We start from the raw sequence: 57,671 nt of genomic DNA on the forward strand, positions 1-57,671 counted from the left end.
TTCTGTTTGAAAGAAAATGCGTTTCTCTGGCAGAAAATTTAAAGATTGGTTCGGGTATCATTGCCGAGCATAAAAGAAGATCTCCTTCAAAACGGGCATTTTTTTGGATTTTAATTAAAAAATAAAATTATTTCAAAGGAGTAATTGGCGAAGGTTTAGTTATTCCTTGCTTTAAAGAATCAAGGAAATTATCAGAGTACTTATTGATCACTTCAGGAAATTTACATTTAACTAGAATAGGACGTAGTTCCTCTATAAGATGTTCAATTTTCCCATTCTCAAGATTAAATGAGAGATTGACGTCTTTTCCCTGTTTTAGGTAGAGGTCATATATTCCTGAACAATGTTTTTCAGCTATTTCAGTCATTCCAATTATGAAATCATTGTTCTTGGCCAATTCATTTAAGAATGCGTTGGGCAAGTCGACTTCAGAATATTGAGAAAAGTTTCTGTTTCCTCTCAATTGCGGATATCTTTTGCGCAATTGGCTGAGAATTGCATGAAAAGAATTAAAATCACCTGATCCAATGCAGTTATTTGTATGACAGAAACAACTGTCATAATTAAGGTCTGCATTACCCAAGACCTTTACTGAATAAACAGTTTGAAATACGCAGCCAGATATAATTCCCATTAATGAGTAGGTCAACAAATTCAAATTCTCTACAAGATTTTCATGTGGAATAGGTGGCAAAGTGTCAACATGACCATGCCATTTAAAAAGGCGGCTTCTCTCATTAGTGAATGAAATATTTAATAGAGATATATTATACTTTGGGTATTTTTCTGTTTTAAAAATATTTGTGCATAAGTGGCCCAACTCATGCCAAAAAATTTTTCTTATTTCTTCTATTTCACTTGCCATAGTAGAAAGCTTCTGGTTACAACTTCTTAATCATCTCAATGATTCCCTTCGATGTGTAAATGTCCTCTACTCTTTTTACTTTAGAATTCCATGAGGTACTTATGATTCTCAACACTTTTTTCAGCGTTTTTTCCTAATTCATTTTTGTTTCTGCTGCCATTCCTGATCTATCGTAAAATAAAATTTGTTATGCTATGATTTATTTACTTCTCGGGATTTACAGGGTTTCCCAAAGACACTATCAAAAGCAAATTCCGCCTGTTCCCGCATTACTTTACTGCTCCCTTTCATTTTATGAACAATTACCGTCCAACCCCATTTCTTATAAGGTTCTTGGTCAATATTCACCCCATTTTCTCTCGGGTTTACTTTAAGACATACCTTGTAAAGACTATTGGTTTGGTTGTACTGTTCATTTGCCAGGTGACTCATAATTCTCTTTTTTACGGAATAGCAGTGGCCTCTGTACAATGCATTTTTCCCTTGATAGGTAAATTTGGACGAATTGTCTGAAAATCTTTGACCAGTAAGTATAACATAAAAGCCAGTGCCGGAATAAACCTTCTGAATATCCTCTTCCGAATTTAGGTGGATTATTTGAATATCACTTGATGGTTCACAATATTTAATCTCATTAAAATAGGTAATAAGATCCTCCTTGATATCCTTCTTTACTGAGAGAAGTAATTCTTTATAGTAGCCAACTCTAGCTTTCATTCATTTCTTTTAAGTGGGCCAACAAACCTCTGGCTTTCTTTCTATACTTTCCAGGATATCTATGGGTATGAGCAATATCATTAAGAATTTCTTCAACCAAATCATCTTCCAAGTACCTGAACAGCAATGATCGCCAATTTGCTTCAGTGGGATTGTTTTCGTTAGTGTAATATTTCCAGAATAAGGGCCTGTTGTTCTTGAAAATGATTGCGCTGTCCTGATCACACAGATAAACTGGATAACTTCCATTAGAGTCATCTAAAATTTCAATTTCATTTATTCTTCCAATTGCAAAAATGAACCTTTCCTGCTCCTCAGCGAATGGCTTAATAGAGGTGAAAACTGCTATTTTATTCTTCTTAATATAGTTTGCTGTTTTAGGCAAGTTACTTTTCTCAGCACTATGATAATGGCCGGCATAAAAAAGTAATCCGAGTTGGGCAACACTATCAAAACACGGAAAGCCGTTCAACTCAAATTTGGCAGGGTCAGAATATTTGGAATGCTGGCAATTATATTTATTTTGAGATTGCTCTCTGCAGTAAGTTTGTCTTTTAAAATTTAGTGCAGCTAATTCTGGAGAACAGACCCCACTCCATTCGGAATCAGTATAAGTCACCTTAAAGGCTACATTTCCATCACGATTTGTCATACCTTTTTGATTTTGGTAATCTTGTGATCTTTTGCTCTCAAATAAATTCTCCCATTTTTCTTCTTACAAACCTTGACATTTTCAGTAATAAAGATAGTTCCTTCTGGATGAGCATCCCTTTCAGTGCTACTGCATTCTATGAGGAGATTAGTTGGAACACCTTGTCCTTCTATAGGTCTTACACGTAATCTATAAGTTTCTGGGTCAATAAAACTTTCACATTTCAAGTTATCTATGAAGTTCCCTACTACTATCATGTTTTCGAATTTTGGTTTTCAACTGCTATAATTACTTCTTCTTTTTGATTTTTTACTTTCTCTAACACTCTTTCTAGATAATCTGCTCCATATCTGGACTTAATATAGTTCAACTCATCAAAGAATTTTGTCCAGTTCTTCTTCGACGAATTGGGAGTCAACCTATCAAAGGCCAGACGACGAAGGGTGTATTTCGGCATTGTGTAATAATGCTTAATATCCTTAATTATGGTTTTGATGAACTGAATATTCTCTTCTTCTGAAGCGTTAATTACTTTTAAAGCAGTTTTCAAATTGTCATGTGCTTTACTTTCAATGGCTAACTCATTCTTACTAGACCTTATCTTTTCCCGGTGTGTTTTGACCACCTCATAAACTGGCCAAAAATTTTGAGAAAGCCCTAGGCGTGGGGTGCCATATTCACATTTGACATAGTCAAGTAAACCTTCAAAAGTGAGACTTTCAACTTCTGCTTTGTTTACTTCAGCTTGTTGCGCAAAAAGGCTGAGCCCTTTTTTCCGAAGGACATTTACATTAGAAGACTGGAATGACTTGGCAGACTTGACACGGGAAGGAAATTTTTTAATGCGCTCAATTACTTTAGGATATTTGTCCTCGATATTCTTGTAAGCATTCCTGACAAAGGTTACTGTATTCAACTCCTCCTCGTCTTCAGGGTTTTCATTTATTTTTTTGTACAGACCACTCGCCGTTGGTTCTTCATCCTGGTGAAAAATTTGGGAGTCTTCACCGAGAGCATTGTGGATCATGAACATTTTTTGCTGGGCAATTTCTCGCGACTTGACGTAATCAGCTCCTGTTTCTGAAGGGAAGAAATTATAGATGTACAGAAGATCAAAAACTTTCTGACCAATCCTGTTGATCCTTCCTACTCTTTGTATAACCCGAGTCGGGTTCCATGGAATGTCATAGTTAATAATAGCACCCGCTCTGTTTAAGTTAAATCCTTCGGAAAGTTTATCACTCGTAATTAAAACCTGAAAATCATTGTGCCAGGTTCCTTCGTATTGAGCATTAAAATTACGCTCAAGTTCCTTTGCCAGGGTTCTGGTTACTTTTCCATCACAGATAAGTACATTTTCCTTTAGCTTTTTTCTAAAATATGGTTCCAGGTGCAGTACTGTGTCAACATACTCAGTAAATACAATTACTTTTCTGTCTGGATCTTTTCTAATAATCTCCAGAACCTGCTTAAAGATGGTTTCTCGCTTAGGATCGTTTTCCACAAGCTTTTCTTCTTCTAATTCTGTTTTTATTCTTTCAAAAAGTTCAAGATCCTTTTGAATATCCTGTAGAAAATCCTCGCTTCTTTGGAAATCGTTGATCTTGTAAACCGTATTGTTCTTAGGAATTCTTCGCTCTAGTAGATCATTCTCAAATTTCCGGAGTAGCTCATCTATTTCATCCTCATCATAATTATAAATCTTCTCCATGAAATTCCTGTCTAGGATATATTTTCCCCCGGTCTTCTTAATGAAATCCAGAACCAATTCATGAACCTGTATAAAACGTCCAATAGTTTTTTCAAAGGCCCCAAAAGAACTTTCAAATCGCTTCACTAATAATCTACGCATGAAGTCAAAAAGGTTTCTTTGCTGTAGAGCTTTTCGGTTACCCTCCATGTCCTTTTCTTCGTCTACTACAGTTTCATAGCTCGCGGGTTGATAAACCGCACCTGTAAATAGTCCTCCTTCAGAAAAATAATTTGTTACTATTCTATCATAAAATTCAGATTGGGATTCATTTAGATAATAAAAAAGCTCTTCCGGTGGTGCCACTTTAGGTAATTCTCCGATCTCCTGACTGTACTGAAAATCCTTCTCGAGATCTAATCTATTTCTTCTAATTACCACAGGAGAAATGACCTCCTTTATTTTAGTTGCCAATTTCGCAGATTCTGCACGAACAAAATCTGGATTAACCGGTGGTTCTTCCCCAAGTAATTTTAGATACTCCCGCTCTGCTTTCTCACGTTTTTCAGGACTTCCCGAATTAAAATTTTTCAGGATATCCGATAATTTACTAAACCTATAATTGTAACCTCTAAACAATCCTTCAAGGTTATTTTCTATAGTAATTCCAGACATACCAGGAACAATGAATAACTTTAAAAGGGAGAAGATATCGGCAGGAGAATTATTGAAGGGGGTTGCAGTCAAAAGAACTACCTGCTTTCCTCGACAAATCTCCATAAGGGCTTCATAGGCTGAAGTGTCCTGGTTCCTGAAGCTATGCGCTTCATCAACAATGACCATTTCAATGTCGGAATCATCTAATTCTTCCGCAAGATTTTCTATCTGTCCCCGGCTGTAAACATGCCATCCATTCAATTCGAAATTTCTGACATAGCCCCACCATCCGGTTTTATCACTGTACTCTCCAATTAATCCAGGAGGGCAGAGGATAATTCCCTTTTTATCCAGGTTTCGGGCAATGAGTGATGCTATTACAGATTTTCCCAAACCAACCACATCGGCAATTACCACTCCATTGTACTGCTCAATGATGCCAATAGACTGATTAACAGCATCCAACTGGTACGAGAATTTTTTAAATCCATTCTCTTCCAGCAATCTTTCCACCTGAGGCTTTAATTTCTTCTGTTTCTGAAGGTCTAAGTATGTTTTCAAAACCATGGCATAAGCTTCAAAAGGTTCTACCACTGCTGCTTGAGAACGGTGCTGAATAAATTCTACCAAATGCTGCTTTCGCTGTTCGATCTCTGTTATGGGAATTGCTAGCTGCCACAGTTCCTCGAAATAATCTACTGCATCTTCGTAGCCATAATCTTTTATTTCAACATTAAATTCCTGCTGACCATGGAGACCAGAGCGGGTAAGGTTACTGCTTCCAGTTATTAGATATCCATCAAAATTATGCTTTCCCCTTTCTTCTTCATTCATTTCGAAGAGGTAGAGCTTTGCATGATTAGGCTCTCTTGTTTTTCTAATTATAAGCCTTTCCTGTTGAAGCATTTCGAGGAAAAAATGTACCTGCTCATAGAACTCTTTGGTGTCCTGCTGTTCGTTATTCACAGCAAAGCCCATTGAAGACATGAAGTTGTTAAACCGCTCATCACTACTTAAATCCACCTCCTGTACATCATGTTCGAAGATTCCGTGCAAATGCTTATCGACCTCCAGACCTACAAGTAATCTTATTTTAACATCCTCATTCTTCTTTAAATTTTCATATACTTCTTTCCAGCCGGAGAAGTAAAAAAATCCAACCAACCAACGTAGTTCTGTGCTGAATTTAATGATATTATTAAGTCTTCCACTTAATGTTTTCTGAGGGCTTTTATTAGCTATAAAATTGTTTGCCATGTTTTTTTCTTATCTGAAACCAGATCACCATACTTAGAAGATAACCTTTTATAATTTTCTTGGTAATGTGGAGATTTGCCATGTTGGCACAGATTCTTTTTCTGAGCATTAGTCAATCTCTGATATCTCCTCGAGTACCAGTTTTCTACTTCTTTGATATCATCCCAATTAAAGCCAAAATATTTATAGACTAAATAATCTATATCTAGTTGTTCCTCTGAGGCATAGTCATAGAAATAATCTTGCTTTTGTTTTTCAACAATTCGCAATGATAGGTTTTGTAAATGTTCATTCTTAAGAGGTAACCTTAATTCTTTTAATTCATCTACCTGACAGTGAACAGTATGACCTATCATGTTTTTAAGAAGGTATTTTGAAAGCTTTGAACTTGCCAAAGCAGTTAAAACTTCTATAGGTAGCCAATTTTGGAAAATCATGGAACCCTCCGTATCAAACACAGAACCAGATCCTAAACGAAAAGTGGGACTGTATACTCCGGTCCTAGAAAAACTAACTGAGGGTTTAAAAAATTTATCAGGACTTCGAATTACCGCACAATTAGTAGTTTCATAATGTTCTTTTATAGTTTTGTTTTCTTTCTTTTCTCGTATTCTTTGAGCGATAGTATAATTGTTAAGTCTGTTTACAGCCCATTCGCTCCAATCTATAAAGTAATTTGTTGGAACTAAATAATTGGGCATCCATCCCCCACTTGCATCGCTTTCACCACCTTTGTCATAAGGAATAATGTATCTTCCCTCGAAATATCTTTTACTTTTAGTGTCATTTTTTGAAATGCCTTTTGCTATGATCTCTTTCCGAAGTTTTTCATCCTTCCTTATGTGAATCAAATCCTTTTCGGTTAGAAGATATTTTTCAAATTCCAGAATATTTCTATAGTTCCCTCTTGACTCTGGCGTCTGATAAAGATAACTGTCATTATCTCCAGTTGCCAACCCCTGTTTTACTTCGGCAATATCGCCAAGACGAAAAACAAAAAACGAATTCTGATTTAGTTCCACAGGACGAGCAGGGAACTTTTGCTCATCAAATTCCACTATTTCTTTTTTAAGAGTGGTGTCATTCATAATTTGGAAAATCTTCGGAGAAGCAACGAAAAAAGGAATGTTTGAACTTCTTTCTATAAAATCTTGCGGATAAGTATATATACCATATTCTTTGGAACTTTCCGATGTCCAATTTTCTCCTTTCATATAGAGGACCTCTGGTAACTCGAAGGATTCTCCTTCATATTCCGGCTGGCTATATTCAATAGTTTTTTCAAGTAACTCAATAAACCTTTCATGCTGTACTTGAATGGAAACGTTTGTAAAATCAGCCATTAATATCTTGCCTTCGGCTTTATCGATATTCTCCATTCTTTGGCAAGTAATAATTGCAGTGTTTACGGTGGCCTTAAAGGTATCTGGATGTACCCTAAGCATCGAATGCACCTTATTTTGAAGTAATAATTCCCGTAACTCTTTATGCGTTTTTATCGTCATAAAAGTATCACTTACAATAAACGATAGAATTCCATTATGGGATAACGGTGTGGTATGTTTTTTTCTTCTTAAGTACTTTGCAATAAAGGCTCCGTACGGATCTGAACTACCCAGACCTAGGTGAGCCTTCAATTTTGCAGGAATTTTAGTCCCTCCATAAGGGGGGTTACCTATTACTATATCGAATTGTTTTATCCCGAACATCCATTCTGGGTCAAACCATTCTGTTTCTTTATTATTAAAAGGATTCCAGTTAACCAACTGCATTGCTCTTGTCTCTGGTCTGGGGTCAATTGCTAATTGATCCATTAGAATTTTTGTCTGGATCTCCTGAAATTCATTTTTAAGCTGTTCTTTTTCGGATCCGTGAGCTTGTAAATAATCTTGTCTAATTCGGTGAAGTTCTGGAATCATTTTCGTCACCAATTCACTTTCAAGGCTTCCAGAATTATCAAGTTCAATCAACGTGTTGGCAGAAACAAACTTAAACTCAAGATTTGGCAGTGGAAGTATCCCTCTGTTGTACTTGTTATCATCTATTTCTTCATCAATAATTAAGGAAAGAAAACTACGAAGCTTAGAAATTTCAGATGCAATTGGCTGTATGTCCGATCCATATATGCATTGCTGGAGAACCCCTAATTTCCTCGCATATTCGGCATTAGCCTTGGCTAAGGTTTTTCTCATTTCAGCTTTTAATGCTGCATTACTTATTTTACTTAGCTGTTTTTGCTTCCAAATTTGTGCATCCGGATCCAACTTATGTAAGGCGAAAATTATTTTTTGCAAGGCTCCCATCGGGAAAGCTCCTGAACCGCACGCCGGATCTAAAATTTTCACTTCATCAAAAGCATCTAATAATTGAGTAATTTCAGCCTCTTTAAACTCTATTTCTTCAGAATCTTTAAAAAGAAGATGAAGGCGGGTTTCAGAAATACTGGTTTTATTGTGGAGATATTTAACCAAAGATTCAACCACCATATGATCCACTATTTCCCGTGGAGTATAAAAACTTCCTGTAGCTTTTTTGATGGATTTCTTTTCTTCGGATTTAATATTGGGATCAATTTCTGCCAAAAGATTTTCAAAAATCCTTCCTAACATTTCTGGATCAATACTTACCTCTGCATCCGAAACACTGTTTTCATCTATAGTAAAGTTATATTGTTCTAAAACTTCAAAAAGCTCGTCAAACCATTCATTTGGTATTTTTAATTGATGGTTAGCACGTTGTGGCAGGCTCTTTTGCGGATAATAGAAATCACTATCCGTTCCCTCTTGGGCTTCGAAGAGTCCACCATTCAAAAAAGGAATTTGTTCATGCCCCTCTGGAAGAGCTTTATCCCTATTTTCCGGTTTTTTATTTAATACTTCATAAAAAAGTGGTTCAAGAATAGTGTGATAATAATCTTCTGTAATAGCATTTGAAGACAGCCATTCCTGGGGAATTAACGGTAATTTATTTTTAGATGTTTTATGCTTTAAAAACCAACAAAAAACTACTCTACCTATAAGTCGGACACCGAACTGTCTAACAATGGTTCTATCTTTTTCTCCTTCCGGTAAGCTGAGCAGAGGCTTCAATTCTTCCGCAGATCTCCCAGATCCTACCTTGCCACCTACTAAGTGATAAAAACTTCGGACAATTTTAGAGTAAAACTCTTTATTTAATGGCTCAACACTGAAAGCTTCACGAATACTTTCCAATGATGAAAAATCTCCATTTCCTATTCTCTCCCGGAAGGTCCTGTTTGTCTTTCCTTGCTCAACATAGTATGTGAATCGTTTCCAATTAGAATACTTAGAGGTTTCACTACCATAATTTTTTCGAATAAAGCTAAACCGGAAGTTCCCCGCTGCATCATAAAAGATAAAAATTGCACCGTCCTTAAAATCCTCCTTTAGAATCCTTTTTGCTATGTCGAACTGCTTTTTCTTTGAGCTTCGAGCAGTTAAATCATCTTCATACTTACAAGTAAAAACCAGAAGTTCCTCGTGATTATTAAGTTCTGCATGTCCCACCTTCACCGGATCTGCAAAAGGTTTGTCTTCAGAAACTATGTTTTCAAAGATTTCCTGTTCCGGTTTAAATGAGGTGATTTTGGTTTCAAAGAATAAACGTATAGTACCATCATGTAGATTGGTAATTAGCTGATTGGTCATTCCTAATGTAGTTAGATTAACTCTTTATGGTATCGCTGTTAGGGCAAGCGTACTGAATAGGTAAATCTAAATATTTTCTTAAACAATTAAAACTAATTACATTTTTAAATGTATAGAATGCCTATAGTTTTTTTTAAAAAAAAATTCAAGGATTCCCATTTGAATGCGAACCAGCCTATGTCAACACCCCCACCCAATTTCGGGAAAGGGGATACCCCCCCCCACCTATTTATACACAATTCAAACATTGGCCGGAGAAAAAATCAAGGTGATAGCTGCATTTTTATCTCCCTGGTTTCAATGGAATTGTGTGAAAAATTATTGTTCAACTCAAATATAAAACTATGGTAAGAATCATTAACTACAAAGAAAGAGAGACTGAAGATGGCGAGGTCTTTTTAGTCTTAGAACTACAAGGTGGATTAGAAATGATAAAATCGCAAGTCACTAAGAATTTCTATGCGACGGCAAGAAAAACTACAGTTCCTGCGACCTTCGATGAAGAGACTTGTAAAGCATTAATTGGTCAGGAAATGCCAGGTAAAATAGAGAAGGTGGAATGCGACCCTTATGAATTCACTATTAAAGATACTGGTGAGGTCATAGAGCTGGATTATAGATATCAATATAATCCTGAAGAAGATACTCCAGTACCTCAGCAGAGAGTGGAGAGGAGCGAATCCACCATTGATGATGTAGTAAAGTTCCAGAATCTGGAAAAATCATTCTCACCTAATGGAGTTCACTAATAACCATATAAATCCGGGAGTATTATAAAGGGTATTTCCGGATTTTTTAAATTTTTAAATATGGAAGAATTAAAAATAGCAGAAATAAAAGTTTCTTACTCTACTGGTGGGAATTTAAAAGCATCTATAACTGGAAGTGAATCTGCATACAGATTGCTTCTTTCTTGTTGGGACAAGTCCATAATTGAATTTCAGGAAGAGTTTAAGGTTTTACTACTAAATCGCGCTAATAAAGTGTTGGGCATATATCCACTATCAAAAGGTGGTGTTTCCGGAACTTTTGTAGACCCTAAAGTGGTATTTAGCGTGGCTTTAAAATGTAATGCTTCAGGCTTAATTCTTTCTCATAATCATCCAAGTGGCAATCTATCACCAAGTGAAAGTGATAAAAGTTTGACCAAAAAGTTAATAGCAGCTGGTAAATTTCTGGACATAAAAATCCTTGACCATATAATTATAACAAGTGGAAGCTACTATAGTTTTGCTGATGAAGGAATTATGTAAACGCACACGTGCAGGAAAAAGGCTAATTTCACCTATTTTAAACAAGGAATTTGTCAGGGATATTACTATAATAGCCTTTTTATAAATATCAATTCTCCAATCAAAGTTGATATTGGCTGGTGTGGAGAAAATATATTCCTCCAAATTTCTTGTTAAAATTTGAATAGTTCAATTATATTTACATCAAGTCCTTTTGCGATTTTATTTAAAGTCGATACAGTGGAGTTAACCCTACCTGCTTCCACTCTGGACATATTTGATTTTTCAAAATTACATTTTGCAGCTAAGTCCTGCTGAGAGAGATTCTTCTGGAGACGTATTTCCTGAATTTTAAGGCCTATTTTTTTATATAAGGTTTCATCTCTCATTAGTTGTCGTAAATGACAACCAAAGATTATGGTGTATGTGTGAAAATTGGTTATCATATATGATAACAACAATGAAATAGTATAAAAATATAGTAAGGTGGTTCCAAATATTCTGGTTAACAAATTCATTTCCGAAATCTATCCTTATTCTGAGAAGGAGATTAATACCTATAGAGAAAAAATTGATTTTGAATACCTCTCTAAGAATATAAATTTAAAATGGTCATATGAACTTGTAAAAAGGTTTGAAGATTTATGGGATTGGAAATCGTTGGACCAGAATCAGGCAGTGTTCAGCAAATTGTCCTTGGGCTTGCTTTTCCCGGGAAGAATTAGTTTAAGTAATTGTACCTGTTTCCGCCAGATGGACTTTTGTGAAGGTGAGAAGTGTAGTCATAATATTAAAAAATTTTTGGATGCTACCTCCCTCAATGATGATTTCCCTCGGCTTTTTTTTAGTATGAGAATGTTCCTGGAATCAGGAGCAGTAGATGCTAAAATGATTAGTAGATATTATAGTAGTGAGAGTCCTGAGGAGGTTATAAAGTTAGATTTTGAATTATTTTAAAAACTTAACAACTCATATTTATGAAGTACTACAATCTACTGATTGGGTTAATTTTTTCTGCCGTAGCAGCAATTTATTTTGGATACTTGTACAAGGTCCCAAACCTAAACTTTGAAGCAGATATCGTTCTAAATAATGCATCAGGCAGAAGAGAGACAATTATTGAGCAGACAAAGAACCTTTACGGTTTCTTTTCTTTGGAGAGATTTGATTTTAACTACCACCCAGCTATATTAGCTTTTTTAATAACAATGTTAAGCTTCATTTTGCTGAAACCTTATTCAATGATAACTAAGAGACAGTTTCTTACATTTCTGAAAGATTAAAATAAGTAAACTGCAATAATAATTTCCACTTGTCTCAGTATGCAGATTAGGCAAATTAAGAGAACTTAGTCAAGAATAGGGGGAATGTGATTGTTTCTTTCAAATGGATTTTTGTGAACGTTTCAATTGTGTTAACAACCTGAAAATATTTGTGAAGCCAACTTTTTAAAGGATGATTTCAGGGAATTTTTATAAGAATCAGTATGATGTTAGATCTGGTGCAATAGATGCCGCAATTATAAAAAAGCTATTATAATAGGGAGGTGGAGATAACGTGATTTGTATTAATATGGATATTAACTTTCAAGGTGATAAAAGATGCTTTGAAGATTCCTCTAATTCAGCTTTAGAAAATTTTAGAGGTGTAGATTCATAAATAGAGGCAATATGAAGGACTGAGAAATGCAAACTGCGGAAACTGCAACTACTGCGTTTCTTTGGTGCCATGAAAATCGGGACTAACATATGCCCAACAAAACATTAAAAGAAGGCAAAAAAAAGAAACCCTTAGTAAAATTGCTAATTTCTAACTGACTGAATATTAAAAGAATGAAAGAAAAAGTGCCCATAGGACAATAGAATATAATCGTCTCATAATCAGGTGGTCCCTGGTTCGAGCCCAGGTGGGACCACAGATAAAAGCCCTAATTGCCTACAAAACAAGGCGTTAGGGTTTTTTATTTTTGGCAGTTGTACGATTAATGTACAGCTGATCTTCTTTTCTCTCCTGTATTAAGTACATCTTCTGGCTAATATTCTTATCAATAGTTTAAATTTTTAGAGGGATTACAATATTTATTGTATATTCCAGTTATAATTCTACTTTTGCAACTCAAAAGGAAAGTCTTAAAAAGAAGCTTATGGGGAAATTTACTTTATCTAATATTTTAAAGAAAGATACTGATTTCAAGCCTCAGTCCATAAATGCTGACGACAAGAAAACTTCTGAATTCATTCAAGAAACTAAACGGAAGCAGGATCAGGTTCTTAAATTAAAAGAGGTCAACAGAGATAATCTTCAAATGGTCGTGCAACTTTAATGTTGATGTACATTGGAGATTTTAAAGTTTTCTTCCACCAACCTTTCGCTTGCCTTATCGAATAGTTATACCTCGCCAGAGGTAATTTCTTCAAAGAATCATTTCATTTTTTTGCAAAATTATTTAGGTTCTTCAGGCCTTCAAACCAAAACTATTCTTGTTGAAGAGGATTATGTGAGTAAGGATTATCTTCATGATTATGCTACTTACTATGCCCTTTGTTTTGAGAACTACCCTAAGTTTTGTAAACGAATTCACCTGTTTAAAAGTGAACTGCAAGAGGAGGATCTTCGGAACATTGTTTTGGAGCAGCAGCAGAATGATGATTTTTGGGAAGACTATTTGGGCTTTATTGTCGTTAAACCCATACCATTTACTGTTATTGGTTATACGGTACTCAAAACTTATAACAATGGGGCAGGATTTAATTCTCGAAATTTCTGGGGGACAAGAGAATATAGGGTGCACTTGTTTGGTAACGAAATAAGATTTCATTCACTTGCTTTTCAGGAACAGGACTCTGTTCTCTCCGCTTGTGCAACAACGGCTATTTGGTCTATGCTAAACAAGGCTTCCTTGGATTATCATACCAAGCTAAAATCTCCTAATGAAATAACAAAAGATGCAGATCGTACTTCTCTTGATGGGAGCAGGCTCTTTCCTAATAAGGGCTTAAACGTTCTTCAGATTTGTAAGGCTATTGAAAATTCTGGCTTAGTTTCAGAAGTAAAGCCTCCTGATAAGGCAATTACCCATCCAGAGATAGGAATTAAGTATTTAGAAGTTCTCACGAATAATTATGCAAGAAAGCTTATTAATGCTTATTCTGCCATAGGTATACCCATTATTCTTGTGATTAATGTTCCCAATGGTGACAAATATGGTCTTCATGCTATAACTGTTTCTGGTTTTAAACAAAGACCTCCGGTTCCAATTATTCCCAAAAATGAAGTAAGTTGGCTTTCAGATAACATAGATAAATTTTATGCTCATGATGATCAATGGGGACCTTTTGCAAGGATAGAATTTGAAAATGATTATAAAATAAAGACTCCCTGGTCAGATTTTCACGCACAGAAAAATCCAACTTTCATAACGAATATTATTGTGCCTTTATATCCGAAAGTGCGGATTTCTTACGAAGACATCGAGTTTTTGGTCTTGGGTATTGACGCTATTCTTACATTGTTCTTTGGAGATCAATTACTACATGATCTGGTATGGGATGTCAAAATTGAGTATGGCAACAATTTTAAAACCTCAGTCAAACAGTCAGATCTGGATGATGATACTAAAGTGGATTTCTTAACAAGGAGTTTACCTAAATATCTATGGGTGGCGTCCTGCTACATTGGAAATAATAAAATATTTGATTTCACTTTTGATGCAACGGATATTAAATCCGGAATGATTGGAAATAGTTTACTTTGTTATCTTCCTGAAATTGAACCAATGCTCAAACAATATCTTATAACAAATAGGAGCTTTTTAGAGCAGTTATTCAGGCACAATTCCAAGAAGAATTACTGTGATTTTCTCATTGAAAACCTAAAAGGCTAAAGTAGAGACTTGTTTAGGATAAGTGATGAGGCTGTAGTGATCATTTTACAATGACTGTGAAAAAGAATATTATTTAAAACCTGCATTTCTTGCATTTCCTGCATGATCTTAAACCTTAGACAGGTAATAATCCACCAAATCAGCACCAGGCTTCAACGGTAATCCCTCAAGAATATCGCTGACTTCAACCTTCAGACCGCTTTTCTTTATTACTTCAGCCTTACTTATCCAATCCTCAAATTCGCCTATATCCGGGTATAGCACTATTTTTCGACCTGCCAACGGCTCCAGTAGGCGAGTCTTTAGATTTTGTTTGCTCCCGGTTGCCAACCAAAGCACATCGGGAACAATAATGCTCATGATTATCGCTGTTTTTTCACTCTCTACAATGGCAATTGATTTATTGTAATCTTCTTTGATCCTGTGCAGTCCAAATAAACATTGATTGAGATTGAAATCCGGTTCTTTTAGGGCTTTATGAACCCAATTGATGTGATTGTATGGTTTCTTTATTCTCTTGCCAGTAGAAGGATCGTATAGCATTATTTTTCCTGCATGTATTTTTTCGTTCTGATCTATCTGCCAAAAAATAGTGGCGTTATTCCAAAACATGGTAGTACCGGTTACAAAATAGTTTTGCTTAGCTTCGAAAACCTGCTTTTCTTTAAATACAGTGTTCAAATAAACCTCTAAGTTTTCCGTTACTGGTTCTTCGTTATACAACTGGTCCAATAAGTTCAAGCTATGAAAACTGGCTTTGTCTGGTTCACGTAACGCAGTTGCAACCGGTGCAACGGGTAGTGCGGTTGCTACCGTTGCAACCGCACTACCTATTACTTGATCAGAAACAATATACCTGCTCTCATGTCCCAGATAAGAAATACCATTAGTCTTTAGCCACCATTCTGTTATCCAGCAACTATTACCATTTTTGTCGAGAACTTGAGAGGTCGGAATAAAGTGCAAGTGGCCGTTGCTTTCGGTTGCTCGGTACGCTTTATCCGATATACTTTCTATGAATAGAAATGTTATCAAATAGTATTTATTCTCTTTTGGAGGAGCATGGTAATAGCCACATTTGCTCTCCCTGTCACAACGCCCAAAACTGTCCTTCAAATAATATCCGGTTTCAATATCAACATATTTCACAAATGTTTTTTTATTACAAGCAGGGCAAGGATATTTTTTGCTGCTATTATCGAGTGAATACTTAGAATTCGAGATCATCTTCCTCTGTATTTGATTTGATGTCAGCATAAACTATGTACCCTTCAGTAGCCTTTTTTACGTAAAAGCCGTGGTGGCTTAATCTTTTTCTGAAATTCAATTTTTTCAGGGGCTGGGCTCCTTCATCAATACAGAAAGAAACGTACTGTTGATATAGATTTTTGATTAGAGTGTAGGTTTCAGCACTTCGCTCATAGCCCATTTCGTCCATAAATAGTTTAGCACTGTCACTTTCATTTTTATATGTATGTATAGCTTCTTCTATTGCTTTACAACTAGTAAATCTTTTCTGAATCAGTAAGCGATCTAAGCCCTGTAGAATCCAATTAAAGACCCCGGACAGTTCATTTTGGATTATTCTGGTTGAGAGTTCCTTATCTTGTTTTTCTTCTGGTATGGTAACATCAAATTCTATAATTAAAAACCTTCTGAAGAAGGCCGCTGTATGCTCTACATCTTTAGGAAGTTCATTACAGTTAAAAATAAGCTTTGCATACTCGTGCAAAGTGAAAGGATCTCTGTGTGGTAATCGAGCTTCTAAAGGTTCACCAGAAGCCATTTGCTTAAATGTGGCAGATTCGAGTCTGCCGTTGATTTCACTGGCGTAATTTACCAGCTTGTCTCCTATCTTGGCCCTATAGTATCCGTTTTCATTGGTCAGGCTCTGGAGAGAATAGTTGCAGACATTCTCGGGTCCTAAAAGAGCACTGATTATTTCAAAAAATACACTTTTTCCGTTCGCGCCGGTTCCGAACAGAATCAGCATTTTTTCTAATTTAAGTATAGATGGTTTTACAAACAGATACCCTATATATTCAGCTAATACCTTCTGCTTATCTGGATCGGGTATTACCTCATTTAGGTAGTTCTCAAAAAGAGGTGCTGTAGCTTGTGGTATATATTCAAATGGCAATTGATGCGTTAAGAAATCTTTAGGGTCAAAATCTCTCAATTTCCTGCTCTTAGGGCTTATTTCAAAGGTGCCATTTTGCAGATTAATCAGAACCTTGCCACTTTTAGCTTGTGGAGTAGGTAGATACGCGTCTGACATGAATTGTTTGAAAAGCTCTTCTTTGAAGGTGTGTATCTTACCCCTAAATTTTTCCACTCCCAGTTTTAGTGCTACATCCCCTAAAAAGGATTCAAAACGCTCCTTTTCAATTTCCGTCCAGAAACAACCATTGTACAAATAAATAAAACCGTGTTTTTTGCACAACCCCCAATTATTTTTTTTCGCTATTTTAAGGAGTTGCTCTATGCACAAGATTAGGTAGTGGTTCTTGGTAAGTTTTAGGGCTTTCAGCTCTTTTAAAAGCTTTCGATACTCCTTTTCCTCCTGTTTTTTATCTTCATTTAAGATGCCATCGATATAGACTTCTGCCTCCAGTCTTTTTATTTCTTCTCTTAATTCAACTATCTTGGGAAATGCCAGCACCCAAAAATCTATTTTTTTGATATGCTCAATGAGGTTGTCTAAGATTTCATCTGGAGTAGACTGAGGAATAACCATTTTGCTGATTTGATAATCAAGATCAGCTGTTACGAGATTTTGGATTGTTGATGAATTCATAGCCTTACTTTTTAAGTACGGTTAAACATTCAATCAATTCACTCCTTTTGTAGTACCGGCGGTTAGCAATGCCATAGGCTTTTACTTTGCCTTTGTTGGTCCACGCCCACAGCGTCGAAGAGTTGATTTTTAGGAATTGACATGCTTCCTCCCGGGTAAGAAGCTCATCATTTGCCTGCTCGTTAGTTAATTCCTTTTTAAACGCTTCAAGTTGGCGCTTTACATCTTGAGAAATAAGGTCCACCAACTTATCTGTAGTGGTGCCCTGTAAAAAAATGTTTTCCATTTGACTTTTGATTTAATTGATAAGCCAAATGTGCTGCAGTAAGTTTGGTACTCATTGCCGTACCAGTACGGTTTCAGTACGGTTTATTGGAAGGGATTTAAATGGATTCGATTTGAGCTATAAAATCATGACATACTTCAATATTCTTTACCTGACAATAGGCGTATATGGTTTTAAGCTTATCCGGGCTGGAGTAGAGGTTCTTATTACCAATAGTACTGTTATTGATGGTCTCGGAAAAATAAGGACGATCAGTTTCCTTAAAACCTAATTTTATAGCCATTTTCGTGAAGTGACCTTTCTCCTGCTTGTATTTTTCATAAAGTTCCTGAGCTTGACCAGTGGCAAAAGTTATCCCTATTTTAAACCAGGTGGTACGGGTAATTTTTTCATCTAAATCGATCTCTGGTTTTGGCAAAGGCTTTGTTTCTCCCATTAAGATGTACATTAATCTTTTTTGAAGGTACTGCCGGTAGAATTCCACTCTCTTCCTTCCGTCAAAATCTACAGTTTCTAAAGGAATTCTATTTAACTTATAAATTTCCTGGTTAATAAAATCAATTTCTGTGATTTCTATTCCGTCTTTGGTCACTCCCGAATAATATAATTTACTGCTCCCTGAAGAATCCTCTATTTTGCTTCGCTCATGACTATAATTGTAAAGGTAATTCTCAAATCTTTGAGTAAAAAATTCCTCTACGTGATTGATATCTTTCCAGAATAAAAAATAGGAGTGAAAAATTATACCATTTGGGATATTAAGTTTTAAACTCATAGTAGTGGTTTTATTTACTGTTGCGGATGTATGGTCCTTTTTGATATACTCGCAGATGCTACTGCAGTTGCTTCGCCGTTGCAAAAAAAATTATCCTGAAGTAATTAGCAAACGAAACAGTTCATTATTAGCAAGATTAGTGATGGTTAGGCCGTTGCTATAACAGTTGCTACTCTTTGGCAAAAATAGATATTCTGCGGAAAAAAGCAGCCTGGTAAGATTATATTCAAAAAGCCTTTCACATAATTGCTTTTCCTCATTCAGTTTCTGAATTTTCAGATAAATACCTGCCGTTGCAACCGCTGCAACCGGTGCGGTTGACTCACGGTTGCAACCGCTACCAATGTCACGGTTGAATTTACGGTTGCTACGGGTGATTCGGCGGAGCTATGTTTTTATAAAGTACTGAAAATCAACAGTTGTATCTTTTTTCATTACCGTTGCAAGCGTTGTTTGATTGAAACTGCTTTTTTCCTTAAAATCGAAGGTCTTTTTTAAACAGGAGGGAAAAAGGAAGTGAAATAAATACATAGATCGCGAAAACGCTTCTTTAGGGTAAGTTCATATTGGATCCTAATTAGGAGATAAACAACTATAGGATGCCAGGAACAGAACCATGTTCAAGTGCCCAAATACTGCTGGAACTCGAATTCAGGATCAAGGGTTAAAGTCTACGATTCATGAAAGATGCATACATGATCAACTATTCATTATATTCAGTACCCCAAAAAGAACAACTGCTATATAAACGAGCAACACACCTCCCAGGGTAACCACCTGCCACAGTTTAAAACCATGTCCACTTTTCTTGCTGCCCATAAGAATGAAAGCAGCATAAAGAATACCCACCAGGCCTACAAAGCTCAAAACTGTCACAAATAAAGGAAAGTTACTTACCGGCAGGCCAACTAAAGCAAGAGGGAAAAATGCTACTGTAAGTGTAACGGCATGATCTCCTATGACGCTGGTGACACCGGAAGTTATCTGACCACTTTTAGCTACACTCCAGGTAGCAAAAACTTCGGGCAATGCAGCCATTGGAGCTGTAATAAATAAACCACCCACTATTTGTGATAATCCAAAGGAGGAAACCAGGTTTTCTGTAGCACGAACTGTGAAAAAGGCGCCTAAACCTAAAGCAACCAGACCTGCTACCGCCAACCAGATCTCCTTTTTCTTCCATTCCACTTTTTCGCTTTCTTTTTTTCCTCTAAGGAGGGCCTGAGCAAGAAAAGCGATATACATTCCCAACATTATCCAGCCATCCACGGGCTGTAACCCTCTCCAGGCAGAAGGAACAGTTAGTATAGCTACTACTGCTACAATTACCAAGTACGGTAAAGCCTGGACCGTTACGGCCGTGGGATCTACTTTTAGCAGGTGCTCCTTCTTGTGCTCCTGGTGTCCTTCATCTTTGTTCTTATTTTTTAGATGCCTGGTCGCAATGTAAGCTGTTATGACCATTAAAGGAATAGCAATAACATTAGATCCAAACATGGTCCCCAGACCAATATCTCCCACGCCGGTTACTGCACTGGTGATATTAATTCCTATTTCAGGACTCGCTGCTGCCAAACCAATTAAGGCACCACCGGCAGCTACCGAAAAACCCCATTGTTTTCTTAACTTTTTCAAAGGTTTTGACAAGTGCTCCGCACCCCAGTGAGCTGCCCAGACAGCTGCAATCAGAACCAAAGCCCATAACCAGGTATTCATAATTTATTCTTTTTTAGCCTTCTAAATAAACGGTTAGCAATGCGAACAGGGAAAAACCGGCGGTTAAAAGAACGGAAGCATAGGCAGGATCGGGTTTGCCATGAGCTTCTGTTAAAATTTCTTCGATGGCGACGCTGAGCAGGATACCGGCGGTAAATGCCAGCAGACTGAATTTGATCAAATCACCACTGTTGCGCATTGTCCAAAAACCAATTGTAGCGCCGAGGAGAATAGGAATTGTAAAACCGGCTGCAAGTAAGTAGCGCATTTTTTCAGGCACTCCCTTGCTCTTGAAGGTGGCAATTGTGGCAAAACCTTCCGGGATATCTGCAGGAACTTGTCCCAGGGCGAGAAGGAGCCCTAAAGACACTGATACAGTAGAGCCTGTGCCTATCATAATGCCATCGCTAAAAAGATCAATGGCGACTCCCAAATAAATTCCCCAGGCAGATCCCGTTGCCTTGCCTTCACCTCCGAACCGATCTTTAATGAAATGAACCGCTTTTTCCAAAAGAAGAAAAGTGAAGCCTCCTCCCATAAAAGCTGCAATGGGGATCCAAGGTTGCTCTACTTCAAGAGCAGTAGGCATTAATTCCAAACCTACAACAGCGAGTATTATACCTGCAGCGAAGTGAAGCGCCAAATTCAAGGTTTTATCGGAAACATTGATCCACTCTGCCAACAAACCGCCTGAAAAGTTCCCCAAAGCAGGCATAGCAGCAAGTAATAAAACCATTAAGAATTCGCTCATTTTCAGTACAAAAAGAGGGTTTCGTACTCTCTAAATTAATCATTTACATCCTGCTCCCTCTTAAACTTCTGTTATAATGCTCCTCTGATTCCTGAACCAAATCACTCTACTTTGACAGGTTCAAAATCCTAAGAGCGCCTCGCATTACAAACGAAAAAACAATACCTCCAATAATCAGGTCGGGCCATTTGCTGTCGAGGAAATATACAAGAACTCCGGCCAGTATTACTCCGCCGTTAACAATGATGTCATTGGAAGTGAAAATGGCACTGGCTTGCATGTGAGCTTCATCGCTTTTGGCTTTGTTAATGAGCCAAAGGGAGATCAGATTTCCGGCGAGGGCAAAAATGGAAACAAATATCATCCACTCGAACAGAGGCATATCGGTACTTGAAAAAAATCTTCTCAATACCTCTGCAAATCCCACCAAAGCCAGTCCCATTTGTAGATAACCACTTATTCCTGCTATTCTCTTTTTTCTTACTATAGATGTTCCCACAGCGAACAAACTTAGCGCATAAACAAAGGCGTCTGCAAGCATGTCCAGAGAATCGGCAATAAGACCCATCGAGTTTGAAATTAATCCGGTGGTCATTTCCAGAAGAAAGAACCCGAAGTTGATTCCGAGTACCCACCACAAAATTTTCTTTTGATGCGAATCATCTGAGGGCAAAGGCAAGACAGCTTCAGTTGTTTCCTCAAGTCTGTCATTTAAACCCAATTGGCTAATGGCGCGGTGGATTTCATCCCCATTCCCTGTATGATATACTTCGAGTTTTCTCCGATTAATATCGAATTCCAGATGCTTTACCTGATCAACCGGGTCAAGTTTCATTCTTATCATCTGTTCCTCGGAAGGACAGTCCATCTTCTGGATAGTGAAAATACTTTTGTACATACTTACGTCAAGCTTTAGTAAATTAATTTTAGTGACTCTTCAGCAGCGGGCATTTTTCCTTATCGAGTTCTAACTGAAACGTATGATGGCTGAAATCCCACTCTTCCACAGATTCTATAGCCCTCTGCCGCACGTCATCTATTTGATCGAAGTGGCTGATCTTTTCCAGGACCAGGTGAGCCGTTAGCACATGGTGTTCCCCGTCCAGGGACCAGACGTGCATATGATGAATAGAACTAACGTGATTAACCTGCTGTAGCTGCCGTTTAACTTCCTGCATATCTAATCCTGCCGGAACTCCCTGGAGGAGCAAATGAAGAGTGTCTTTGAGTCTTCCGCCGACTCCCCATAGGATGTAAAGCGTAATGCCCAGAGAAAGGATTGGGTCCAGAATGTACCAGTCTTTAAACTGCAGAATGATCGCCACAATAAGAACAGCGACCCATCCCAATACATCTTCCAGAAGATGCCAGCTCACAACCTTATCATTTAAAGATTTTCCTCCACTTACGCGCCAGGCGGCATAACCATTTGCCAAAACTCCAAGAATTGCGAAACCGATCATGTACTTTGAATCAACAGACTCCGGATTCTGGAGTCGGGAGATTGCTTCGTAAATAATATAAACAGAACCTGCTACAAGAACTACAGAATTAATTAAAGCACCCAAAAGTCTGAAGCGGGCATACCCGAAGCTAAATTCGTTTGTAGCCCCCTTTTTATTAGCCTTACCTTCTATATACCACGCAAGCCCGAGGGACAAACTATCGCCCAGGTCATGCAAGGCATCAGAAATGATCGCGACGCTATTGGTAAGAAATCCTCCAATGATCTCGATAATGGTAAAGCCGAAATTGATGAAAAATGCCAGCTTAAGATTCTTTTCAGAGTTTCCGTGAGAATGATCGTGACCCATGTCTATTGTTTATTCCAAGTTACTTATAATTAATGGCTGTGTCCGCCTTCGCCCTTCTGCATCTCCGCCATTAGATAGTAGGCATTATTATAGGCAAATCTTGTCTCTTCCGGCAGGTCTTTTAATAGCTTTACTTCAACCCATTCACCTCCATTGGTACCGGTAATCACCTCTACAGGTCTAAAGCTCCATGCATCTCCTTCCTCTTCTGCCGTAAAAGCATAAAATTTACCCCCATCTCTAACTATGGCAGATTCGGGTAGTGCTGTTGTTCGTTGATTATCAACCGCAATTCGCCCTCTCACGTACATTCCCGGTACCAGGTTTTCCGGCCTGTCGATGATTTCCGCATGAACATGAACTGCTTTGGGATCCTGTTCAAAGTTCTTGCTTACAGAAATTATTTCCGCAGTCAATTCAGTTCCGGGTAATGATTCGATCGTGAAATATACTTTCTGTCCTTTCTCTACTTTGGCAACATCTTTTTCAAAGACCATGAGGTCTACATGCACATCTTTCGTATTGATGATATGAAACATTTCAGACTGCGCCTGTACAAATTGGCCTGTTTTGATGTTGACCGATTGGACAGCTCCATCTATAGGGCTCCTAACCGGAATCCTCTGTTGGATATTGCCATTTTGAATAGTTTCAGGATTAATATTTAGTTGTTGCAGTTGAGCTTTAAGTCCTGCAACCTGTCCTTCCAGGCTTTGCAGTTCTGCCTCTGCACGCTGAAAAATTTGCCCTGAACCGACTCCAGCTTCGTACAATTTCTTTTGTCTTTGGAATTCTTTTTCCTGATAATTCAGGCTATTGAGGGCATTCATATATTGCGTTTGTACTTCGATGATCTCCGGGTGTTCGATATATGCCAAAACATCTCCACGCTTAACTTCATCTCCTTCAATCACTGTTATTGACGATACATTGCCTCCAATCACAGGAGTAACTGTGGCTTCACTTTGAGGCGGGACTTCCAGCTCTCCATTTGCCTGTACATAGCCGCTCATTAACCTTGTTGTAAGGCTGTCAATTTTCATGTCAAGTACATCGAACTGCTGCTGTGAAAGCATAGCTTCCTTGACGGCTTCTGTTTTAGCAGGTTCACCGGCTGCTTCTTTCTGATTCTCCTCTTTTTCAGCATTTTCCCCGCAAGACAATAGGAGGAGAAACGGGAGTATATAAATTGTTTGAAATTTCATTTTTTAGTTTTTTCCAGTTAGGTAAAATTGTAATTCTGCAAGGGCTATCTGGTAATTTTCAAAAGCCTCGAGCGCTTTGATTTCTGACTCCATTGCATTGTCTAAATTTTGGATAAAGACCACATATTCAATGGCACCTTCGTTAAAGGCGAGTAATGATCCCTCCCGTTGTTCTTCCAATAACGGCAAAACTTCATCCTTGTAAAAAAGCCAGGAAGATTTCCATCGTTTATAGTTGCTCAAGGCAATTTCAAAATCTGTTCTTACCTGGTCTTTCTGAAAGTCGGCAGCTCTTTGTGCAATTTCCTTTTCTATTTTTGCCGCTTTAGCTTCACCGTGGGCAGCTCCGGAAAGAATTGGAATAGATATTCCGGCCTGATAATTATAGAAACCGGTTGCTCCATTCACTTTTTGAAGTCCGTACTGAACACTGAAGTCAGGAAGAAAATTAGCCTTTTCTGCAGCATAAGCAGCTTCTGCCACCGCAACCTTCTTTTCAGAAACTTCTAAAAGAGGGTGATCCTTAGGTAATTCTCCGGCAAGGAAAATTTCATCCTCCTGAATACCTTGAAAATCATCCGGGACATCATAGACTTCCTCATCTCCCAGCCACAGATTCAGCTTTTGCAGGGCTGTTAGGTAGTCCATCTCGGCCTGTTGCAAATCAATCGTAATCTGGCTGACCTTATTTTTGGCTGTCAACATTTCTAATCTGGAAATGGCCTCTACATCGTACCGTAGACTAACTGCCTGCTCTAATTTTTGGTACAATGAATCCACTTCCTGAAATAACAGATACTGTTGTTTTGCTGAAAAGGCACGACTCCATGCGATTTTCACCTCCTGTGCCACCTGAAGTTGAGATAGCTCATATGCTTCTTCTGCAAGCCCGATCTTTTTATTGTAAAGCTTATTTTTAGAAGGTATTCCAAGTAAATCGATCCCTTTCTGTTGAACTCCAATAGTCGTGTATATTCCACCTGCTTCTCCAAGCTCTTCTCCACCCGTAAATACTTCGGTTTCTCCGAGATCCCATGCAGATCTTTTCATTGCCTGCTCCTGGTCAATTCTCAACTTTTCATTTTTCAGAAGTGGGTAATTCTGAAGAGCCAGGGCAACGGCTTCCTCCTGACTTACCTGCGGAGACAATTGAGTTGTCTGAGCATTTAAACCGGCAGGTAAAAGGAATACGACAAGAATCACCGCAAAAGATCCACCTGTTGCAGGTTTAATTTTCATTCTTCCCGACCTTGATTCGACCCATTTATAAAGAATAGGCAGAATGAATAACGTGAGTAATGTAGAAGTGATCAAGCCTCCTATAACTACAGTTGCCAGAGGTCTTTGCACTTCTGCTCCTGCCGAGCTGGAAATAGCCATAGGCAGGAACCCAAGCACATCGGTAAGAGCTGTCAACAAAATAGGACGGATTCTGCTTCTTGTCCCAAGGCTGATCCTTTCATTTAAATTTTTCACACCTTCTTCTTTTAGTTCATTGAAACTGCTTATGAGTACAAGCCCATTTAAGACTGCCACTCCAAATAAAACTATAAAGCCTACGCCGGCAGAAATGCTAAAGGGCATATCCCGCAGCCATAAAGAAAATATTCCTCCAATAGCTGCAAGTGGAATAGCTATGTAGATCATGGTGGTTTGTTTAAACGACTTGAGAGCAAAGTAGATCAGAATGAATATGAGGAGCAGGGCAATAGGAACTACAATTTGCAGTCTCTTACTTGCTCTTTCGAAGTTCTCAAAGGCTCCACCGTAGCGAATGTAATAGCCGGGTGGTAGTTCAAACTCAGCATCCAGTTTGGTCTGAATATCTTCCACCACAGATTTTACGTCACGATTCCTGATGTTTACTCCCACATAGGTTCGGCGGTTGGTGTTATCTCTACTGATCTGCATAGGACCGGGCTGATAACTTATTTCAGCCACTTCTTTCAGCGGTATCTGGCTACCTGAAGGCAGGGTGACATAGAGATTTCTGATATTTTCAATACTCGTTCTTTCCTCTTCCTGTAATCGCACTACCAGGTCAAAACGCCTTTCTCCTTCAAAAATAACTCCCGCATCTCCGCCTGCAAAAGCCGACTGGATTAGGGAATTCAGTTCCTTGATCTGTAAACCGTATTGGGCGGTCTTATTCCTGTTGTAGTTGACTGTGATTTGTGGTAATCCGGCTGTGGCCTCTACTTTCATATCGGCAACCCCTTCTACAGTAGAAATAATGTTGCCCATCTCCTGCGCCTTACTTGCCAGAACCTCCAGATCTTCACCATAAAGTTTGACTGCAACATCTTCTCGAACACCTGTAAGAAGTTCGTTGAACCGCATTTCTACTGGCTGGGTAAATTCATAGCTAACGCCGGGAATAATACCGATGGTTTCTTTGATCTTCGCAATAAGCTCATCCTTAGAATCGGCAGAAGTCCATTCATCTTTATCCTTTAAAATAATAAAGCTGTCTCCAATGTCCATAGGCATAGGATCTGTTGGGACATCAGAAACTCCAAAACGAGTGACGATCTGTTCTATTTCCGGATACTCGTCCAGAAGAAGCTGTTCTATTCTTGTGGAGGTTGCAATTCCCTCGTCAAGCGAACTTCCCGGTTTCAGGATAATATGAAAAGCTATGTCCCCTTCGTCGAGCTGCGGAATAAATTCCCCTCCCATTTTGGTGAACATGAAGGCAGCTAAAGCAAATAATGCTATAGCGGTGCCCAGCACAATTTTTCCTCTTTTTAGGGATCTGTCTAACAGAGGCTCATATTTGTCCTGAACCCAACCAACAAATTTGTCACCATAGGATTTCTTTCGCTTTTTACTTTCCTTCAGAAAGAGAGCAGAGATCATTGGGACGTATGTCAAACACAAGATCATTGCACCCAGCATGGCGAAGATGAAGGTAAGTGCCATTGGTTTGAACATCTTTCCTTCAACCCCTTCCAGGGCTAGGATTGGCAGAAATACGATAAGGATTATAAGCTGCCCAAAAAAGGCAGAATTCATCATCTTTTTTGCAGAAGAGGAGGCGATCGAATTTCTTTCAGATTTATTTAATTCGCCTCTTTTCTTCATGCGCTGATGGATGGTAAAAACGGTACTTTCCACAATGATCACGGCTCCGTCTACTATAATTCCGAAGTCTATTGCCCCGAGGCTCATGAGGTTTGCCCAGACGTCAAAAAGGTTCATCAGAATGAAAGCAAACAGGAGGGAGAGTGGAATTGTTGAAGCCACTATTAATCCTCCCCGCCAGTTCCCCAAGAGCAGCACCAGAACAAAGATCACGATCAGACCTCCTTCAAGCAGGTTTTTTGTAACTGTAGAAGTAGTGTCACTAATAAGTTCGCTTCTATCCAAAAATGGCTTTATGGAAACACCTTCAGGAAGGGATTTCTGAATTTGCTCGATCCTATCTTTTACATTGTCAATTACCTCATTGGAATTGGCTCCTTTCAGCATCATGACCATTCCGCCAACGGCTTCTCCCTGTCCATTTTTTGTTAGTGCTCCATAACGTACTGCACTTCCTATTCGAACATCAGCAACATCTGAAATTGTTATAGGTACTCCTCCGGAAGTGGTAACGACGATCTTTTCCAAATCCTCTACACTTCGTGCAAGTCCCTCACCACGGATGAAGTTTGCCTGATGGTTCTTTTCAATATAAGCCCCACCAGTATTCTGATTGTTGTTTTCAAGGGCGGTAAAAACATCAGAAATGGAAAGTCCAATGGCTTTTAGTTCATCCGGATCTACAGCAACTTCATATTGCTTGATCATTCCGCCAACACCGTTCACTTCTACAACTCCCGGTACCATTGCCATTTGTCGGCGAACAATCCAATCCTGAATTGTTCTCAGCTCAGTAGGGGAGTAGTCATCCTTGAATTCCTCTTCTACTTCGAGGGTGTATTGATAAATTTCCCCGAGACCGGTAGAAATAGGTCCCATAGAAGGTTGTCCAAAACCTTCGGGAATTTCATCTTTTACGGCATTCAGTTTTTCACCTACCAACTGCCTGGGGAGGTAAGTACCCATGTCGTCTTCAAAGACAATAGTTACTACAGAAAGACCGAACCTGGAAACCGAGCGAATCTCCGTTACGCCCGGCAAATTACTCATGGCAATTTCCACGGGGTAGGTGACGAACTGCTCAATGTCTTCAGTTCCTAAATTTGGTGCCTGGGTAATCACCTGCACCTGATTATTCGTGATGTCTGGTTGGGCATCTACGGGAACCTGAAAAACGCTCCAGATCCCTGCTCCAATTAACACCACTGTGAGTAGACCAATAATAAATTTATTATTGATCGAAAAATCAATGATCTTATTAATCATACATGATAATTTAATTCAGTTTGTGATAAAATTCTCTGGCCGAAGCCATTGACAACAGGATATAGCTATCCTAAAACTGAATTAAACACGGGGAGGCTGGAAGTGAGAAAAGGCAATTTCTTTGCCCGGGCTCTCGCCAAATAAAGGTGTCAAAAAAGGCATTTTTGGCTCAAATGCTTCGAAGCTACTTGTTTCAAATCTCACCACATGCACATGGCAGCAGTGACACTGACAAAAAGGAGGACAGTCATCTGAAGTTCCATTCTGGTCCCCTTGCTGATCCTGATCTACTTCCAAACTCACAGAGATAGTATCCTGATTTTCGGACACAGCTGTGTCATCACAGGGAATAAAGTTTAACCCCAGGAAATAGATAGATAGTATGACTGCGATGAATTTCACTTTGCAAAGGTAAAAAAAGAACTTAGAAGGAAAGCTTATAGAATTTCTAATTGGTTATAATTTTCATTTGCCACAACATGACTGCGCCTGTTGAATTGGTGGACACGGTACAGAGCCGTAACTGCAAAAAACACAGCAATCACCTTCCAATGGCTTTACTACGGTTCCACAGCTGGCGCATTCGTGAAAGAATTGGCATGCATTTGTAGGCATGGTTTCTTCCTTGGATACATTGCAGTTCGGGCAAGTGAGAATAGACTTTAAAATTGTCTCCATATCGGATTTTTTATAACATTGATGTGATATCCGAACCCATTGTGGGGTACGCATAAATCATTTTCTTTAAATCTTGTACTGGTATCGATTTGTAAATAGCAAGAGAGAAAAAATTAATTGTTTCCTCAACTCCCGGACCAATTAAATGTGCACCTACTAAAGTTCCACTCTCGGTGTCTATGATGGTCTTGAATGCATATTCTTCGGTGTTTAGTCGCTTCGCATTAAACCATTCCGGGACCGCTTTGCTATTTACTTTTACATTCATTCCGGTCTTTTTGGCGTCCTCTTCTGTTAATCCTACTGAAGCCATAGGCGGTAAGGTGAAGACCACTGAGGGCATAGGTGGGTACTCTGCCTTTCTGCTATTTCCTTTTATAATATTGGAAGCAATAATATGACCTTCATAAACGGCTACTGGTGTTAACGGAAGTCCATTGCTGTCTGCAGCGTCTCCGGCAGCATACACGTTGGGATTTGCAGTGCTCTGCAAAAACTCATTGACCTCAATACCCCTTTCGTTTGAAGCAACAGATCCAGCCTTAAGATCCAGATCATTGATATGAGGCACTCTTCCTGAACTGTTAAAAACTGCTTCAGCCATAAATTCTACTTCAGAACCATTTTTTTCACCAACAACAGTAAAACCTTTTGTTTCTTTTTTGATTCCGGTAACGTTGGTTTGAAGCACTAATTTTATGCCCATCTTCTGTGTTGCTTCAGACAAATGCTGAACTATATCCTTATCAAAATTTTCCAGAGGTCGTGGTCCCCGGTGTACTATGGTAACTTCGGCCCCACATTGCCTGGCGATATGTGCAAATTCAAAGGCAATATAACCGCCGCCTATAAAGATCATGGACTTTGGCAGCTCCTTCAGGTTGAGAAAATCTGTACTCGTCAAAGCGTAGTTACCGCCTTCAAAAGTTAGTGTACGTGATCTGGCTCCTGTGGCAATAACAATTTTATCTCCTTTTAAAACTTGCGATTCAATTTCAACTGAATCATTGCTTATAAAGCGAGCAGCACCGTGATAGGTGTCTATATCATTGTGTTTGTATCCTTTTTCGATTTTCCCGGGCATGGCATTTACGAATTCCTGCTTAAAAGCCATGACATCTTTCCAGTTAACTTCAGGAACAGTATCAATACCTTTTCCCGCCAATCGTTGAGCGAAGTCTCTCACTTCGGTAGCACCAATGATTATTTTTTTTGGGTCACATCCTCGAAGCGCACAAGTTCCTCCATAGGGTAGTTCATCAGTTACAGCGACTTTTAAACCTTTGGATGCACATTTATTGGCAACTGTCATACCAGACATGCCCGAACCTATTACTATCACATCATATTGCTTCATCATCTTTCTATTTTTGTGACTTTATATCCTGTTCGTTCAATAGCCGTTTTTACCTCTTCAACGTTTGTGCGTGTACTATCGAATTCAACAACCGTATTACCTTCTTCGTAAGAAACTTTGCAGGTGACAATCCCGTTTAGCTTGTTAACTTCAGATTTTACATGACCCTCACAGCCTGTGCAGGTCATACCACTCACAGAGAATTCTACCATTTGAATATTTTTTTCCTGAACAAAAACCACTTCTTTTTCATCAGAAGGATAAAAAGCTTGCGCATAATAAGGAAAGGCCAGGCTCAGAATAACAAAAACAGTCACACCACTCAAGAATTTACGGGACTGGAAAAAAGAAAATCGAAAATTACTCTCACAGCCGCAGTCATCATCTGTAGACTTCAGGTTCAAATACCAGGCGAATCCTAAAGCAACTATAGAAACTGCTACAAGTGGCCACCTAAAAGGCTCCAGCCATGCAAAAGCACCTGCCATGCTTCCTGTTCCTGCTGCTATAGCAAGTATGGGAGCAATACAACAAAGGGAACTGGCAATACCAGTTAGGATACCTACTCCAAGAAAGCTGTTTTTTGTCTTCATATAGCTTCAGGTTGATGATTAATTAAATTGAAAAAGGGAGCAAGGAGGTCCCGATGGTCATTCCGAAGAGAATAAAATATGGTCTGACCTTCTTTTTCCGCTTTCACAAAATCTCTATCCTTCAATTTTCGCAAGTGTTGCGAAACTGCCGGAATGGTCATGTTCAGGATGTCACTTAGATCACACACGCATAATCTTTCTTCGGTCTCCAGGACGTAAAGAATCTTTAGTCTTACGCTGTTACTAACCAGGGAGAGCTTATCGGTTAAAGCATCTACTAACTCTTCAGCTTCGGAAATTTGCTCTTGACATCGTTTAATTTGCTCTAAATCGGCTTCTTTACGTATGCAGTTCATATCCTTCATTCGACAAAAGTAATAAATTATTTAAGCAATTGCTTAAATAAGCTTCTGAATAGAAAATCTTAAATTAGTCGGGAATTAGCTCAGGTGGAAAAAGTGATCCCATCAGAGCCATGAGAATCCGTGGCAGAATTTCTCTTAAAACTATTTCTCTTATTTACGAATATTACCTACTGCTCAACAGTTATTTCTTCTTTCAATATCCCCACCTTATCAATCTCCTTCATTAGCCTATGGGTCTCTGTTAGCGCCACGATCATCTTCTGGTAGTGTAGGATGTCCTCAAAACTTAGTTCCCGACCTTTGCGATCCTTTAACCACTTCTGTGCAGGTTGATAGCCGCCGATGTAGAATTCCCAGGCAACCAGGGGAACGTTGTCGAAATATTGCTGCTCGTTGATCCAGACTTTGCCATGAGTTTCTGAATCTGGTTCGTAGCCGGGGCTGGTTTTAGTTATTTTACGAGTGATGATGTTGTCACCATCTTCGGGATAGCCGGTGATTCGCTTCTCCAAAAGCGGACTTTCCAATAAATGCAGTTTTCGTATCTGCCCGCCCAGGTCCACAAGTTTCCAGAATTTTGCTGAATCCTCCGGATAAGGCACCCTCGGAAAATCTATTTTTAGGAACTCCTTGTATTTCTCCCGGTACTCTGGCGAATGTAAAACGGCATAAATATAATCCAGAAGGTCTATTGGCGCGAAAGTGGTTTTAAAATCATCGCGGACTTCCTCTGAATTTGCCATACAAAGATTGCTGCCAGTCTCCTTTTCGGAAACGAAAGAAAGCCCCAGGTTTTTTGCTATTTTAGAGAGGATAGCCGGATCCAGGTTTGGCGTGCGGATTTGCTGTTCGTGGCCTGTGGTTTGTTGGTCGGAAGTTTCGGGGTAAAGGTAGAGAGGGAAAACTGCTGAATTATCTAAAGTCGACGAAACGCTTTTATCTGCTATTTTATCTATTACAATTGGAGTTATAAAATTGTTACTTCTGGATCTTCTTATCAAGGAAATTGCACAGTTTGGTTGTAGCATATGTTGAAAAATAGCTCGAACAGTTCTCCATACAAGGTTGTCTTCATAAAAAATGAATCTGTTATCAAAAGGTCGATATGAGATAGGTTCGACAAATTCGGAAATGTCTTTGCTTTTTTGTAGTTCATCAAAGCCCTTTAGTATATCCCAGCCTTTTTTTGTTCGTACCTTAAAGGCTTGGTGTAATACTGAAGCATTACGAACCGAATCTTTAAAGTCTTTGAAAAAATTGATTAATTCAGTCTTGTTTTCTCTAATAACAAACTCGTCATGTGCAGTCGTGATACCCATGCCATTAACCGGGAATAAATCCTTTAGTGCAAAACCTGATTTATAAATCTTTCTTTCGTTAAAGTCCTTTTTTACAAAAAAGAAGTTGGGTGAAATATTCGGTAATGCCTTAAAATTGATGCTCTGTAATGAATTTTTGAGAAGAAAATTATACTTATTATCTCTTCTGCCATAAAGATCATAATGATATATTTGGCCTAACTCGTCGTTTTCTTTTACTCCAGTTTTTAAAAAAATATTAATTGAAACTCCTTGCATAATATCGAATACATTCTGGTCCACAGAACCATCAGGCGCAGTTTCTTTCTTGGTTGAATTTCCGTGTAAATCTATTGTGTAAAGTTTGTCGTAGGTTTTCAGCAAATTCCATCGCATTCCGCGGAAGGTGGGATTATCCAAATATCCGTGTGGATTAATAAAAGCCAGAATTCCTTCGCCGTTACGCTCTATGAAATACTGCCCGAAACGCATAAATTTCACGTAATCGTCATTGATCCATTTCGGATTTCGCTCTTTCAGTTTTTCCCTGCCTCCGGGTTCTTTTTTATAATCCTCCATCAGATCCATGATCCATTTGCCTTTATTGGCACTTTCACCGCTATAAGGTGGATTCCCAATCACGCACATCACTGGTGTGTCCCGCTTTATGGCATTAGCCTGGTCAGCTTCATCTGAAAGCCAGGAGCTAAACAGCGTTCCGGTGTCAGGATGGGCTTCTTCAAGGGAATTGGTCAAAAAGATCCGGAAACGCTGATCATCGGCGGGTTTGTAGCCGGTTTCAGTCAGCAGCATATCCATTTTAAGGTGGGCCATAGCGTAACTCGCCATCAGCAACTCAAAGCCGTTTAAACGAGGAATCAAATGTTCGGTGGCATAACGTGTCCAAATTCCCTGTTGGCCTTCAAATTTCTTGTGTATCTGCCGAACAACTTCAGCCAGGAAAGTTCCTGTTCCGGTTGCAGGATCCAAAATCTGCACTTTATGCACTTCCTGCTCATAATCCCGCATTCCACCGGCGTAACGTTTATCATGGGTGGGAACTTTTACCGTAATCTTTGTTTTGCTGGTATCTGCCAAACCTTGAGGAAGATTGAATTCATCTTTCAGGATATCATCTACCGCACGAACTATGAAATTTACCACCGGTTGCGGCGTGTACCATACTCCCCGCGCTTTTCTTAGCGCAGGATTATATTCTCCTAAAAAGGTTTCATAAAAGTGAACTACAGGATCGTCTTGTTTTGTACTTTTTCCGAAGTTTTTCATGATCTTCGAAACATCTGAAGCAAGAAAAATGCTTACCAGTTCCTCCACGATCCAAACAAGTCTATCATCCAGGTCAAAACCGGCTATATCCTGAAAAAGTTTCCTTAGAAAAGGGTTGCTCTTTGGGATAAGTTGTGCTGCTTCCATTCGGGAAAAAGTTGGTAGCGTCGGATCATGATAACGCGCTGCAAACATTCCGTATGCAATTGTCTGCGAATAAATATCGGCAAAGGACCTGTTCGTAATATCATGTATCAGCATCTGCTGGAAAGAAATCATCTGCGACTTCAGATTCGATCTTTTTTCCTGTTCATCATCACTATTCAGAGACTTTTCAATGACATCGGCCATCAATCTTGCTTTCCCCGCCATCATTTTTGCCAGTCGAGTAGGGGACTTAATGCTTTGAGTGACAACTAAAGCAAAATCAGAAATGAGGTGCGTAAAATGTTCGAAATTGCCTGGTAAAGGTTTGATTTCACCATCCTCCACACTACCAATTGAAATTTCAGTTATAAATTCTCCTTCCCTGTAAAACCTGAAATTGAGATAGTCGGTAATTATAAGATTGGTTAGCCCCGATTTATACCTTTCAAATTGTTCCTTTAGACCTTTAGAATCTAAGTCCACACCTATATCCTTTGCCTCAACGTAACCTACAGGCACGCCCTTCCTTGAGAGCATATAATCTGGAGCGCCACAACTTACCCGGGCCGGTTCATTGGTCACCAGGATATCTGGTAAAAGAGTTGATAACAAGGTTTGAAGATCTCCCCGGTAGGAGTGTTCTCTTGCGTGGCCGGTAAGATAAAGTCTATTGAGGTGAGAGAGGTATTCGGCTATGGTCATTCTGAGGTTGGTTTGGTCCTAACTGTAAATCTATTAATATTCTGTTAAAGGAAAGGAGGGGAAACCGTAAATTGGATGCTAAAAAATGAAAAAACAAGCCATTCAATTTTACGAAGTAGACCCGGAGGAATTTAAAAAAGAAATTCTTGAAGGGGTGGAAAAGCTCCTTGCAGAATTTTCTAAACAGTTCACTCCTAAAGAACCTGAAGTATGGTTGAGCCGAAAAGATGTATCAGATCTGTTGGGGATTTCCTTGCCAACGTGCCATGAATGGGGAAAATTAGGCATTCTGAAACCCTATAAGATAGGAACCAGGGTGCGGCACAGGCAATCGGATATTGAAGAAACCTTATTGAACTCAAATAGATCTGCCCGGGATAGGAGATAGATTTTTAAGATTCCGAATGCAAGAAATGCAGGAAATGCAGGCTTACAAAAATCTTTAAAATTTTAGAAAATTATCCTGGAAAGACTGCGAAGAAGAGTTTTTTAAGTAAAATCGCAGGTGAATATGATGTTTTGGTTATCCGTTATTCCGGTTCTCGATATACTCTCCGTAAGCTAATACAAAATCTGAATCACTATCCGACAATTGGGTACTATTCAATTCAGACTGGTCTTTTTGTTTAATTCTTTCTCTGAACTGATGGAATCCCGCCACAGATTTAGGAGACATACAGTCGGCAAAAACATCAAAATGCTTATCTAAATCTATTTGATAGTTAATAAACCCAAAATTCACATGTTTCAAATCCCAGGAGAGATTAAACATCACCACATACTTGCCGCTTATAAACCCTCCGGATGGTATTTTAGTGGTCTTTGAAGTTTGGCTTAAAATTTTTTCGAAGGTTAATCTGTGTACAGCTAAAATATATTCAGCTTTTTTGAGATCCGTTGTATAACCTCCAAGATCGTTTTCTATAATTTTATCTACAAATAATGTCATTTTAATTTTTATGAAAGTTGGAATTGGAAATTTGAGTTTCCAAAAATACCCTTAATCAAAATATTTCAATGCATCAATGGCTTTTTCTTCATCACCTTTTCCTAAATAGGCCATAAAATTACGCTCTGTATGGTGACCCGTAATAGTTTTTAGGTGAGAAAGAGGAACTTCTCCATAATAGTTAGTTGCAAAGCTCCTTCTACCAATATGACTTGAAACCAGCTTCCATTTTTCGTAATAGTCAGTTTTTTTTCTGAATTGCTTTTCTGCAACTTCTACTTTTTTGCTGCCCCAAACTTCTTCTTTTAAACCAGCTTTTTTACACACGTCTTTAATGTACTCGTTGTACTTTGGATCAGGTAAAGGTCTGGGGAACTCGCCATTCCTTTTATCGAGGATCTCCCGGACCTGTTTGAGCAAAGGGATGGTCATAATTTTACCCGTTTTCTTCTGAGTGAATTCGAGCAAAAACTTATCATCTTTCTTCCTAATCATATCTTTAGTAAATCGCATAAAATCGGAAATTCTCTGCCCGGTAAAGCATGAAATTATTAACCAGTCCCTGGCAGTCTCCAGGTGCTCTTTCGTAAAGCTCTTTTTCTTGATTTTTTCCAACTCCTCAAAAGTGAGATATATTTTTTCTGATTCCTTAGTTTTTGTTTTGATTCTGTCTAATTGCCGACTGGTTTCTAACCCTTGGCTATAGGCGTGTCTGGCTACTGTTTTAGTAAATTTAATAGCTCTTGCAATGGTATTATAAGCATAGCCTTTTTCCACCATAAAATTTTCAAAATCTCTTTTAAAATCCAGATTGATATCCTTCAGTAAAACAGTATGATTTAAGCTGTCCTGGAATTTCACCAGCATGTTCTTAATTACATTTGATTTTTTTACAGTAGCCGGACTAACATGCTCTTTTCTTTCCTCAATATAGACTTCTACGTAAGAGATAAGGTCTTCTGGCTTCTCCTTTACTTTTTTAGGATTATAGTAATCATTAATGATTTTCTGAAGCCATTCTTTAGAGATCTTTTCAGGATCTGTAGAATTAAAGGATTGCAAAATATGAGCTTCAATTTTATTCAGTTCCAGGTTAATACTGTTCTGCTTTTCCTTTAGCTCCTGGATCCTGTTTAGTTCATCAATATCATTAGTTCTTTTGAATCGTATTTGCAGATGTTCTTTTTCCCAATATTGTTTGGATACCTCCAGCTTTGTTTTTCCTCCAAGTGAAAAATCTTCATAACCCTTCGGAAATTTTTCATCAGTAATTCTGAAGAGCAATCTCAGGTTTAGAAAGGCTTTAGGTTTAGTAGAACGGTAGAGGAAATTTACGCTGGCCATGTCGGATATTTTGTACAGTCAAATGTAAATAATTTGTACGGTAGTTGTACGGTTAAGCGCAAATAAATGCAAACGGCCTCAATCTAAACCGAAAATAGAATTGAGTAAAATTTCTGGTATGCAGCATAATTACTGATGTTGTAGCCGCGTTTATGGATTTTTTTAGATTTTCATTTTTGTTGTCGTGTGGTTCAGGTGGGACCACAAAATAAATCCCCGCTAATGGCGGGGATTTTTTATTTCTTTTTGGTACACTTAATAGAAAACAAAACCCGAAATAAAATTCCGGGCTTTTAGACATCATCTTTTCTGCTTACTAACTAATTAAGCAATATAGATTTTTCTATTAGAGGATATTCCTGATTAGTTTATTCTTCCAGCTTTTTCCTGGTACGATTAATTTTTAGCTGTAGTACCATCACCATGCTGGTAAGGGTGACCGCTGTAATCAGAATTAGCATTTGTAGTTCCGGCATGATATCGGAAATTTCACCGCCGTAATAAGCTACCTTTCTAAACCCACTCAAATAGTGGGTCACGGGAATGGATTGTGCCATGGCATTTATACCATCTGGTATAGCCAGACTAGGCCAGGTAAATCCGCTTAATACAAAAGCGGGAGTGGAGATCACCATAAGAAGCTCGGTAGCTTTCAGCTGGTTGGGGATAAGGAGTGAAAATAACATCCCTATACCCATTGAAGCGAGCGTCAAAAGACTCGTTAATAATAACATCGGAATATTGAAAATATCCGCATCAATATTGAAAAAGATGAAGAACTGGCTTACAATGAACCACATCAGCGGCAATAATATTAGGAAGGGGGTGGCTTTTAGGCCGATGTGAGACACAGAATATTTTTTAACCTTTACAAGTTCCTTAAAATATCCGTCTTCAAAGTCGCGTGCAAAAACAAGTGCCATCGCAAGAAATATCACCTGCTGCATGATTGCTCCCAGTAGTCCAGGAAGCATAAAGCTCAGATAATTACCAGTGGAATTGTAGAGTTTGTTGAAGTTTATCTTAAAGCTTTCGAAGGATTCCTTAGCCTGAGAAGGGTGCATCCCCTGTTTCCTTAAGCCTTCGATTTCTATTCCCGCATTCAGGGTCATTAAAACCTGCTGAATATTCTTACTGGCGATATTTGCATTAAGGATATTGGCCATGTTAAGGTCTACCCTTATTTCGGGATGTCTTCTCTGGAGTACATCGGCTTCAAATCCTGAGGGTAGTGTAATAACAGCCGAATATTGTTCTACAGGCATCTCCTTGGTAAGGGATCCGGAAGTATATCGAACATCTTTAAGGAGCAAGGCTTCGTTATCATCAAAGGCATCCACGATCTTATCTGTCAATGGACTTATGTCCTGATCAACAATCACTATAGGGAGGTCTATCACTTTTGCCTGCTGATATACATAACCGAATAAGATACCATACAGGATAGGTGCTCCAAAAAAAATCGCACAGAGCACATTATTAGAAAGAATACGCCTGAATTCTGTTTTAAGCAATTGAAAAAATTCTTTCATTATCTTAATCTTTCAGAAGTATAGTGGCATTGATATAGAACTTTTTATCAGATATATCTGAGGTAGGAACTATTTTTAATTCGTAAACAGATTCCGAAAGTTCATAAAGGGGGGCTGTAGTGGTAATATCAGCATAATGAGCAAGCTGTTTGATCGCTCTTATTTTCCCGTTGATCTCTTCCTTGGTATAGGGGTTCACCATTACCAGTTCATCACCTTCTTTAAAATCATAAATATTTGACTCGTTAACAGTGAATCTGAAGTGAACACTGCTTTTCTTGTAGCCTGTAAAAAGTGTATAACCTGGGGTGAGTAACTCTCCCTCTTCGAGACTAACGGTTTCTATAGACATATCTGCCGGTGCGAGGAGGTAGATCTCGCTTGAAGCCGCCAGTACCTCTTCTTTTGCACCCCTGGCGCGATCTAACTGGCCTATCGCCTGGTCAATCTGTTCTGTTCTTGCTCCTTTTATGGCTTCATGGCGTTTTGCTTCCAGAGCCGAAACCTGTGCTTTTGCCATATTCAGCTTCATCTTTACTTCATCGAGCTGCTGGCGTGTCACAAGTGAATCTTTATACATGTTATTTAAACGGTGAAAAGATTCTTCTGCGAATTCAAGTTGTGCCCTGGCTGCTTCAATTTTTCCATCCAACTGTATGAGTTGCTCGGTGGTAGCACCGTTATACGCCATATTCAACTGTCCCTGCGCAGCTTTTATCGCACCTTCTGCCTGCATCATTTTTGCATCGATTTCAGGAATATCAAGAAAAGCGAGTGTATCCCCTTTTTTTACCTGCTCCCCTTCTTCTACATACATTTTTTCTATCCGGCCGGTTACCTTACTGCTCACCGCAATGGTCTCAAATTTTACTTTTCCTCTAAAAGGTGTTATTTCTTGCTCGTTGGTACATGAACTCAATACCAGTAGTATAAAAACTCCAAATCCTGTATTTCTTAGTTTTATCATTTTTTAAATTTTTTTAATAATTCAGTAATCCTTTAGCATGTAGAAGGGCAGTTGTAGCTCTCCTCTGATCGAAGTAAGACTGCTGTAACTGAAATTTTGCTTTTTCCACGTCTTTTAAGGCATCCAGCACTTCATTGATGGAAGCGAGGTCATTATGGTATTTCTTATCAAGCATTTCGTAAGTGGCTTCTGCGAGCTCGATCTCTTTTTTGGCTATTTCCGCATTCTGCACAGCAGCTTCGTATGAAAGTTGAGCCTTCATCTGGCTAAGTGCAATCATTTCTTCACCCTCCTCAATTTTTTCTCTGTACTTTTTACTTTCCAGTTTGGATTGTTGGCTTTTTAATCGGGACTCATTACCATCAAAAATGTTCCACTGGACACCTGCACCCACGTACCATTGAGGATCAAAAAGGGAAAGGTCATCTTCCAGAAATTCGTAATGTCCTTTTAGAGCTATTTTTGGAATGAATTTACTTCGCGCCATTTTTGCTTTATATTCTGTGGCTTTTTCAGCTTCTTCCAGGGCCATTATCTCATTACGCTTCTCTGAATCCTGTGTGGAATTCATCATTATCGTGGCTAATTGGGGCTGTAAAAGTTCTAATTCGTCTCTGTTTACACCGGTTAACTGTTGAAGAACTTCTATGAGCATCGTCTTTTTATGATTGAATTCAAGCTCTTTTGCTTTCAGCTGTTGCCTTGCCAGTTCTATCTTCTTACGGCTAATAGGGGTGGCCAGACCATTTTTAATGGCACTTGTTACAAAATCTTCCTGTTCCTGCAGGTAATCTTCCGATATCGAAAGAACTTTTTCCGAAGCATTTATTAAAGCTAACTGATCATAGGTTTCTATTATCTTAAGGGCGATTCGATCTTCTTCGGCCAGGCCGGCGTAGGTAACAGAAGCTTCCTTGTGTTTAGCCGCTTTAAGAGCATTGGTCGCTTCAAATCCGCTGAAGAGCACCCAGTCTATATCTACAGAAGACTTTAGAATATTCCTGTCCTGCAGATTGCTGGCTTGTTGTAGAGGAATATTTTCAGGAAAAGGAGCATTAAATGGAAGTCCTGCCGCCTCTTTAATGAGTAATTTCTGGGTGGCCATTAACAAATTCTGGGTATCCTCATCAAACGTGATATCATCATTCAGGCGGGTGTAACTACCATTAAGACTTAGTTTGGGAATAAATACGGATTTTGCCAGTTTTTGATCTATTTTGGCTTTCTCTGCCTCAAGGTCATAAACATTTACTTTGTGACTTTTTCCCAGTCCCTTCTTAATAAGATCTTTCAGAACCGGGTCTAACTGCTGGGCTGCAGAAGGATTGATAATAAAGATGAATAATAAGCACAAAATGCCCGTGCTTAATGGAGTTTTTTTCATTGCAACTGTTTTTAAAACAGTGCAAATTTCCCTACTTCCTCCGCTATTTCTTTTGATCTATGTCAAAAACTAAAAAATCATTGCTTATTGGTATCATAGCGGCGAATTCGGCTCAAAGTTTCCTGGGACATGCCCAGATAGGAGGCTATATAGCCCAACGGCACCCTGGTTGATAGATCCGGAAATTCAGTTAGCATATAATCATAGCGTTCTCTTGCCGTTTGAAATTGTAGCGCATTTAGCTTGTTTACCACTCGAGTGAGCATTTCGGTAGATAGCAGTCTGCCAAACTTTTCCATGTTATGATATTTGGCAAACAGGAAATCAATATCATCTCTTTTAATACTGTGAACCACGGAGTCTTCCAACATTTGAAGGTAATATAGGCTCGGAACCTGCTGAAAGAAACTTTCTACGCTTGACATCATTTTAGATTCTATAAAAAACCACTGTGTAACTTCTTTCCCATCTTCTTTGAGATAGAAACTCCTTCCGATTCCTTTTTCAACGAAATATAGCTTATTACAAATTTGGCCTTCTTTCACAAGGTTTTGATTCTTTTTTATAGTTTCCTTTTTAAAATGTGAGACTATACCTGTTATTTCCTCCTGGGGAAATGGGACAATGGTCTTTAAGAAATCTGATAGAATCATGGTTTATAAAATGCTAATTTTAGAGTTTTGCAAAGGTAAGGGAATGCAGAGAAAGCTATATTTGCTGCCGGATAATTTATGGAAGGTTGATGCGGAAGTGCATGTTCTGTGATTAAACGATTGTTAATTCTTTCGGGAATGAGCGATTTAAGGAAAAGATTGTTAAAAATTATTCTTTATTTGTTGAAAGGGAATCAGTTATTATATAAATTTGAAATATCTAAACTGACTGATTATTAACAAGGTATGAGGTGTTGAGGTGTTTTTGAAAAAGGAACTTCATTTTAATTAGCCCTGACTTCTTTGATAGTTGAATTTAGAATTGAATTTCTGAGATTTTATGTATGTTCTCTACCTTGAATTAAAATAGAAGCAGGGGTAAAAGTTGGAAAATTCTTACCTTTGACAGTGGAATTTCAAAAAATGACCTATATTTAAAGGTTTTCGCCGAAAATATTAACCGTACACCACATGGGGCAGATGAGAAGCATATTTCTTGTTATAATACTTAGTCTGGGTATTTCCATGTCTTCCTTTGCTCAGAAGGAGCCACCCCCTCCCCAGGATAAAAGACATATTAGCGGTCCTCCCTGTGATCCCGGTGATCAAAGCGGGAATCCAAACCGTCCCGGCGTCCCTCCTCCGGTAGGACTGTGTCTTCCTATAGATGACTATGTTTACGTTTTAATGATGGTAGGGGTAATGTATGGCTGTTATAAACTTAGAAAGTTTGAACTTGATTAGGACAAGTCAGTAAGGCGTTTCACATATTTCCCAATCACATCGAACTCCAGGTTCACGGTATCTCCAACCTTTAGATCTTTAAAGGTGGTATGTTCATACGTATAGGGGATAATAGCCACGCTGAATTTATTCTTCTGTGAATTCACTACTGTAAGGCTCACCCCGTTAATAGTTATGGAGCCTTTTTCAATTGTAATGTTTCCTATTTCAGGATCATATTCAAAAGAATAGGCCCAACTTCCGTCAGCTTCTTTTTTATAAGTACAGGTAGCGGTCTGATCAACATGTCCCTGTACAATATGTCCGTCCAGTCGGTCGCCTAGCTTCATCCCTCTTTCCAGGTTAATCCGGTCTCCGGTTTTAAGTTTACCAAGATTTGTTTTTTCCAGCGTTTCCTTAACAGCGGTCACAGTATATTCCTCGCCATCTATAGCCACCACGGTGAGACACACACCATTATGGGCTACACTCTGATCTATTTTAAGTTCGGGAGTCATATCTGCTTTTACATATATATTCAGATTACTTCCTGCTTTTTCCAGTTTTGTGATTTTTCCTGTTTCTTCGACTATTCCTGTGAACATTCTTTTCTATAATAATGGTTACATTTGTAGGTAAAATTAAAAATAATATATCGGGAAACTTTATGAAACATGCTGAAATGATCAAATTGGGGATTAGCATTGGAGATCTGAACGGGATCGGAAGTGAGATTGTGCTCAGGACCTTTGATGATGCCAGAATGCTCGACTTTTGTACCCCGATTATCTTTGCTTCTTCAAAAATCGTCAACTTCTTAAAGAAACATTATAAGCTTTCCCTGCATTTTCAGGGTATAGACGATCCTTCCAAGGCTATAGACGGAAAGATAAATGTAATGAACGTTTGGAAGGAGAATGTAAAGATCAATTTTGGAGAAGAAGATACTGTGGTTGGTGAATATGCTTTCAAATCTCTTGAAGCAGCTACACAGGCTTTGAAGAACGATGATATTGATGTGCTGGTGACCGCCCCTATTAATAAACACACGATCCAGTCAGATAAATTCAATTTTCCCGGCCATACCGATTACCTGGCAAAGGAATTGGGAGGCGATAGCCTGATGTTTATGATCACTGATAATCTGAAGATAGGCTTGCTTACAGACCATGTTGCACTGAAGGATATAGCTTCTGTGATCACTCCTGAACTTATTGAAAAAAAGATCGGAATCATACAGCAAACCCTTAAACAGGATTTCAGGGTGGAAAAACCCAAGATCGCTGTACTTGGCATTAATCCTCATAGTGGGGATAATGGGGTTATTGGTAAGGAGGATGAAGAAATTCTGAAGCCGGCTATTCAGAAGATAAGGGATAGGGGTGAACTTGTTTTTGGTCCGTATTCGGCTGATAGTTTTTTTGGCTCCAAGAATTATCAGAATTTTGATGCTGTTGTGGCTTCCTATCATGATCAGGGTCTCATTCCCTTTAAGACTCTTTCCTTTGGGAGAGGGGTTAATTTTACTGCAGGTCTCAGCAAGGTACGCACCTCACCAGATCATGGTACGGCTTTCGAAATTGCCGGAAAGAATGAAGCCAATATTAATTCCTTCAAGGAAGCGGTTTTCAAAGCGATTGAGATCTTTAAAGCCAGGGAGGAATATAAGGAACTGACCGAAAATCCATTGAAGAAACAAGGCAGGAAGATATAAACAAAAAATTGTTTATAAAAAGGTCATAATTCATTAATTTTTATATCTTTGCACCCGCCTTTACGGAAACGGAAGGCACTCAAAACTGAGGAGAGATGAGGAATTTAGAAGAGTTTACAATTCCTTTTAAGGGATTAAAGCTTGGGAAACACCAGTTTGAGTATGAGTTAGATAACAGGTTCTTTGAACATTTTGAGTACGACGAATTCAATAGCGCTGATGTAAAGATCGACCTGCTGTTCGAAAAGAAAACCACCATGATGGAGTTGACTTTCAGGGCGACAGGAACAGTGAATGTGAACTGTGATCTTACCAATGAACCATTTGATCAACCAATAGACAATAAGTTATTTCTGGTGATCAAGTTTGGAGATGAATTCAACGATGAAGATGAAGACCTGCTCATCATACCGCATGGAGAATATGAAGTAAATATCCAGCAGTATATATATGAGCTGGTGGTGCTTTCAGTGCCTGCTAAACGTATTCATCCGGGAGTTGAAGACGGCACATTGAAATCTGAAGTGCTCGACAAGCTCGAAGAGCTTAGTTTGAAAAATCAGAAAAAGAAAAAAGAGGATGAAACAGATCCTCGCTGGGACAAATTAAAAAATTTACTAAACGAATAATTAAGAGGAAGCCATGGCACATCCAAAGAGAAAAATCTCTAAAACCAGAAGAGATAAAAGAAGAACACATTATAAAGCTTCAGCTCCAAAAGTGGCTGTAGATTCTGTAACAGGTGAAGCGCACCTATACCACAGAGCTCACTGGCACGAAGGTAAACTTTATTATCGTGGCCAGGTATTAATTGATAATACCGAAGAGATAGAGGCTTAATTTTTAGGATTAGAGCTTTACGAAAAGATAGAGAACTCTCACATAGTGGGAGTTTTTTGTTTTTAGTTGAATAAGTCCTAAAAAGACCTTAATTTGCACGCCGGTTAGAATTAATTTTAGTAATTTTCTCTGATTTTTTCTACCGATTTAGGACCGGTGAGAGGTGAATTAAATCCAGTTTTATGAGTAAAATCACGGCAGCAATTACAGCTGTAGGGGGCTATGTACCCGAAGATGTTTTAACCAACAAGATGTTGGAAGAAATGGTGGACACGACAGATGAATGGATAACCACCAGAACCGGAATTAAGGAAAGACACATCCTCAAAGATCCAGCCAAAGGTACTTCTTACCTTGCCATCCAGGCCGCAAAAGAGATTCTTCGAAAAACCAACCTGGATCCAAAAGAAATAGATCTTATTATCATGGCAACTGCCACACCCGATATGCCCGTGGCTTCCACAGGTGTATATGTGGCAACCGAAATTGGAGCAACGAACGCATTTTCCTATGATCTGCAGGCCGCTTGCTCCAGCTTTTTATACGGAATGTCCACAGGAGCTGCCTATATAGAAGCCGGGCGATATAAAAAGGTGCTCGTAATAGGCGCCGATAAAATGTCATCTATCATTGATTATTCTGACCGTACCACCTGTATCATTTTTGGTGATGGGGCCGGCGCGGTCTTGATGGAGCCAAACACCGAAGGTCTGGGACTTCAGGATGAGATATTGAGAAGTGATGCTGTTGGAAGAGAATCTCTGAAGATACAGGCTGGAGGATCTCTTACACCTCCAACGGAAGAAACTGTAGCTAAGAAATTGCATTTTGTGCAACAGGATGGAAAGACAGTTTTTAAGTTTGCTGTGTCCAATATGGCCGGAGTTAGCGAACAGATCATGAAGCGAAACGAGCTAACCAATGAAGATGTGGACTGGCTGGTAGCCCATCAGGCTAACAAGCGTATCATAGATGCGACTGCAAACAGGATGGGACTTAATGACGAAAAAAAGGTTCTTATGAATATTCAACGATATGGTAATACCACTTCGGCAACCTTACCATTATTGCTAAGCGATTACGAAAAAGACTTTAAAAAAGGAGATAATTTAATATTTGCCTCTTTCGGAGGTGGCTTCACATGGGGAGCTGCTTACCTTAAATGGGCCTATAACTCATAAAAAACCAACACCAAATATTATGGATTTAAAGGAAATTCAGAATCTGATAAAATTTGTCGCCAAATCTGGTGCAAGTGAGGTAAAACTGGAAACTGGTGATGTGAAAATCACAATAAAAACAGGTTCAGACGAAAAAGAAACAACCATAGTACAACAGGTTCCTGTAGGTCAGCAAATGCCACAGCAAATGGCCGCTCAACCGCAGCAACAAGCTCCTGCTCCACAACCACAGCAAGAAAGTTCCAGTTCTCAAAAAGAGTCAAAAGATTCTTCTGAAGACGATTCTAAATATATCACAGTAAAATCTCCGATCATTGGGACTTTCTACAGAAAACCTTCACCAGACAAGCCTGCTTTTGTGGAAACAGGCGACACTGTTAAGGCGGGTGATGTACTGTGCGTAATTGAAGCGATGAAACTTTTCAATGAAATTGAAAGTGAAGTATCTGGTAAGATCGTGAAAGTGCTGGTAGAAGATTCTTCTCCTGTAGAATTCGATCAGCCTTTATTCTTAGTTGATCCATCATAATTTACTGCCCGTTTTAACCACTGAAAGCCCTTTTTGGGCTTCAGAACTTTAAAAGCATTAGGTATGTTTAAAAAAATATTGATTGCAAACAGAGGTGAGATCGCATTGCGTGTAATTCGCACCTGTAAGGAAATGGGTATAAAAACGGTGGCGGTATATTCAACGGCAGATGCTGAAAGTCTGCACGTGAGATTTGCCGATGAGGCCGTTTGTATTGGACCACCCCCAAGTAACCTTTCTTATTTAAAGATTTCTAATATAATAGCAGCAGCTGAAATTACTAATGCTGATGCCATACACCCGGGATACGGATTCCTCTCGGAAAATGCCAAGTTTTCTAAGATCTGTGAAGAACACGATATTAAATTTATCGGGGCATCTCCTGAAATGATTTCGAAAATGGGAGATAAGGCTACTGCAAAAGCAACCATGAGAGCTGCAGGAGTACCTTGCGTTCCTGGTTCTGAAGGTATCCTTAAAGATTATAAAGAATGTCTTTCCCTGGCCAAGGAAATAGGTTTTCCTGTTATGCTTAAAGCTACTGCCGGTGGTGGTGGTAAAGGGATGCGAGCCGTATGGAAAGAAGAAGATCTTGAGGCCGCATGGGAATCTGCCAGAAAAGAAGCTGAAGCCGCTTTTGGAAACGACGGGATGTATATGGAAAAGCTAATTGAAGAGCCTCGCCATATTGAGATACAGATAGTGGGAGACAGCAGTGGAAAAGCCTGCCATCTTTCAGAAAGAGATTGTTCTATTCAGCGTCGCCACCAGAAACTTACCGAAGAGACACCTTCTCCGTTCATGACCGATACGCTGCGTAAGAAAATGGGAGAAGCCGCTGTAAAAGCTGCTGAATTCATTAAATATGAAGGTGCCGGAACCGTGGAATTCCTGGTAGATAAGCACAGGAACTTCTACTTTATGGAAATGAATACCCGTATTCAGGTAGAGCATCCTATCACCGAGCAGGTGATAGATTACGATCTTATTCGTGAACAGATACTGGTAGCTGCCGGTGTACCGATCTCTGGAAAGAATTACGAACCACAGCTTCACTCTATAGAATGCAGGATCAATGCAGAAGATCCGTATCATGGTTTCAGACCTTCTCCAGGAAAGATCACTAACCTGCATGCGCCGGGAGGCCATGGGGTGAGAATCGACACCCATGTTTATAGCGGGTATATTATTCCTCCAAACTATGATTCTATGATCGCCAAGCTTATAACTACTGCCCAGACCAGGGAAGAGGCGATCAACAAGATGAAGCGTGCGCTTGATGAGTTTGTAATCGAAGGAATTAAGACAACGATACCTTTCCATCGTCAGTTGATGGATCATCCTGATTATATTGAAGGAAACTATACTACAAAGTTCATGGAAGATTTCAAGATGAAACCCATGGAAGAATAGTACAAATTCCTAAAACTTTTATAAGCCTCACAGGTTTCCGTAATCTGTGAGGTTTTTTTGTATTTTCAACCAAAGAAATTACGCAGCTATGAATTTTTCCTTTTGGGAAACCGATTCCTGGATATCCAATATTGATTATTGTATCGTTGGAAGTGGGATCACCGGATTAAACTGTGCATTAAGGCTTAAGGCAAAGGAGCCTGAAGCAAGGGTACTTATTCTTGAAAAAGGAATGCTGCCTGAAGGTGCCAGTACCAAAAATGCCGGTTTTGCATGCTTTGGAAGTATTTCGGAGATCCTGGAAGATCTTAAAACCCACACTGGGGATGAGGTGGTAAAACTTGTAGAGAAGCGCGTAAAGGGACTGGAATTACTAAGAAATAATCTTGGGGATAAAGAGATTGATTATCATTCTTATGGAGGCTATGAGCTTTTTGTGCCGGAAGATGAAGAACTTTATGCCGAATGCATTCAGAAATTACCTGAAGTAAACGAACTGCTAAGGCCGGTTTTTAATGATGAGGTCTTTAGTCTTGCCGAAAATGAATTTGGTTTCAGAAATATTCAGCCTAAACTTATTTACAGTAAATATGAAGGTCAGATCGATACCGGGAAAATGATGAGCGCTTTATTGAAAAAAATTCACGGCCTCGGAATCCGAATACTGAATAATGTTCTGGTGAAAGAGCTTGCAAATGAAGAAAATCAAATACGGATCAAAACTGATAGATTTGATTTCACTGCAAAAAAGGCCATTATTACCACCAATGGTTTTGCTTCGCGACTTGGAATTAGTGAGGTGAAACCGGCAAGGGCCCAGGTGTTGATTACGAAACCTTTTAAGAACCTTCCTTTTCAGGGGACTTTTCATTTGGATAAGGGTTATTATTATTTCAGGAATATTGGAAACCGGATCTTATTTGGCGGAGGAAGAAACCTTGACTTCAAAACTGAGGAAACAGATGAGACCGGCCTAACAGATCTTATTCAGAATAAACTAAAAGAGCTTTTAAAAACCACTATAATTCCCGATACTGAATTCGAGATAGAACAATCCTGGAGTGGGATAATGGGAGTAGGGACTCAAAAAAAACCAATTATCAGAGAGATTTCTAAAAATGTATATTGCGGAGTGAGACTTGGAGGAATGGGTGTGGCTATTGGAAGCTTGGTAGGAAGGGAAATCGCAGATCTAGCTTTAAAATCATGATAAAAAGAATTTTCAGGTTCATTTTCAAAGTCCTTTTAGGATTATTTCTTTTCAGCATCTTAATAGTAGTGGTTTACAAGTGGGTGCCGGTACCTTTTACTCCTCTCATGGCAATACGTTATTTTGAAAATCCTGAGGAGAAGATCGAGCATGACTGGGTACCTATAGATGATATTTCAAGACATCTTCAGCTGGCGGTTATCACCAGCGAGGATCAGAATTTTGTAAAGCATCAGGGGTTTGATTTTGAAGCTATTCAGAAGGCAATGGAAGATAACAGATCCGGAAGAAAGATTCGGGGGGCGTCTACCATTTCCCAGCAAACTGCTAAAAATGTCTTTTTATGGCCCGGTAGGACCTGGTTCAGAAAAGGGATGGAAGCCTACTTTACTTTTCTTATCGAAATGCTCTGGAGTAAGGAAAGGATACTGGAAGTATATTTAAACAGTATTGAAATGGGGAAAGGAGTATATGGAGCTCAGGCAGCAGCCCAGCACTGGTTTGGAAAGAATGCTATTGATCTTTCAGCCTATGAATCTGCGGCCATAGCTGCGGTACTTCCGAATCCAAGAGAATACAGAGCGAATCCCGCTTCCAGTTTTATTCAGAGAAGAAAGAACTGGATCGTTGGACAGATGCAGAATTATGGCAGATTCAGTCTTGAATAATATGAAAGCCGAACGTTTCAATCTGATAAAGGCTTGCCGTAATTTTCTTCAGCTGAAAATAGATGTGCTTGAGAAAGGCTTGAACGGACTAAAAGAAGACCTGGAGAATGAATCGAAAAGTAGTGCCGGGGATAAATACGAGACGGGTCGTGAAATGATCAATATTGAGTGGAACAAGCTAAGTGCCCAGCTAAATGAATATGAGAAACTGGGGAATATACTGAAGAGGATAGAAAATCATAAACCTTCAGGAGAGGTCAGGCTTGGTAGTATTGTCAGGACCCGGCTTGCCAATTATTTCATTTCAATTCCAGCAGGTGAAATTAGTACACAGGATAATAAGTTCTTTGCGGTTGGAATTCAGGCTCCGGTGGCCCAAAAATTACTTGGGAAGCAGGAAGGGGATCATTTTGAAATGAATGGAAAGACATTCAGGATCAATACGGTTAGCTAAGACGTTTTTCAACTATATCTTCAGCAACTTTGAGTTTGATTCTTGTCTCGGGTGTAATAGCTTCGTGATGCTCTATTAGAATATGATCGCTGTTAAGAACAGCTTCTATCAAAAAACTTTTTCCTTTAAAATATGATTTCCTTACGATGGCTTCAATTTTAGAGTTGGGGACTATCTTAATCTCATGCGGATAAAGTATCACTCTTTTCCTGCTGGAACTATTCTTATTAAGATTCTTAAACATGATGTGGTTCACATCACCAAAAAGAGAGGCGGTGTATTTATTGGGCGGAGCCTTGTAAAGATCCTGAGGAGTCCCATCTGCATAGATATTCCCATTCTTGAGCACGAAGGTACGATCGGCAAAAGAGAGCGCATCGGTACTGTCATGTGTGGCTATAAAGCAGGTAATGTTTCTTTCTTTTAAATATGAGAATAGTCTTCTTCTGAGGTTGTTTTTGCGAAAATGGTCAATATGGCTAAATGGTTCGTCCAGCAAGAGGATTTCGGGTTCTTTGGCCAGAGCGCGGGCCAGGGCGATCCTTTGTTGCTGTCCGCCACTCAGGAATTTAGCCTTTTTATCAGCTTCATCTTCCATTTCTACCACTTCCAGAAGCTCTTTTATTCTTCTTTTCTTCTTGATGGGATATAGATTGCTCAGGTGTTTTCCAACATTTTCAGCTGCGCTGATGGGAAGCATAAGATCAAAGTCCTGGGCCAGATATTTTATAAAAGGTTCGCCGGGAACCAGGTTATAATTAGGCCCTAGTAATTCCTGACCTTCCCATGTGATTTTTCCGTCGGTATGCAGAAGTCCGTAAATAAGCTTGAGCAGTGTACTCTTTCCGCAACCGCTTTCACCAATAATGGAAACATTCTGTCCTTTTTCTATCTGGAAATTTAGATTTTTAAGTACAGGTTCTGTCTCGTAAGCAAAAGATACATTTTGGAGCTTTAGCATATCAGGTTAAATTCTTGTTTATAAAATGATAATTTTAATAGGGTCATTTGAGCTTTTCCCTATCTTTTGAAACAACTTATACATTCAAACTGTTTTTATTTCTTAATGATGGAAAGAATCATCGTTTACGATCTTAATGAGACCTTATACAAAAAATCTTCCAAGGATGAATTCTTCAAATTCATCTGTTATAAGAAAGATTACAAATTAATACATTCGTTTCAGTTGGCATGGATGTACCTCCTGTATTCTTTAAATCTGGTGAATAAGACCTATTTTAAGGAAAATTTCTACAATTACTTAAAAGGCATTCCTCCTCATATAGTGCAAAAATATGCCAAACAATTCTGGCAGATAGAGTTTCCCGAACATTTCCGGAAGGATATGATTGAGAATATAAAGAGCCATACTCAAAACGGAATAAAAATATATATAATTACCGGCGGCTTTGAGATCTATACCAAATATATGGAAGAACTTCTGCCTGTGAAGGTTTTGGGAACCCGGACGCGCTATGAAGATGATAATTATAAAATTGAAGGGGTAACCTGTAATAATGAAGAAAAGATAAGGAGACTTAGGGAAGATGTAGATGGCGATTATATACTTCTTGCAGCCTATTCAGATGATGACGAAGAAATTCTCTATCATGCTGAGGAGGGATATTTACTGGATGATGAGGGAAATCTTGAAAGGGTAAATAAATAAAAAAATCCGGCCGTAAGCTTTGCTCCTGGCCGGATTCTATATTAAAAAAATTACAGGGATCAGCCTTTGATCTCTTTGGTTTTCTCCCTGGGAAGCGATTCGAATCCCATATTGTAGAGGGTGAAGCCAAAGATATCTGCATACTCTTCAATGATCATGCTGGTAGGTTTTCCTGCACCGTGGCCTGCCTTTGTTTCTATTCTTATAAGTACAGGTTCATCTCCCGCTTGTTTTTCCTGCAATTCGGCAGCAAATTTAAAGCTATGGGCTGGAACCACGCGATCGTCGTGATCTCCGGTTGTGACGAGGGTAGCAGGATATTCAACACCTTCTTTGATATTATGTACCGGAGAATATCCGTACAGGTACTCAAACATTTCCTTACTATCTTCAGCAGTACCATAATCATAAGCCCAACCGGCTCCGGCAGTGAAAGTATGATAACGTAACATATCCATAACCCCTACAGCGGGAAGTGCTACCTTCATAAGATCCGGCCTTTGCGTCATAGTGGCTCCTACCAGAAGCCCTCCGTTAGACCCTCCGCGAACGGCAAGATATTCGCTTGAGGTATAATTGTTCTCTATAAGGTACTCGGCTGCGGCGATAAAGTCGTCAAAAACATTTTGTTTATTCAGTTTGGTGCCGGCATCATGCCATTCCTTACCATATTCCCCGCCACCGCGTAGGTTAGGAACGGCATAGATTCCCCCCTGCTCCAGCCATACGCTCATGGCCGTACTGAATCCTGGAGTTAGACTTACATTGAATCCGCCATATCCGTATAGGATGGTCGGGTTCTTGCCGTTCATTTCTGTTCCCTTCTTGTATGTAATGATCATAGGAACTTTCGTCCCATCCTTCGAATTGTAAAACACCTGTTTGCTTTCGTAATCTTCAGGATTAAAATCGATGTTGGGTTTGTTATATACTTCAGAAGTACCTTCTTCGATATTGTATTTATAGATAGTTCCCGGGGTCACGTAGTTGGTGAAAGAATAATAGAGAACATCTTCATCTTTTTTGGCATTAAAGCCTCCGGCAGACCCAATTCCGGGAAGTTCTACTTCCCTTACGAGGTTACCTTCGTAATCGTATTGTTTTACCTGGGAAATGGCGTCTACCATATATTCGGCAAAGAAATAACCTCCACCCGTTGATGGACTTAATACGTGCTCGGTTTCAGGGATAAAATCCTCCCAGTTTTCAGGAGTAGGATTTGAAGCGTCTACCGTCACAATTCTTCGGTTTGGAGCGCCAAGATTGGTAACTATATAAAGCTTACTGCCATCATTATCTATCACATAACTGTCTGTGTCAAAATCATCCAGAATGGGAACCAGTTTTGGATTTTGTTTTGTAAGATCCATCAGGTAAAGTTCACCTCCTGATGTGGAATTTCTTGCTGAAATTATCAGGAAGCGGTTGTCTTCGGTCACATTCCCGCCAACGTAACGTCTCTTTTGTTCTTCAGTATCGCCGAAGATGACCTTATCCTCGCTTTGGTCTGTCCCTAGCATGTGATAATATAATTTATGCTGATCGGTCTTTGCCGAAAGTTCACTTCCATCAGGCTTGTCGTAACTCGAATAATAAAAGCCTTCATTCCCTTTCCATGATAGCCCGCTGAATTTCACATCTTTTATGGTGTCTCCCAGCAATTTCCTGTTTTCTGCATTCATCACGATCACCTTTCTCCAGTCGCTTCCTCCTTCAGAAATAGCATAAGCTACCTTTTTTCCGTCTTCAGAAAAGCTCATGCCCGCCAGAGAAGTGGTACCATCTTCGCTGAATTTATTTGGATCCAGAAAAACTTTCGGTTCGGCATCTTCTCCCTTTTTACGGTAAAGAACACTTTGATTTTGCAGGCCGTCATTTTTGAAGAAATAGATATAATCCCCTTCGGTAAAGGGAGCTCCTAATTTTTCATAGTCCCATAACTGTGTTAAGCGCTCTTTCAGTTTATCCCGGTATGGAATCTGTTCCAGGTATCCGAAGGTAACTTCATTCTGGGCCTCAACCCAGTTTTCGGTCTCCTCGCTACGGTCGTCTTCGAGCCAGCGATAAGGATCTTTTACTTCCGTTCCAAAATAATCGGTTACGGTATCTACTTTCTTGGTTTCAGGATAGTTCACAGCAACAGATTCAGTTTTTTTTGATTCATCGTCACAGGAAATAAGTACACCTGCGGCAAGAATCATGGTTATCATTTTTTTCATAAGAGTTTGGGTATAGATTTTCAAATTAATCATGTAAAAAGGCCTGAAACAGATATGTTTTTCAGGCCTTTAAAGATATTTAAATATTTGAAATCTTTATACCAAATCGTTGTCTATTAAGTATTCAGCAATTTGTACCGCATTGGTGGCCGCTCCTTTTCTTAGGTTATCAGCGACGATCCACATATTAAGAGTGTTGGGCTGTGAATAATCTCTTCTTATTCTTCCCACGAACACGTCGTCGTTCCCCTCAGCATAGATAGGCATAGGATACGTGTTCACTGAAGGATTGTCCTTCACCGTTACACCCGGAAATTCGTTAAGAAGCTTTCTTACTTCAGACTCATCAAAATCCTTTTCAAATTCAATATTCACAGATTCTGAATGGCCTCCCACAACGGGAATTCTTACGGCAGTAGCAGTCACGTTTACAGACTCATCGTCCAGGATCTTCTTGGTCTCGTTGGTGAGTTTCATTTCCTCCTTGGTATATCCGTTATCCTGAAATACATCACAATGCGGCAGGGCATTGCGGTGAATAGGATAAGGATAAGCCATCTCGCCTTCGTCACCGGCATATTCGTTTTCTAATTGTCTTACTGCTTTTACTCCCGTACCCGTAATAGATTGGTAGGTAGAGACTACCACTCTTTTAATCTTATATGAGTCATGAAGAGGTTTTAAAGCCATTAATAGCTGAATTGTTGAACAGTTGGGGTTGGCGATAACCTTATCATCCCTGGTAAGGAGTTGGGCATTGATCTCAGGAATAACCAGTTTATTTGCCGGATTCATCCTCCAGGCTGATGAGTTATCGATCACCGTGGTTCCTGCATCAGCAAACTTAGGGGCCCACTCCAGGGAGGTATCTCCTCCGGCAGAGAACAGTGCGATCTCCGGTTTCATGGACACCGCGGTTTCAAGATTTACCACTTCAAATTCCTTACCGGCAAATTTTACTTTCTTTCCAACAGATCTCTCTGATGCAACGGGAATAAGCTCTGTTAAAGGAAAACTTCTTTCTTCCAGCACCTTTAGCATTATATTTCCTACCATTCCCGTGGCTCCAACAACAGCTACTTTCATATTATAAAGTATTTTTAAAATTTTGACTGCAAAGGTATTAGTTGAATTTAAACCTGATGTATTTCGGCTAAAAAATATCAGGATTAGGTGTCAATTTATACGTATTTATACATTTTGTTAAAAAAATACCCCGATTTTCATCGGGGTTAAAGTTGAAATAAGTAGTGTAGCGGTAAGCGTATTTCTTTATGTATTCTGTTTGCGTAATTCGTCTCTTATCTCAAGAAGGATCTCTTCCTGGGTTGGTCCTTTTGGAGCCGGAGCATCTTCTACATTTTCTTTCTTTTTGGTCTTCTCATAAGATCTCAGCACCAAAAATATAAAAAAGCCAATGATAATAAAATAGATAATTGCCTGAATAAGATTACCGTAGGTAATCACGGCTGCTTCAGCTTCCTGTGCCGCATCCAGGGTTTCATAATTATTTCCATCAAGAGAAATGAATTTTTGGGTGAAATCTATTCCACCGGTGAAAACACCAATTAAGGGCATGATGACATCGTTCACCACAGAAGTTACTATTTTATTGAAAGCTGCGCCAATAACCACGGCTGTGGCTAGCATGACAATATCCTTTTGAAGCAGGAATGTCTTGAAATCTGAAAAAAAGCTCATAAGTGTTGATTGAAGTAGTTAGATAAACCTAATTTAACTAAAAAAACACAAACTTTCTATGTCAGGGTTTTTCCGGAATGATTTTTCTTGTGACTCTTCGCTGAATACCGGTGATGAGTTCATACGAAATTGTGCCACCGGCCTCTGCAAAACTTACCGGATGTTGAGGTCCGCCAAAAATGATCACTTCATCACCTTCTTCACAATCTATTCCTGTAACATCTATCATGATAATATCCATGCAAACATTCCCTACAATGGGCGCATACTGCCCATGAACCATAACCCCGGCCTTTTGTTTGCCATAGATACGATTAATACCATCGGCATGTCCCACGGGAAGGGTGGCGATCCTGCTCGGTTTTTCCACTTTGAAGGCCCTGTTATAACCAACGGTGGCTCCTTTATCGAGTTTTCGGATCTGTGAAATAATTGTTTTAAGAGTGCTTATTGGTTTAAGGTAAGGATCTATATTCTCGTCGTTCCCGTAGCCATAAAGTCCTATTCCGCTTCTCACCATACTAAAAGCGGCCTTAGGATAATTGATGACACCTGAGGTATTGCAGATATGCAAAAGAGGCTCGTAACCAAGTTTTTCAATCAGCTGCCAGCTCATTTTCCTGAAAAGGTCTATCTGTCCTACTGTAAACTCCCTTTCCTGCCAGTCTTCACTGGCTGCAAGATGGGAAAATACCGAAGCTACTTTAAGGGTGGGTGTATTGGTGATAAGTTCATATACGATGGGAATTTCAGGTTGATCAAATCCCAGTCGATTAAGGCCGGTGTTTAATTTTATATGTACGGGATAGTCCTTCTGCTTAAGTTTTTCAGCAGTGGATATAAAAGCCCTTAAGATCTTTTCACTATACAGATTAGGCTCCAGGCAATGTTCGATTATACTTTCAAAATGAGTGAACTGCGGGTGGAGCACCAGGATGGGTTTGGTGATCCCATTTTCGCGTAATCGAATACCTTCTTCCACGTAGGCTACTGCCAGATAATCTGTACCAAGTTCTTCCAGTTTTCTTGCGATCACCACCGAATCACTTCCGTAGGCGTGTGCCTTTACTACTGAAAGGAATTTTACATCCTTATCTATTTTTGATCTTAAATAACGGTAATTATGTGCCAGTGCTCCCAGATCTATCTCCAGGACGGTTTCTTTGGCTTCAGGCATTTTCTTCTTTAGGTTTGGATTTCAACTCTTCAGGCTCTTTAACATCGATCTTTTTTACACGTTCTTTCAGCATGGCCTTATAGTAAGCTCCGCGGCTAAGTGGTTCATATTCTTCATTTTCTCCAAGGAAAACAAGCTCATCGTTGATGGATTTTCTATAACTGAACTGTGCCAGATTTCCGGTACGTGTACACACAGCGTGCACTTTGGTGACATATTCTGCCGTAGCCATCAGGTTAGGCATTGGGCCAAACGGATTCCCTTTAAAATCCATATCCAGGCCTGCCACGATCACTCGAATTCCTTGGTTTGCCAGATCGTTACACACGGTCACGATCTCATCATCAAAGAACTGGGCCTCATCTATACCTACCACATCACACCCATCGGCAAGAATACGTATGGTAGAGGCTGAAGGCACGGGTGTGGAACGTATTTCATTAGAGTCGTGAGAAACAACCATTTCTTCGTCATATCGTGTATCTATGGCAGGTTTGAAGATCTCAACGTTCTGTTTTGCGAATTTTGCACGTTTGAGCCTGCGGATGAGTTCTTCGGTTTTACCGGAAAACATCGAGCCACAAATTACTTCAATCCAGCCA

53 protein-coding genes and 1 pseudogene (1 of these 54 running past the window's edge) are annotated in these 57,671 nt (G+C 39.2%); 18 read left to right on the forward strand and 36 right to left on the reverse strand.

The genetic code is table 11. The features are described from left to right. A pseudogene (locus tag EZJ28_RS16155) lies at nt 1-92 on the forward strand (indole-3-glycerol-phosphate synthase TrpC); the annotation flags it as partial. 35 nt (nt 93-127) lie between these two features. Here the strand turns inward: EZJ28_RS16155 and EZJ28_RS11630 are convergent. The 6 genes from EZJ28_RS11630 to EZJ28_RS11655 form a co-directional block, all read right to left on the reverse strand. After that, the gene (locus EZJ28_RS11630) at nt 128-865 is read right to left on the reverse strand and encodes a hypothetical protein (RefSeq protein ID WP_131398032.1); all 738 of its coding nucleotides are present in this window, start codon (nt 863-865) and stop codon (nt 128-130) included. A 192-nt stretch (nt 866-1,057) separates the two neighbouring features. After that, nucleotides 1,058-1,582, reverse strand: a complete 525-nt coding sequence (locus EZJ28_RS11635; protein WP_131398034.1) for a hypothetical protein — start codon at nt 1,580-1,582, stop codon at nt 1,058-1,060. Then, the gene (locus tag EZJ28_RS11640) at nt 1,572-2,234 is read right to left on the reverse strand and encodes a hypothetical protein (RefSeq protein WP_131398036.1); all 663 of its coding nucleotides are present in this window, start codon (nt 2,232-2,234) and stop codon (nt 1,572-1,574) included. The genes EZJ28_RS11635 and EZJ28_RS11640 overlap by 11 nt, the downstream gene beginning before the upstream one ends. Continuing rightward, the gene (locus EZJ28_RS11645; protein ID WP_131398038.1) at nt 2,231-2,491 is read right to left on the reverse strand and encodes a hypothetical protein; all 261 of its coding nucleotides are present in this window, start codon (nt 2,489-2,491) and stop codon (nt 2,231-2,233) included. Before EZJ28_RS11645 ends, EZJ28_RS11640 begins: the two co-directional genes overlap by 4 nt. Then, nucleotides 2,488-5,838 carry a helicase-related protein gene (locus tag EZJ28_RS11650; RefSeq protein ID WP_131398040.1) on the reverse strand — a complete coding sequence of 1,117 codons (3,351 nt, stop codon included), beginning with the start codon at nt 5,836-5,838 and terminating at the stop codon, nt 2,488-2,490. The genes EZJ28_RS11645 and EZJ28_RS11650 overlap by 4 nt, the downstream gene beginning before the upstream one ends. Further along, nucleotides 5,820-9,506: an Eco57I restriction-modification methylase domain-containing protein gene (locus EZJ28_RS11655; protein WP_131398042.1), complete on the reverse strand. Its 3,687-nt coding sequence runs from the start codon at nt 9,504-9,506 to the stop codon at nt 5,820-5,822. The genes EZJ28_RS11650 and EZJ28_RS11655 overlap by 19 nt, the downstream gene beginning before the upstream one ends. 344 nt (nt 9,507-9,850) lie before the next feature. On the opposite strand from EZJ28_RS11655, the gene EZJ28_RS11660 reads away from it, so the two are divergent. Both EZJ28_RS11660 and EZJ28_RS11665 read left to right on the forward strand, forming a co-directional pair. Further along, the gene (locus EZJ28_RS11660) at nt 9,851-10,255 is read left to right on the forward strand and encodes a hypothetical protein (protein ID WP_131398044.1); all 405 of its coding nucleotides are present in this window, start codon (nt 9,851-9,853) and stop codon (nt 10,253-10,255) included. A 60-nt stretch (nt 10,256-10,315) separates the two neighbouring features. Continuing rightward, nucleotides 10,316-10,759, forward strand: a complete 444-nt coding sequence (locus tag EZJ28_RS11665; RefSeq protein ID WP_131398046.1) for a RadC family protein — start codon at nt 10,316-10,318, stop codon at nt 10,757-10,759. Nucleotides 10,760-10,911: 152 nt separating this feature from the next. Here EZJ28_RS11665 and EZJ28_RS11670 read toward each other — a convergent pair whose 3' ends face one another. Further along, nucleotides 10,912-11,256 carry a helix-turn-helix transcriptional regulator gene (locus EZJ28_RS11670; RefSeq protein ID WP_347562599.1) on the reverse strand — a complete coding sequence of 115 codons (345 nt, stop codon included), beginning with the start codon at nt 11,254-11,256 and terminating at the stop codon, nt 10,912-10,914. Here EZJ28_RS11670 and EZJ28_RS11675 point away from each other — a divergent pair. From EZJ28_RS11675 to EZJ28_RS11685, 3 genes are all read left to right on the forward strand, one after another. Continuing rightward, on the forward strand, nt 11,225-11,695 hold the full coding sequence (locus EZJ28_RS11675) for a hypothetical protein (RefSeq protein ID WP_131398050.1): 471 nt from the start codon (nt 11,225-11,227) through the stop codon (nt 11,693-11,695). The two genes, EZJ28_RS11670 and EZJ28_RS11675, sit on opposite strands and share 32 nt — an antisense overlap. 20 nt (nt 11,696-11,715) lie before the next feature. Continuing rightward, entirely contained in the window at nt 11,716-12,021 is a 306-nt protein-coding gene (locus tag EZJ28_RS11680; RefSeq protein ID WP_131398052.1) for a hypothetical protein, read from the forward strand. Between the two features lie 1,052 nt (nt 12,022-13,073). Then, nucleotides 13,074-14,621 carry a hypothetical protein gene (locus tag EZJ28_RS11685; RefSeq protein WP_131398054.1) on the forward strand — a complete coding sequence of 516 codons (1,548 nt, stop codon included), beginning with the start codon at nt 13,074-13,076 and terminating at the stop codon, nt 14,619-14,621. A gap of 108 nt (nt 14,622-14,729) precedes the next feature. Here EZJ28_RS11685 and EZJ28_RS11690 read toward each other — a convergent pair whose 3' ends face one another. From EZJ28_RS11690 to EZJ28_RS11765, 16 genes are all read right to left on the reverse strand, one after another. Then, nucleotides 14,730-15,848 (reverse strand): DUF6371 domain-containing protein, encoded by a 1,119-nt coding sequence (locus tag EZJ28_RS11690; protein WP_131398055.1) that lies wholly within the window; start codon nt 15,846-15,848, stop codon nt 14,730-14,732. Beyond that, entirely contained in the window at nt 15,832-17,418 is a 1,587-nt protein-coding gene (locus tag EZJ28_RS11695) for a phage/plasmid primase, P4 family (RefSeq protein ID WP_207388459.1), read from the reverse strand. The genes EZJ28_RS11690 and EZJ28_RS11695 overlap by 17 nt, the downstream gene beginning before the upstream one ends. A 4-nt stretch (nt 17,419-17,422) precedes the next feature. Then, the gene (locus EZJ28_RS11700) at nt 17,423-17,704 is read right to left on the reverse strand and encodes a helix-turn-helix domain-containing protein (protein WP_131398057.1); all 282 of its coding nucleotides are present in this window, start codon (nt 17,702-17,704) and stop codon (nt 17,423-17,425) included. A gap of 97 nt (nt 17,705-17,801) precedes the next feature. Beyond that, nucleotides 17,802-18,479 (reverse strand): hypothetical protein, encoded by a 678-nt coding sequence (locus tag EZJ28_RS11705; protein ID WP_131398059.1) that lies wholly within the window; start codon nt 18,477-18,479, stop codon nt 17,802-17,804. Between the two features lie 699 nt (nt 18,480-19,178). Further along, nucleotides 19,179-20,195: a sodium:calcium antiporter gene (locus EZJ28_RS11710; RefSeq protein WP_131398061.1), complete on the reverse strand. Its 1,017-nt coding sequence runs from the start codon at nt 20,193-20,195 to the stop codon at nt 19,179-19,181. A gap of 13 nt (nt 20,196-20,208) precedes the next feature. Continuing rightward, nucleotides 20,209-20,946, reverse strand: a complete 738-nt coding sequence (locus EZJ28_RS11715; RefSeq protein WP_131398062.1) for a ZIP family metal transporter — start codon at nt 20,944-20,946, stop codon at nt 20,209-20,211. 106 nt (nt 20,947-21,052) lie between these two features. Beyond that, complete coding sequence (locus EZJ28_RS11720) at nt 21,053-21,844, reverse strand: cation transporter (protein ID WP_131398064.1); 792 nt, start codon at nt 21,842-21,844, stop codon at nt 21,053-21,055. Nucleotides 21,845-21,872: 28 nt separating this feature from the next. Next, nucleotides 21,873-22,760 carry a cation diffusion facilitator family transporter gene (locus EZJ28_RS11725; protein ID WP_131398066.1) on the reverse strand — a complete coding sequence of 296 codons (888 nt, stop codon included), beginning with the start codon at nt 22,758-22,760 and terminating at the stop codon, nt 21,873-21,875. A 29-nt stretch (nt 22,761-22,789) separates the two neighbouring features. Beyond that, on the reverse strand, nt 22,790-23,965 hold the full coding sequence (locus tag EZJ28_RS11730) for an efflux RND transporter periplasmic adaptor subunit (protein ID WP_131398068.1): 1,176 nt from the start codon (nt 23,963-23,965) through the stop codon (nt 22,790-22,792). 3 nt (nt 23,966-23,968) lie between these two features. Beyond that, nucleotides 23,969-28,315, reverse strand: a complete 4,347-nt coding sequence (locus EZJ28_RS11735; protein WP_131398069.1) for a CusA/CzcA family heavy metal efflux RND transporter — start codon at nt 28,313-28,315, stop codon at nt 23,969-23,971. Nucleotides 28,316-28,396: 81 nt separating this feature from the next. Then, the gene (locus tag EZJ28_RS11740; protein WP_093111998.1) at nt 28,397-28,717 is read right to left on the reverse strand and encodes a DUF6660 family protein; all 321 of its coding nucleotides are present in this window, start codon (nt 28,715-28,717) and stop codon (nt 28,397-28,399) included. A gap of 63 nt (nt 28,718-28,780) precedes the next feature. Then, the gene (locus EZJ28_RS16160) at nt 28,781-28,993 is read right to left on the reverse strand and encodes a GDCCVxC domain-containing (seleno)protein (RefSeq protein ID WP_131398071.1); all 213 of its coding nucleotides are present in this window, start codon (nt 28,991-28,993) and stop codon (nt 28,781-28,783) included. Nucleotides 28,994-29,003: 10 nt separating this feature from the next. Continuing rightward, nucleotides 29,004-30,350: an NAD(P)/FAD-dependent oxidoreductase gene (locus EZJ28_RS11750; protein ID WP_131398468.1), complete on the reverse strand. Its 1,347-nt coding sequence runs from the start codon at nt 30,348-30,350 to the stop codon at nt 29,004-29,006. Further along, the gene (gene merTP / locus EZJ28_RS11755; protein WP_131398073.1) at nt 30,350-30,943 is read right to left on the reverse strand and encodes a mercuric transport protein MerTP; all 594 of its coding nucleotides are present in this window, start codon (nt 30,941-30,943) and stop codon (nt 30,350-30,352) included. Before merTP ends, EZJ28_RS11750 begins: the two co-directional genes overlap by 1 nt. Beyond that, entirely contained in the window at nt 30,940-31,308 is a 369-nt protein-coding gene (locus tag EZJ28_RS11760) for a metalloregulator ArsR/SmtB family transcription factor (RefSeq protein WP_131398075.1), read from the reverse strand. Before EZJ28_RS11760 ends, merTP begins: the two co-directional genes overlap by 4 nt. Before the next feature lie 167 nt (nt 31,309-31,475). Further along, nucleotides 31,476-34,742 (reverse strand): type ISP restriction/modification enzyme, encoded by a 3,267-nt coding sequence (locus tag EZJ28_RS11765; protein WP_131398076.1) that lies wholly within the window; start codon nt 34,740-34,742, stop codon nt 31,476-31,478. 85 nt (nt 34,743-34,827) lie between these two features. Between EZJ28_RS11765 and EZJ28_RS11770 the strand changes: the two genes are divergently transcribed. Beyond that, entirely contained in the window at nt 34,828-35,130 is a 303-nt protein-coding gene (locus tag EZJ28_RS11770; protein ID WP_131398078.1) for a helix-turn-helix domain-containing protein, read from the forward strand. 135 nt (nt 35,131-35,265) lie between these two features. Here the strand turns inward: EZJ28_RS11770 and EZJ28_RS11775 are convergent, their stop codons facing one another. The 6 genes from EZJ28_RS11775 to EZJ28_RS11800 form a co-directional block, all read right to left on the reverse strand. After that, nucleotides 35,266-35,691, reverse strand: coding sequence for a hypothetical protein (locus tag EZJ28_RS11775; protein WP_131398080.1), 426 nt, complete (start codon nt 35,689-35,691; stop codon nt 35,266-35,268). Between the two features lie 51 nt (nt 35,692-35,742). After that, entirely contained in the window at nt 35,743-37,035 is a 1,293-nt protein-coding gene (locus EZJ28_RS11780) for a site-specific integrase (protein WP_131398082.1), read from the reverse strand. Nucleotides 37,036-37,403: 368 nt separating this feature from the next. Then, on the reverse strand, nt 37,404-38,567 hold the full coding sequence (locus EZJ28_RS11785; RefSeq protein ID WP_131398084.1) for an ABC transporter permease: 1,164 nt from the start codon (nt 38,565-38,567) through the stop codon (nt 37,404-37,406). 4 nt (nt 38,568-38,571) lie between these two features. Continuing rightward, on the reverse strand, nt 38,572-39,534 hold the full coding sequence (locus tag EZJ28_RS11790) for an HlyD family secretion protein (protein WP_131398085.1): 963 nt from the start codon (nt 39,532-39,534) through the stop codon (nt 38,572-38,574). A 13-nt stretch (nt 39,535-39,547) separates the two neighbouring features. Then, entirely contained in the window at nt 39,548-40,918 is a 1,371-nt protein-coding gene (locus tag EZJ28_RS11795) for a TolC family protein (RefSeq protein ID WP_131398087.1), read from the reverse strand. 77 nt (nt 40,919-40,995) lie between these two features. Beyond that, the gene (locus EZJ28_RS11800; RefSeq protein WP_131398088.1) at nt 40,996-41,571 is read right to left on the reverse strand and encodes a Crp/Fnr family transcriptional regulator; all 576 of its coding nucleotides are present in this window, start codon (nt 41,569-41,571) and stop codon (nt 40,996-40,998) included. Nucleotides 41,572-42,051: 480 nt separating this feature from the next. Between EZJ28_RS11800 and EZJ28_RS11805 the strand changes: the two genes are divergently transcribed. After that, entirely contained in the window at nt 42,052-42,315 is a 264-nt protein-coding gene (locus EZJ28_RS11805; protein ID WP_131398090.1) for a hypothetical protein, read from the forward strand. Here the strand turns inward: EZJ28_RS11805 and EZJ28_RS11810 are convergent. Continuing rightward, nucleotides 42,312-42,899 carry a riboflavin synthase gene (locus tag EZJ28_RS11810; RefSeq protein WP_131398092.1) on the reverse strand — a complete coding sequence of 196 codons (588 nt, stop codon included), beginning with the start codon at nt 42,897-42,899 and terminating at the stop codon, nt 42,312-42,314. The genes EZJ28_RS11805 and EZJ28_RS11810 overlap by 4 nt on opposite strands. A gap of 62 nt (nt 42,900-42,961) precedes the next feature. Between EZJ28_RS11810 and pdxA the strand changes: the two genes are divergently transcribed. The 9 genes from pdxA (at nt 42,962) to EZJ28_RS11855 (ending at nt 50,303) form a co-directional block, all read left to right on the forward strand. Further along, the gene (gene pdxA / locus EZJ28_RS11815) at nt 42,962-44,008 is read left to right on the forward strand and encodes a 4-hydroxythreonine-4-phosphate dehydrogenase PdxA (RefSeq protein WP_131398095.1); all 1,047 of its coding nucleotides are present in this window, start codon (nt 42,962-42,964) and stop codon (nt 44,006-44,008) included. Nucleotides 44,009-44,103: 95 nt separating this feature from the next. Then, nucleotides 44,104-44,637 carry a DUF177 domain-containing protein gene (locus EZJ28_RS11820; protein ID WP_131398096.1) on the forward strand — a complete coding sequence of 178 codons (534 nt, stop codon included), beginning with the start codon at nt 44,104-44,106 and terminating at the stop codon, nt 44,635-44,637. 13 nt (nt 44,638-44,650) lie between these two features. Continuing rightward, nucleotides 44,651-44,848 carry a 50S ribosomal protein L32 gene (rpmF, locus tag EZJ28_RS11825; RefSeq protein WP_131398098.1) on the forward strand — a complete coding sequence of 66 codons (198 nt, stop codon included), beginning with the start codon at nt 44,651-44,653 and terminating at the stop codon, nt 44,846-44,848. Between the two features lie 182 nt (nt 44,849-45,030). Beyond that, complete coding sequence (locus EZJ28_RS11830; protein WP_131398100.1) at nt 45,031-46,029, forward strand: beta-ketoacyl-ACP synthase III; 999 nt, start codon at nt 45,031-45,033, stop codon at nt 46,027-46,029. 19 nt (nt 46,030-46,048) lie between these two features. Next, nucleotides 46,049-46,558, forward strand: a complete 510-nt coding sequence (gene accB / locus EZJ28_RS11835) for an acetyl-CoA carboxylase biotin carboxyl carrier protein (protein WP_131398102.1) — start codon at nt 46,049-46,051, stop codon at nt 46,556-46,558. 63 nt (nt 46,559-46,621) lie between these two features. After that, nucleotides 46,622-47,971 carry an acetyl-CoA carboxylase biotin carboxylase subunit gene (gene accC / locus EZJ28_RS11840; RefSeq protein WP_131398104.1) on the forward strand — a complete coding sequence of 450 codons (1,350 nt, stop codon included), beginning with the start codon at nt 46,622-46,624 and terminating at the stop codon, nt 47,969-47,971. Between the two features lie 88 nt (nt 47,972-48,059). Beyond that, complete coding sequence (locus EZJ28_RS11845) at nt 48,060-49,181, forward strand: FAD-binding oxidoreductase (protein ID WP_131398106.1); 1,122 nt, start codon at nt 48,060-48,062, stop codon at nt 49,179-49,181. Further along, on the forward strand, nt 49,178-49,849 hold the full coding sequence (mtgA, locus tag EZJ28_RS11850) for a monofunctional biosynthetic peptidoglycan transglycosylase (protein WP_131398108.1): 672 nt from the start codon (nt 49,178-49,180) through the stop codon (nt 49,847-49,849). The genes EZJ28_RS11845 and mtgA overlap by 4 nt, the downstream gene beginning before the upstream one ends. Beyond that, the gene (locus tag EZJ28_RS11855; RefSeq protein ID WP_242670113.1) at nt 49,827-50,303 is read left to right on the forward strand and encodes a GreA/GreB family elongation factor; all 477 of its coding nucleotides are present in this window, start codon (nt 49,827-49,829) and stop codon (nt 50,301-50,303) included. Before mtgA ends, EZJ28_RS11855 begins: the two co-directional genes overlap by 23 nt. On the opposite strand, the gene EZJ28_RS11860 is transcribed toward EZJ28_RS11855, so the two are convergent. Beyond that, nucleotides 50,296-51,264, reverse strand: coding sequence for an ABC transporter ATP-binding protein (locus tag EZJ28_RS11860; protein ID WP_131398110.1), 969 nt, complete (start codon nt 51,262-51,264; stop codon nt 50,296-50,298). The genes EZJ28_RS11855 and EZJ28_RS11860 overlap by 8 nt on opposite strands. A 105-nt stretch (nt 51,265-51,369) precedes the next feature. Here EZJ28_RS11860 and EZJ28_RS11865 point away from each other — a divergent pair, with 105 nt between their 5' ends. Continuing rightward, complete coding sequence (locus EZJ28_RS11865) at nt 51,370-51,972, forward strand: HAD family phosphatase (RefSeq protein WP_131398112.1); 603 nt, start codon at nt 51,370-51,372, stop codon at nt 51,970-51,972. Nucleotides 51,973-52,031: 59 nt separating this feature from the next. Here EZJ28_RS11865 and EZJ28_RS11870 read toward each other — a convergent pair whose 3' ends face one another. The 5 genes from EZJ28_RS11870 to EZJ28_RS11890 all read right to left on the reverse strand — a co-directional run. Beyond that, complete coding sequence (locus EZJ28_RS11870; RefSeq protein ID WP_131398115.1) at nt 52,032-54,191, reverse strand: prolyl oligopeptidase family protein; 2,160 nt, start codon at nt 54,189-54,191, stop codon at nt 52,032-52,034. Nucleotides 54,192-54,287: 96 nt separating this feature from the next. After that, nucleotides 54,288-55,277: an aspartate-semialdehyde dehydrogenase gene (locus EZJ28_RS11875; protein WP_131398117.1), complete on the reverse strand. Its 990-nt coding sequence runs from the start codon at nt 55,275-55,277 to the stop codon at nt 54,288-54,290. Nucleotides 55,278-55,463: 186 nt separating this feature from the next. Beyond that, the gene (gene mscL / locus EZJ28_RS11880; RefSeq protein ID WP_131398119.1) at nt 55,464-55,892 is read right to left on the reverse strand and encodes a large conductance mechanosensitive channel protein MscL; all 429 of its coding nucleotides are present in this window, start codon (nt 55,890-55,892) and stop codon (nt 55,464-55,466) included. Between the two features lie 61 nt (nt 55,893-55,953). After that, nucleotides 55,954-57,069, reverse strand: a complete 1,116-nt coding sequence (gene alr, locus EZJ28_RS11885) for an alanine racemase (protein WP_131398121.1) — start codon at nt 57,067-57,069, stop codon at nt 55,954-55,956. Continuing rightward, nucleotides 57,062-57,671, reverse strand: partial view of a thymidine kinase gene (locus tag EZJ28_RS11890; protein WP_131398123.1) — the 3' portion only. 38 nt of this gene lie beyond the right edge of the window; only the last 610 of its 648 coding nucleotides appear in the window; its start codon lies beyond the right edge, outside the window; the stop codon is at nt 57,062-57,064. Before EZJ28_RS11890 ends, alr begins: the two co-directional genes overlap by 8 nt.

It is taken from the genome of Gramella sp. KN1008 (genome assembly GCF_004332155.1).
Taxonomy (GTDB): domain Bacteria; phylum Bacteroidota; class Bacteroidia; order Flavobacteriales; family Flavobacteriaceae; genus Christiangramia.

Coding starts and splice junctions, on each gene's coding strand:
- EZJ28_RS11645 (WP_131398038.1), bottom strand. CDS start 2,491: ATGATAGTAGTAGGGAACTTCATAGATAACTTGAAATGTGAAAGTTTT.
- EZJ28_RS11820 (WP_131398096.1), top strand. CDS start 44,104: ATGAGGAATTTAGAAGAGTTTACAATTCCTTTTAAGGGATTAAAGCTT.
- EZJ28_RS11780 (WP_131398082.1), bottom strand. CDS start 37,035: ATGGCCAGCGTAAATTTCCTCTACCGTTCTACTAAACCTAAAGCCTTT.
- EZJ28_RS11845 (WP_131398106.1), top strand. CDS start 48,060: ATGAATTTTTCCTTTTGGGAAACCGATTCCTGGATATCCAATATTGAT.
- EZJ28_RS11810 (WP_131398092.1), bottom strand. CDS start 42,899: ATGTTCACAGGAATAGTCGAAGAAACAGGAAAAATCACAAAACTGGAA.
- EZJ28_RS11805 (WP_131398090.1), top strand. CDS start 42,052: ATGAGAAGCATATTTCTTGTTATAATACTTAGTCTGGGTATTTCCATG.
- alr (WP_131398121.1), bottom strand. CDS start 57,069: ATGCCTGAAGCCAAAGAAACCGTCCTGGAGATAGATCTGGGAGCACTG.
- EZJ28_RS11660 (WP_131398044.1), top strand. CDS start 9,851: ATGGTAAGAATCATTAACTACAAAGAAAGAGAGACTGAAGATGGCGAG.
- EZJ28_RS11680 (WP_131398052.1), top strand. CDS start 11,716: ATGAAGTACTACAATCTACTGATTGGGTTAATTTTTTCTGCCGTAGCA.
- EZJ28_RS11860 (WP_131398110.1), bottom strand. CDS start 51,264: ATGCTAAAGCTCCAAAATGTATCTTTTGCTTACGAGACAGAACCTGTA.
- EZJ28_RS11630 (WP_131398032.1), bottom strand. CDS start 865: ATGGCAAGTGAAATAGAAGAAATAAGAAAAATTTTTTGGCATGAGTTG.
- EZJ28_RS11830 (WP_131398100.1), top strand. CDS start 45,031: ATGAGTAAAATCACGGCAGCAATTACAGCTGTAGGGGGCTATGTACCC.
- accB (WP_131398102.1), top strand. CDS start 46,049: ATGGATTTAAAGGAAATTCAGAATCTGATAAAATTTGTCGCCAAATCT.
- merTP (WP_131398073.1), bottom strand. CDS start 30,943: ATGAAGACAAAAAACAGCTTTCTTGGAGTAGGTATCCTAACTGGTATT.
- EZJ28_RS11795 (WP_131398087.1), bottom strand. CDS start 40,918: ATGAAAAAAACTCCATTAAGCACGGGCATTTTGTGCTTATTATTCATC.
- mtgA (WP_131398108.1), top strand. CDS start 49,178: ATGATAAAAAGAATTTTCAGGTTCATTTTCAAAGTCCTTTTAGGATTA.
- EZJ28_RS11855 (WP_242670113.1), top strand. CDS start 49,827: ATGGCAGATTCAGTCTTGAATAATATGAAAGCCGAACGTTTCAATCTG.
- EZJ28_RS11735 (WP_131398069.1), bottom strand. CDS start 28,315: ATGATTAATAAGATCATTGATTTTTCGATCAATAATAAATTTATTATT.
- EZJ28_RS11760 (WP_131398075.1), bottom strand. CDS start 31,308: ATGAAGGATATGAACTGCATACGTAAAGAAGCCGATTTAGAGCAAATT.
- EZJ28_RS11720 (WP_131398064.1), bottom strand. CDS start 21,844: ATGTACAAAAGTATTTTCACTATCCAGAAGATGGACTGTCCTTCCGAG.
- EZJ28_RS11695 (WP_207388459.1), bottom strand. CDS start 17,418: ATGAATTCATCAACAATCCAAAATCTCGTAACAGCTGATCTTGATTAT.
- rpmF (WP_131398098.1), top strand. CDS start 44,651: ATGGCACATCCAAAGAGAAAAATCTCTAAAACCAGAAGAGATAAAAGA.
- EZJ28_RS11875 (WP_131398117.1), bottom strand. CDS start 55,277: ATGAAAGTAGCTGTTGTTGGAGCCACGGGAATGGTAGGAAATATAATG.
- EZJ28_RS11640 (WP_131398036.1), bottom strand. CDS start 2,234: ATGACAAATCGTGATGGAAATGTAGCCTTTAAGGTGACTTATACTGAT.
- EZJ28_RS11690 (WP_131398055.1), bottom strand. CDS start 15,848: ATGATCTCGAATTCTAAGTATTCACTCGATAATAGCAGCAAAAAATAT.
- EZJ28_RS11770 (WP_131398078.1), top strand. CDS start 34,828: ATGAAAAAACAAGCCATTCAATTTTACGAAGTAGACCCGGAGGAATTT.
- EZJ28_RS11705 (WP_131398059.1), bottom strand. CDS start 18,479: ATGAGTTTAAAACTTAATATCCCAAATGGTATAATTTTTCACTCCTAT.
- EZJ28_RS11725 (WP_131398066.1), bottom strand. CDS start 22,760: ATGGGTCACGATCATTCTCACGGAAACTCTGAAAAGAATCTTAAGCTG.
- EZJ28_RS11650 (WP_131398040.1), bottom strand. CDS start 5,838: ATGGCAAACAATTTTATAGCTAATAAAAGCCCTCAGAAAACATTAAGT.
- EZJ28_RS11870 (WP_131398115.1), bottom strand. CDS start 54,191: ATGAAAAAAATGATAACCATGATTCTTGCCGCAGGTGTACTTATTTCC.
- EZJ28_RS11665 (WP_131398046.1), top strand. CDS start 10,316: ATGGAAGAATTAAAAATAGCAGAAATAAAAGTTTCTTACTCTACTGGT.
- EZJ28_RS11775 (WP_131398080.1), bottom strand. CDS start 35,691: ATGACATTATTTGTAGATAAAATTATAGAAAACGATCTTGGAGGTTAT.
- EZJ28_RS11670 (WP_347562599.1), bottom strand. CDS start 11,256: ATGAATTTGTTAACCAGAATATTTGGAACCACCTTACTATATTTTTAT.
- EZJ28_RS11785 (WP_131398084.1), bottom strand. CDS start 38,567: ATGAAAGAATTTTTTCAATTGCTTAAAACAGAATTCAGGCGTATTCTT.
- EZJ28_RS11750 (WP_131398468.1), bottom strand. CDS start 30,350: ATGAAGCAATATGATGTGATAGTAATAGGTTCGGGCATGTCTGGTATG.
- mscL (WP_131398119.1), bottom strand. CDS start 55,892: ATGAGCTTTTTTTCAGATTTCAAGACATTCCTGCTTCAAAAGGATATT.
- EZJ28_RS11800 (WP_131398088.1), bottom strand. CDS start 41,571: ATGATTCTATCAGATTTCTTAAAGACCATTGTCCCATTTCCCCAGGAG.
- EZJ28_RS11635 (WP_131398034.1), bottom strand. CDS start 1,582: ATGAAAGCTAGAGTTGGCTACTATAAAGAATTACTTCTCTCAGTAAAG.
- accC (WP_131398104.1), top strand. CDS start 46,622: ATGTTTAAAAAAATATTGATTGCAAACAGAGGTGAGATCGCATTGCGT.
- EZJ28_RS16160 (WP_131398071.1), bottom strand. CDS start 28,993: ATGGAGACAATTTTAAAGTCTATTCTCACTTGCCCGAACTGCAATGTA.
- EZJ28_RS11765 (WP_131398076.1), bottom strand. CDS start 34,742: ATGACCATAGCCGAATACCTCTCTCACCTCAATAGACTTTATCTTACC.
- EZJ28_RS11700 (WP_131398057.1), bottom strand. CDS start 17,704: ATGGAAAACATTTTTTTACAGGGCACCACTACAGATAAGTTGGTGGAC.
- EZJ28_RS11790 (WP_131398085.1), bottom strand. CDS start 39,534: ATGATAAAACTAAGAAATACAGGATTTGGAGTTTTTATACTACTGGTA.
- EZJ28_RS11710 (WP_131398061.1), bottom strand. CDS start 20,195: ATGAATACCTGGTTATGGGCTTTGGTTCTGATTGCAGCTGTCTGGGCA.
- EZJ28_RS11715 (WP_131398062.1), bottom strand. CDS start 20,946: ATGAGCGAATTCTTAATGGTTTTATTACTTGCTGCTATGCCTGCTTTG.
- EZJ28_RS11655 (WP_131398042.1), bottom strand. CDS start 9,506: ATGACCAATCAGCTAATTACCAATCTACATGATGGTACTATACGTTTA.
- EZJ28_RS11865 (WP_131398112.1), top strand. CDS start 51,370: ATGATGGAAAGAATCATCGTTTACGATCTTAATGAGACCTTATACAAA.
- pdxA (WP_131398095.1), top strand. CDS start 42,962: ATGAAACATGCTGAAATGATCAAATTGGGGATTAGCATTGGAGATCTG.
- EZJ28_RS11730 (WP_131398068.1), bottom strand. CDS start 23,965: ATGAAATTTCAAACAATTTATATACTCCCGTTTCTCCTCCTATTGTCT.